Below are 42,663 nucleotides of genomic sequence, written 5' to 3' on the forward strand. Positions count from 1 at the left end.
AGCATCGAAGGGACGAATCCTCAGGAGATTACGGAATGGGTCAATGCGGTAGCGGATGAATATGTGAAGAGGAACGTGGATAAAGCGGTGGAAGGGATTCAGAGGATTGTCGAGGAGATGCTCAAGAGCATCAATCCTTTGAAGGAGCAGCTCTCCGAGGCGCAGAAAGACCGCTTCAACATCGCGGAACAGGAGAGAATCCTGGTCCCCGAGAAACAGAGGGATATCATCAACAACAAGCTGACATCCTACAACGAGGAGCTCTCCAAGACGCAGATCAAGCTCGGAAAATTGAAAGGGACCATGAACAGCATCTCCGAATTGGAGAAGAGCGGAGGCGATTTCATGACACTGCCGGAGATCGCCGACGATAAGACCGTTCAGGACCTGAACAAGACGCGGATCGCGCTCGAGCAGGAGATCGAGAAATTGAAGATCTCCTTGAAGCCGGGGCATCCCACGCTCCGGCAGAAGGTGAGCGAGCTAGAAAACATCAAGACGAAGATCTCCAATCAGATCGGCACCCTTATCGCCAAGATCAAGACGGAATATGAACAGGAGCTTGGCAACGATCGCTATCTGAGAGAGCAGATCGGAATGACCGAAGAAGAGGCCTTCGAGATAGGAAAAGCCACGACCAGGTACGATGTCGCCAAGACGGATGCCGACACTAAGAAGAAGATCTATGATGCCATCATGGAGAGGATGAACCAGATCAGCCTGAGCGCCCAGCTTCTTCCCAACAACGTCAACATTCTGGACCGGGCTATGGTACCACAGAATCCGGTGAAGCCGAGAAAACTCATCAATCTGGTAGCGGGGATACTTCTCGGTCTCATGCTCGGTATCGGGACGGTCTTCTTCCTCGATTATCTCGACAATACCATCAAATCTACGGAAGACATCGAACAGTATCTGAAGCTGAATCTTCTTTCCATAGTACCGAAATACAGGGATACCGCAAGCCATGCGGTAAAAGAGTCTTTCCAGACCCTGAAGACGAGCATCATCTTTTCCAGCAACCAGCGCCAGAAGAAGGTTCTTCTCATCACGAGCGCTGGTCCCAGAGAAGGGAAGAGCTCCACTATCTTGAACCTCGCGAAGACGATGGCGAGCGGCGGCGATCGGGTGGCCGTCATCGATTGCGATCTGCGAAGACCGACGATGCACAATTTCTTTGGTGTGAGCAGGGAAAACGGCCTCACTAATTATCTGGCTACGTCTGAAACCGATGACTACCGCCTTTACATGAAGAATTCAGAGACGCCGAATCTGAGCATCATGACATGCGGTCCCATCCCCCCCAACCCTCCGGAGCTCTTCGGTCAGGAGAGATTCCGGAACCTCCTGAAGGAATTGCGCAGGGATTTCGACTGGGTCCTTCTCGATTCGCCCCCCGTCGTTTCACTGACAGATTCGATCATCCTTTCCTCTGTGGCGGACATGGTTGCTCTTGTCATCAAGCACAATGAGAACGATAAGGAGTTGATAAGAAGAAGCCTCCACCAGATCCGGCAGATCCATGGGAATGTAGTCGGTGCCATCCTGAACAGCGTAGATATCGAGAGAGCTTACTATAAAGACTACTACTACGCCGGGTACTACTATTACAGCGAGGGGGGCGAGAAGAAGAAAAGGATAAAGAAGGTCTTCAAGGACAAAGAAGAGACGAAGATCCCCGTTGCTAAAAGCTGATCATCCCTTCCGATTGAAAAAAATATCAATCTTCTTGAGGATTGAAATTTGAGATGGGAGAATATTTTATTCCCTACGGCAGAGTGCTGATTGCGGTCTTCCTTGCTATGATTTTCCATCTGGCGTGCGAAAAAGCCGATCCTGTTTTAAAGGTCCTTCAGGAGAGAAGACAATATGAAGTTAAAGTCCTCTCATGGGCAGTCATGGAAGGGAAGACCATCGCGGCGACGATCAATATCACGGGTCCCATGAGAAGTTCCCTGAAGTATATAAGCATAAAGTTCGAACAGTACGATGAGGATAGGAACATCATCAAGAGCGAATGGATCCCCTTTGAGCTTTTGGAATTGAAAGGGATCGGTTCAAAGGATTTCATGCTGACGATGGAGTGCGGAAGCCCTGCCGTAACCCTCCTCACGGCAAAGGTCGAATACGATCCATCCCCCGAAGACAGGAAGCATCTCAGAGAACTTCAGGAACTATTCTCCCGCTGATAAATGCAATATTTCTAATTGTTGAAGCGTAAGGATTCGAATATTGTTTTGCCTTTGTGAAGTGTCTCTTCGTATTCGCTCTCGGGATCAGAATCGAAGACAATACCGCCGCCGAGGTTGAAGAAGAGGCATCCATTTTTGACCGTGATGGTCCTTATAGCTATGTTCAGATCGAAGTTTCCATCAAAGTCTATGTAGCCCATGCTTCCGCAGTAGAATCCCCGCCTGTCCCTCTCCAGCTCCTCGATGATCTTCATCGCCTGCAGCTTGGGACATCCCGTAACCGAACCTCCAGGAAAGCAGGATCTGATCAGTTCCAGAGAGGGCAATTCGCTCGAAACATCTGCGTTGATGATGGAGAGCATCTGAAAGACGTTGCTGTACTCTTCTATAACCTTATGTTGCGCCACCTTCACGCTTCCAGATCGGGCAAGCTTGCCGATGTCGTTTCTCATTAGATCGACGATCATGGATAGTTCCGCCTCTTCCTTTGCGCTTGAAAGAAGCATCTCTCTGAAGTTTCGGTCTTCCCCAGCCGTTCTTCCTCGCAACATCGTCCCCTTGATAGGACGGGATTCCACGAGGTTCCCCTGCCGCATGAGGAACCTTTCGGGAGAAGAGGAGATCAGCTTGATCCCGCCGAAGTCCATGTAGGCGCTCATCGGAGCGGGGTTTAGAAGATTCAAGCGTTCAAAGATCCGGAAAGCATCTCCAGTGAAAGGTGCCTTGAACTGCTGAGAGATGTTGACCTGGTAGATATCTCCCTCGCCGATATATTCTTTCACTCTTTTAACAGCCTGGATGTAATCGTTTCTATTGAAATTGGACTCCCAGGCAGTTAGTGTGCCACTTTTGTTTGAGTCTGATAAATCACTTTCATAAGATGGCACTTCCAGCAGTGTCCCGGAGTCAACTCCCAGTAGATCAACGTCGAGTTCGACCTTAAGACACTCACCGCTATTCTCGTTGAGGATCATGAACTGAGAAAAGAGAGTAAAGATGATATCCGGAAGATGATGAAGGTCCGGCAGCCTCTCCGGTATCGACTCGATGAGCCTGTTCAGGTCATAGGAAAACGCTCCGATCCCGCCGCCGCGGATAAGTATCCTCTTCGAGAATGCTCCAATCGGTCCTTCTTCTGATTTGTCCGGAAATCTATTAATCAGGCACCGGTAGTGGTCAAGAATTGCCTGGAGAGCGTGGAAAGGGTCCGCGTCCTGCTCAAGGACTCTATTGCCAGCAAGGACCCGAAGCCGGCGCCCTTTCGATTGAAAGATCAAGAATGGATTGCAGCCAAGAATTGAGATTTCGTGCCCATTTCGCGGTACGCCGGTTTTCAGCAAGGCGCTCCACCGTTTAAAGTCCATCCGCTCTAATGATTTATCGAGACGAGAGCAATGCAGGCTTATCTTTTTGATTTCGGGCAATGTTTCAATCATTGATGCTTTTCACCGGACATGATCGAGAATGGAATTTTACTCGGCTCCCGCATTCATAAAATTTGCAAGGAGGATTTCTCCATGCTCAGTCATAAAAGATTCAGGGTGGAACTGAACGCCGAAAATGGGATAAATCCGGTGCTGAAAAGCCATCGGCTTTCCATCATCGGTTATGGCCGTTACTTTTAGAGGATCGGGTATCATGTCGAGGAGTAGCGAGTGGTACCGTGCCGCCTGAAATGGGTTCTTGATCCCATGGAATAGTCCTCGTCCTGAATGGATGATCATGGATACCTTTCCGTGCAGGGGGACATCATCCTTCTTGATGCTCCCCCCGAAAAACTTATTGATGGCCTGCATGCCGAGGCAGATCCCAAGGATTCTTGCAGAGCCGTGGAACCTTTCCAGAACTTCGAACAGGAAGGGATGGTCTTCTGGCCTCATTGGTCCAGGGGAAAGGATGATCCTCATCTCAGAATCGTGTGCATGGAGAGCGAGATGATCGCTTGAATAAAAGAATGATTCCATTTCCTGCAAGGATGTCTCGTGAGGTCTTCTCACCAGGAAATTGCATCCTATCTTTCCCAGCAACTGAGCCACGTTATAAGTGAAGGAATCATAGTTGTCGAGAAGGAATACTTTCTTCATAATTTGCTAAAACTCGGTCAAATTATACCAGATCAGGTAACGCTCCAGTTTGCGTGCTGTAGAAATCTAAAACTGAGACTATGTCAGATTGAGAGCGATTGGCATTGACTGAATACAGGATGATGAGTTATAAAGGGCACTCGTAATAACGGGAGGAAGAAGATGGAGAAAACCGTTATGATTACGGGCGGAGCCGGGTTCATCGGATCGCATCTGTGCGACCGCTTTCTCGAGAGGGATTTCCATGTTATCTGCATGGATAATCTCTCGACGGGCAGCATAGAGAACATATCGCACATCCGCAACGAAAAATTCCAGTTCATCAAGCAGGATGTTACCGAATATATCTACATCGCCCAGCAGGTTGATTACATCCTCCACTTCGCCTCTCCGGCCAGTCCAAAGGACTACGCGGAACTCCCCATTCAGACCCTCAAGGTGGGCTCTCTCGGGACGCACAAGACGCTCGGACTGGCGAAGGCCAAGAATTCAGTCTTCCTGCTTGCTTCCACTTCGGAGGTCTATGGAGATCCGCTGGTTCATCCACAGCCTGAATCATACTGGGGAAACGTCAATCCCGTGGGACCGAGAGGGGTTTACGATGAAGCCAAGAGATTTGCTGAGGCGATGACGATGGCCTATTTCAGGTACCATGGCGTCAACACGAAGATAGCAAGGATCTTCAACACGTTCGGCCCGAGGATGCGACTCGATGACGGCAGAGCAATACCTACCTTCCTCTGCCAGGCCCTTAACAACGAAGACATAACCGTGTACGGGGACGGGATGCAGACCAGGTCATTCTGCTACATCGACGACATGGTGGAAGGTTTATACAGGCTACTTCTCCTCGATTACCATGAGCCTCTAAACATTGGAAACCCAGGCGAGATGACGGTAAAGGAGATGGCCGAAAAGATAATCAGGATAACCGGCAGCAAGAGCCGGATTGTCTTTAAGCCTCTCCCCATCGATGACCCGAAGGTCAGGCAGCCGGATATCTCCTTGGCAAGAAAGGTGATGAACTGGGAACCGAAAGTCAGCATCGAGGCGGGTTTGCGACGAACCATCGATGATTTTAAGAAGAGGCTTGCTCTCTGACATGGGAAGGATTCTGGAATCTCTAAAATTCTCGATCATTGCCCTCGTCGCGAACCTATTGATCCGGATCAGCCGGTACACAATGCGGATCACCTACATTAATGATGAGGTGATCAGGTTGCTCAGCAGGGAAGGGAAAAACTATATCATGGCTTTCTGGCATGGGCGACTATTCATGATGCCTTACAGCTATCCCGGGAAGAGGATAACGATTCTGATCAGCAGACACCGGGATGGAGAGTACATAGCAAGGACGATGAGGCTGTTCGGTTTCGACTCCACGAGAGGGTCGACTACGGAAGGAGGTCCGCAGGCCCTCAAGGAGGTCCTGAGAAGGGGAAAGCAGGGTTACGATATAGCCTTCACTCCGGATGGTCCGAGAGGTCCTGGACAGAAGGCTCAGCCTGGAGTGATACAGGCGGCAAAGCTTTCGGGCTTTCCCATCATCCCCGTTTCCTTTTCAGCTTCGAGAAAGAAAGTCTTCCAGACATGGGATAAATTCCTTCTACCCCTTCCCTTCTCGAAAGGGGTATTCCTGTATGGTGATCCTATCCATGTAAGCAGAGATGCCGATGACAGGATGATGGAAGAAAAGAGAATCGAGCTTGAGACATCGCTCAAGAGGATCACCGAAGAGGTGGATGGTTATTTCAAATCTGTAAAATGAAGTCATATTTTTAAGCTCGGATTCCAGCAGGACGAATGATGGCAAAGAAAATCACGATTGTTTCAGGTGAGGAATCGGGCGAAAAATACGGAGCAATGCTGGTCAGGGCTTTAAAGGAGAGCCTGCCCGATGCGCAATTCCATGGCATGGGGGGCGAGCAGATGCGCGTGGAGGGTGTACATATTATCAACGACATCGAGAAGCTCAGCGTAGTGGGATTTTTCGAGGTCCTTTCCAGCTTCCGCATCATATGGAAGGTGTTCAGAAAACTGAAGAACCATTTCGTTCAGAATAAACCGGACCTGCTCATCCTGATCGATTTCCCGGACTTCAACATCAGGCTTGCGAAATACGCTCACAGGCTGGGGATCAAGATAGTGTACTTCATCAGTCCGCAGATCTGGGCCTGGCGCAAAGGACGGGTGAGGAGCATGTCACGACTCGTCGACCGGATGATCGTGATCTTCCCATTCGAGGTGCCTGTCTATGAAAAAGCCGGGGTGCGTGCAAACTTTGTGGGGCACCCCCTCATCGATATCGCGCAGGCGACGGTTGAAAGGGAAGAGATGAGGAAGAGAATCGGGGTTTCTGAAGACAGCATTCTTGTGGGTCTTCTTCCCGGGAGCAGGAATGGTGAGGTGAAGAGGATCCTTCCTCCCATGCTGGGCGCCGCAAGGCTTCTGCATCGAAGTTATGAGAAACTGTGTTTTATGATCCCCGTGGCGAAGAATGTGGATCGGAAGATGCTTGGAGAACTGGTCGCACCCTACAATGAATTGCCTCTTACGATCACACATGAGCATTATTATGATTTTTTAAATGTGCTCGATCTCGCCGTTGTTGCTTCAGGAACTGCGACGGTCGAGCTGGCGCTTATGAAGAAGCCTATGATTGTAATCTACAGGTTAAACCCCGTGAGCTATCTACTGGCAAGGCTCTTCGTGAAGATAGAAAATTTCGCCATGGCAAACCTTATTGCCGGAAAGATGATAGTTCCAGAACTTCTTCAGGGCAGATGCAAGGCGGATGAAATCTATAAAGAGGTAAAACTCTATCTGGATGACGTGAAAAAAACTCAACATGTAAAGGAAGAACTTGAAAATATCAGAGGGAAACTTGGCGAGAAGGGAGTGTTCAAGAGGGCAGCCAGGGTTGTTCTGGATCTCCTTGAACAATGATGAAGACTCTAAACCAGCAACCATGACTTGTCATGTAACTAACTGATATGAAATAAGTTAATTGACTTTTTTACCGGAATTGCTATAATAAATCACACAATTCGACCGCAGTCATAGAGCCTCACTTATAAGGGGAAACGATGATCAGAAGCATGACAGGTTACGGAATCGGCACAGTGGAAACTGAAAAGTTCAAAGTGTCCATTGAGATCCGTAGCGTCAATCACCGCTTCTTCGACTTAAGAGTCAAATTGCCCCAGCAGTTGACCCCGCTGGAGCCGCAAATCAAGAAGACGGTTCAGTCGAAAGTTTCAAGAGGGAAGATAGATGTTTCCATAACCATCAACGGCATTAACGAGATGGAGTACGAGATAAAGATGAACCGTCCGTTCATCGCAGGATACATTGAAGCCTTCCATCAGATCAAGAACGAGTTCGGCCTTCAAGGGGATCTGACGGCTCAGGGTCTTCTCCAGCTCCCGGGAGCGATGGATTTTAAGGTGAAAGAAAAAATCTATCAGAACGAAGAGATAGATGCGATTACGGAGGCTCTCCAGAAGGCCCTTGCATCTCTCGAAGAGATGAGAATTAAGGAAGGAGCCCTCATCGGTGAAGACATCCTGTCACGGCTAGGAACGATGGAAGAGAAGAGAAAAGGGATAGCGCAGATCTGCGGATCCCTTCCGGATGTTCATAAGAAGAACCTCATGGCGCGGATAAGGGAACTGGAACCGGATATCAAACTCGATCCATCGAGGCTTGAACAGGAAGTTGCCTTCATGGTTGATAAATGCGACATCAGCGAGGAGGTTTCCCGACTGAAGGGTCACTTCGAACATCTGGAGACTCTCCTTCAGAATGTGGACGAGGTAGGGAAGAAGCTTGACTTTCTCATGCAGGAGATCAACAGGGAAGCAAATACCATCAACTCCAAGGTGGGCAACCTCGATATCAACAGAGCCGTAATCGACATCAAGCTGGAAGCAGAGAAGATCAGGGAACAGGCTCAGAACATTGAGTGATTCTTGATGAGGAAAGGGATACTCTTCGTCATCACGGCGCCGTCTGGAGCTGGAAAAACTACCATCATCAGGAAAGTCATGAAGTCCATCGATTCCCTTGGCTTCTCCGTGTCTTACACGACGCGGGAGAAGAGAAGAGGGGAGGTCGGGGGAAAGGATTACAGATTCGTGAATCTGAAAACGTTCCGCAGGGTGCGAGATGCGGGGGGATTTCTTGAATGGGCAACTATCTTTGGCGACTATTACGGGACTCCCGTCAGAGAGGTTTCAGATGCGCTGAAAAAAGGAATGGATATCATCCTCGACATAGATGTCCAGGGTGCAGCCCAGGTCAGGAGGAAGAGGAAGAATGCAGTCTTCGTCTTCATCATGCCTCCCGATTATAAGACGCTGAAGTCGAGGCTGGAAAAGAGAAAGAGTGAATCAAGGGAGAAGATCAAAACGCGAATGGAAGCAGCCAGGAAAGACGTGAAGGAGTTCAGTAAGTTCGACTATATCATCGTCAACGATGATCTCAAAGATGCAGTACGCACCCTGAAGGGGATCATCCTTGCGGAAAGAGCCAGGATGAAGATGTGCCGCCAGGCAGCCCGGAAGATTGCTGCCACTTTTCCATAGCCGATCCTGTTCGAAATTTTTTTAATTCAGTGCTATTCTGTCAGGCAATGAATGGAGGTTTATAAATGCCCAGAACTTACGATAATGTGGACAGCAAATATAGATTCATCGTGCTTGCCGCCCAGAGATGCAGGCAGTTGATTGAGGGCGCAAAACCGAAGATAAATAACCCGTCGAAAAAGCCAACGATCATCGCACAGGAGGAAGTCCTCTCCGGTCTTATCGATTACTATTACGAGGACGAGAAAAAAGAAGACTTCCACGGTGAAGATGATGGACGGGAGTGATGCCTTATGAGAATTGCGCTGGGAGTGACTGGGTGCATCGCCTCCTATAAGGCCGCGGAGATAGTCAGAGCCCTCGTCAGAAGGAACGTGGAGGTCGACGTCATCATGACGCAGCATGCCACGTCCTTCATCTCCCCCCTGACGTTCCAGACTCTCTCCCGCAAGAGAGTCATCGTGGAGCAGTATGAACTCCATTCCGATGCTTCGGTAGAACACATTGCCCTTGCGAGACTTGTAGACCTTTTTCTTGTGGCTCCTGCATCTGCCGATGTGATCAACAAGTTCGCCTCTGGGATCGCAGATGATTTTCTGACGACCTTTTTCCTCTCATGCACCGCGCCGGTTATGATCGCACCTTCCATGAATGCGAGCATGTATCTCAATCCCGTCGTTCAGGAGAGCGTGGAGAAATTGAAGAGAGGTGGTGTTCACATCATAGCCCCTGAAAAAGGTGATCTGGCCTGTGGAGAGGAGGGGGTTGGAAGGCTTCCAGACATAGAGAAGATAGTTGAAGAGGCGATGAGGGCGGCGGTAAAATCAAATTCGCTGAAAGGGAAGAATGTGCTGGTCACGGCGGGGGGGACAAGGGAGCCAATAGATGGCGTCCGGTACATCTCGAACCGTTCATCCGGGAAGATGGGTTATGCCGTTGCCGAGGCTGCCAGGAAGAGAGGAGCAGACGTGACTCTCGTCAGTGGGCCCACGGACCTCACCGTTCCCTGGGGAATAAACCTCATTGAGGTGGAGACTTCTGATGAGATGGCGGATACCGTCCTGAAAGAGGCAACCAGGGCAGATTACATCTTCATGGCGGCGGCAGTCTCGGACTTCAAGCCTGAAAAGGTCCATAAAGGAAAGATTAAGAAAAGCGAAGGGGACCTGACACTCAAACTGAACAGGACGAGGGATATCCTTCTTGAGCTTGGAAAGAAGAAGGAGGGCAGGAGAGAGGCAAGCGAAGGAAAAGAAAGAGGTGAAAGAGGAGAGATCAGGAAGAGCGTGGGTATCCTCGTGGGGTTTGCCGCTGAGACGGAGAATCTTCTGAGGAATGCGAAATCGAAGTTGAGAGAGAAGAATCTCGATTTCATCGTGGCAAACGACGTAAGAAAAAAGGGGACGGGTTTCGGCTCCGATCGGAATGCTGCCATCCTTGTCGATAGAAAGGGGAAAAGAAAAGTCTTCTCCAGGATGTACAAGCGCGAACTCGCCGAGCGCCTCCTCGACGCGATCTGTAAGCCACACTAAGAATGCCAATGGAGGGCAAACTTAATCGATGAGGGAGAAGAAACAGATCCGGGAGCAACTGGAAGAAAGGTTGAAATACTTGCAGGAGATGGGTATCGACCATCTCGGAGTCCGCACACTTGGTATCTCCGGAATCGAGATCGGCGATGATATCTTGATCGGGGAAAGGCAGGCAAGGGAGAGCCATGTATTGCAGGTTTCAATTCGGCCTGCTGCCGAAAGTCATGAAAAGATGTCAGCGGCTGATGATGGTGCTTCCAGGGGAAAAGAGAATTCCCTTCTTCTATCAGAGCTTCGGATGAATATCGGGGATTGCACGAGGTGTCGCCTTTCTGCAGGAAGAAAGCACATCGTTTTCGGTTCCGGCTCGCCGCAGGCGGAGCTCTTATTTATTGGGGAGGCTCCCGGAGTCGATGAAGACATTCAGGGTCTTCCCTTTGTGGGGAGAGCCGGGCACCTCCTGACCAAGATTATCAATGCAATAGAAATGGACCGGGAGCAGGTCTACATCGCCAACATCATCAAATGCCGCCCTCCTGGAAATCGAAATCCATTGCCGGATGAGATCGAAACCTGCGTTCCGTTTCTCATCAGACAGATTGAGATCATAAAGCCGAGGATCATAGTGGCGCTCGGAACGGTTGCGGCTCAGATCCTCCTCAAGACGACACTTCCCATCACCTCTCTGAGAGGGAGATTCATGAAGTACTGCGATGTACCGGTCATGCCAACCTTTCATCCCGCCTTCCTTCTGAGGAATCCGAACAGGAAAAAGGAGGTCTGGGAAGACATGAAAATCGTGCGCGATGCCCTGAAGAGGTGACCGGATCAGGCAGGAGCTAATCAGGCTTCTCATAGCATGAATAGATGAAAAGATATTTCCAGATCGCCCTCCCGCTTCCCATCCGTCAGACATTTACCTATTCTCTCCAGGAATCCATTAGCGCTGATATCAGGCCTGGTACGAGGGTCATCGTCCCCTTCGGGAGAAGAGAGATGGTCGGCTTCATCACGGAGGAGATCGAGGAAGAAAAAGTCGGCCTTGATAAGAGAAAAGTCAAAGAGATTATCCGCATCCTGGATGAAAGACCTCTGATGAGTGAAGATATTCTAACTCTTTCCAGATGGGCTGCTGACTACTATATCTGCGGCCTCGGAGAGATGTTGAAAGCAGCCATTCCCGGGATCAGCAGGAGCTCGAAGACGAAGGTGGAAAGATGTGCAGAGATCGTGAAGAAGGAGGGATGGAGTCTTGAGGACTACCGACGATCATGCGGGAGAGCTATCAGGCAGCTTGCCGTTCTCGAACTGCTGCTTGAAGAGGGAAAGGCAGTACCATTCAGCGAGATCAAGGAAAAGAGCGGGGCATCATCCTCCACCGTCCTGGCTCTGAGTAAGAAGGGTCTCTTAAGTATCGGTATGATGGATGTGAGAAGGAAGCCCTTTTCTCTTTCCGCGGCCGAGAGGAAAGAAATAGTGCTTAATGACGAACAGGAACGTGCCGTCCGGGAGCTTTATGGAGCCCTTGAAATGAACCAGTTCAAGGTCTTCCTGCTGAAGGGTGTCACCGGGAGCGGAAAGACGGAGGTCTATCTGAAAGCGATGGAGAAAGCCATTTCAATGGAGAGGAATGCCCTCTACCTTGTTCCCGAGATCTCCCTTACCCCGATGCTCGCCAGGGAGATCACAGGAAGGTTTGGTAAGAGCGTCTCCATCCTTCACAGCGCTCTAACTCCGGGTGAACGGTATGACGAATGGATGAGAGTGAAGAACGGTAAAGCAAAGATCGTTCTTGGGGCCAGGTCGGCAATTTTTGCCCCCCTGAGCAATCTCGGAATCATCGTCATTGACGAGGAACAGGACCATTCCTATAAACAGGAGGAGTCGCCGAGGTACAATGCACGTGATCTTGCCATCGTCAGGGCGAAGAACGGGAATATCCCCGTCGTCATGGGTAGTGCGACCCCTTCTCTGGAGTCCTATTTCCATGCGATTGAGGGGAAATACCGGCTTCTTGAATTGAGGTCTCGCGTGGAGAAGAGAGCTCTACCGGAAGTGGTTGTAGTCGACATGAAGGAAGAGTACAGGAAGAAGGGAGAAACCGTTCCCGTATCGGATGCGCTGTTTGAAAAGATCACGCAGAAAGTCCAGGCCGGGGAGCAGGCGCTTGTCCTTCTCAACAGAAGGGGCTTTTCTTCTTTCGTCCAGTGTCGGGAATGCGGGACGGCCATTGTCTGCCCGAGGTGCAATATCTCCCTGACCTATCATAAGGCAGATGAGAGACTGCTCTGCCATTATTGCGGATACTGGAAGAAAGAACCTGACAAATGTCCCTCCTGCAAATCGAATGCGCTTTTCTATGGCGGCGAGGGGACGGAAAAGGTTGAAGAGGCGATACAGGAAACGCTAAAGAGCTTCAGGGTTGCGAGAATGGACAGGGACACGGTCAAGGGAAGAGGGGGACATGCCCGCATCCTTGGCGCCTTCGAGAAGAAGGAAATCGACCTTCTCGTCGGGACTCAGATGATAGCGAAAGGGCACGATTTCCCTTCTGTCACTCTGGTCGGAGTCATATCCGCAGACCGCGTTCTCACGCTGCCGGATTTCAGGGCCTCCGAGAGGACATTCCAGCTACTGACGCAGGTTGCAGGCAGAGCGGGGCGTGGCGAGATTCCCGGGCTCGTCCTCATCCAGGCGTTTCAATCTGGTCATTATGCCATCCAGGCCGCAATACATCAGGATTTTGAAGGATTTTACGAGAAGGAGATAAGATTCAGGAAAGTCATGCAGTATCCTCCCTTCACGGTCATGGCTAATGTAATCGTTCAGGATAAGAATCTTTCAAGAGGCGCAAGCATCGCAAAAAAAGCTGGAAGGATAATCAAGAACGTATCTGATGGAAAGGTAATCGTTCTCGGCCCTGCGGTTGCTCCGCTTTCCAAAATCAAGAAACGATACAGATTCCAGATCATTCTGAAAGCGAAGTCAAGAAGAGAAATTGGTAATACCCTCAACAGGTTCCTTGAAGCGGGAAAAGATCTTCCATTGAGAAACATCATCATCGACGTAGACCCCATATCATTGATGTAACAAGATTATTTTTTAGGGGATTATTCGGATGGAGGTATCCGCCTTGCCGGTGACTATGCCGATGATTGAGGCTGTAAAGATTCCTGCTCTGTTTAATTCGGACATGGCTCCTTCAGCTTGGTCTTCCCTGATGAATATCAAAAGGCCACCAGACGTCTGGGGATCGTAGAGGACAGCTTCTTCATTTTCGGCTAACCCGGCATCGATGATCAGCCGTCTGGATTGTGTCTCCTTATTATTCTTTGTCAATCTTGTGCTGAACCCTTCCCTTGCAAGGTCGTTCGACATTTCAAAGAGCGGGAGGGATGAAAAGCTCACCTCGACCCCCACATGGCTGGCATCCACCACATCCAGAAGATGTCCTGCTAGAGCAAAGCCTGTGACGTCAGTACAAGCGCTGACATCATAGCCGAGCATGATCTCGCTTGCCGTCTTGTTCAAAAAGATCATCGACTCGACGGCTTCGGAGAACTGGCTTTCCGTTATCCTCCCGGCTCTGAAGGCGGAGATGTAGAGCGCCGTCCCGAGGGGTTTTGTCAGAATGATGCGGTCTCCGGGTCTTGCATTCATGTTGCTGATCACCCGGGAAGGATCGATCACTCCGGTGACGGAGAGACCGTACTTGAGGTCCTGGTCCTCGATTGTGTGCCCCCCAACGAGAGATGCCCCTGCCTCTTTGATCTTCTTATGGCCACCTTCCAGTATCCTTGCAAGAGCCTCTTTTGCTATTCCTCTGGGTGGAAAGCAGCAGATGTTCATGGCGGTGAGCGGTTTTCCACCCATGGCATAGACATCACTCAGCGAATTAGAAGCGGCGATCTGCCCGAAGATGTAAGGGTCGTCGACCACCGGAGTTATGAAATCGAGCGTCTGGACGATGGCGAGGTCGTCCTTGATCTTGTAGACGGCTGCATCGTCGGCCGTTGCAAATCCCACGATGAGGTTGGGATCGGCCTCCTCCTTGATCCTCGACATGATTAATCTCAGGTCATCCTGACCCAGCTTGGCTGCTCAACCTCCGGCTTTGGAATGACAGGTCAGTCTCTCTCTCTCTTCCATTTCAAACCATCCTTATTCTAAAATAGGCATTCCCTTTTTCATGGCTAAAATATAATATAGAGGACTATCTGATTAGTCAATGAAGATTTGAGGATCATGAAAGGCTTGATGATAGCTTCCATTCTTCCACGAAGAAGAGAAGATCTGAAAAAGGCCGTGAGATCAGGGGAGCTTCCTGAGTATCTCGAGATCAGACTGGATCTGCTCGGTGTAGATGAGATCCTGGACCTGGTAAAGGGAATTCCCTCCAGAAAAATAGCTGCCTGCCGCGCGAGAAGAGATGGTGGGATGTTTGACGGGAGAGAGGAAGAAAGAACCGCCATTCTTGAGGAAGCGCTTATATCGGGCCTGTTCGCTTATATAGACGTTGAGATGGAGAGCGAAGCCGTTGGACTAATTGCCAGACATGATAGGCAGAAATTCATAGTTTCCTACCATGATTTAAGCGGGACTCCTGACGACCTGCCTGATATTTACAGGAGGCTTAGCTCCATCGAAGGGGCTTCTTTTTACAAGCTTGTCCCCTTTGCAAGATCCCTTCGTGACAATCTTCGTGTGAAGGGTATTCTTACCAGGGCAAATTCTGAGAATGTTCCGCTCATCTCTTTTTGCATGGGGATGCACGGAACTCTTTCGAGAGTCCTTTCTATCGCATGGGGCTCGAGAGGGGTCTATGCGTCGCTTTTCAGGGAAGAGGAAACGGCACCTGGGCAGTTGGGATACGATGATCTCTTGAATGTCCTGGATATCGGCAGGATCAATGCGAAGACCAGAATCTTCGCAGTGCTCGGATATCCGCTGAGGCATTCAATGTCACCTGCCATCCATAACGCCCTATACAGAGATCAGAATCTAGATTTTGTCTGCATCCCGCTTGAGCTCCCCTCGATCGATGAGGTTTTTGAATGTGTAGATGAATTCAATATGGCCGGCTTTGCGGTCACCTCGCCTTTCAAGAGGAGTATATTGAAATTCGCTGACCATCAGGATGAAGCTGTCAAAGCGATAGGAGCAGCAAACACCGTCATTTTAAAAGGTTCAAGCGTTCATGCCTACAACACGGATACCGAAGCGTTTTCAAGCGAATTGAAGAGACTCGTCAACCCTGGATTGGAAAGATTCGCCGTTCTGGGAGATGGTGGAGCAGCTTCCGCCGTAGCCTATATCCTCAGAAGGGAAAACGCGGCCGATTTTCGCATCTTCAGCAGGAATGAAGATCGGGGCAGGGAGGTTTCAAGGAGGTTCGGATGCATCTGGCAGGACATCGGTGCCCTGAAGGAGTATGACTACTCGGTCCTCGTGAATTGCACGACTGTAGGAATGTATCCCGATATGGAATCCTCTCCAATAGCAGAGGATTCGTTGAAAGGAAAACTCGTCTATGACCTGATCTACAACCCGGAGCAAACTAAACTGATGAGAATGGCAGCTCCAAAAGGAATTGCCACGGTAAATGGCGCCTCGATGCTCCTCAAGCAAGCGGCTCTTCAATTCGAATTGCTGACCGGAAGGAAGCCTTCCGAACATCTTATGGCACAAACATTTAGGGATAAAATGCTCTTTCTTGACAAAGAAAAGTTAGAATAATAATATTAAGCGCTAAACGCCCCTCGAGAAAGCGAGCAACAGTATGAATCTCCAAAAGGTGTACAAGAAGATAGACGAAAAATTCGATGAGCATCTGGAGCAGATTGCGGAATATGTCAGGGTTGATAACAGAATCACGAACATAGAGAACGTCTTTGCTCTCACGAGGATGCTCAAGAAGGAGATAGAAGAAATGGGCGGCAGAGCCTCCATTATGGATTATGGAGAGCTTCCCATCATCTTTGGCGAGATCAATTTTGGAGCTGACAGCTCATTGCTTATCTACAAGAATTACGACATCATCCCTCCTTTAAGCCCGAGGTGGAAGGTACATCCCTTTTCCGCGCAGATCATTACGGCTGAAGGGGGAGAGAAAGTCATCATGAGCCGCGGGATCAGCGAACCCAAGGGTCCGCTCATCGCAACACTCAACGTTCTCAGAACCGTTATCGAAGAAGGGAAGAAACTTCCCGTCAACATCAAGTTCATCTCGGATGGTGACAGGCAGCTTGGAAGCCCGAGCCTTACCAAATTAATCAGCGACAGGAAGAAGGACTTCCTGGACATCAAAACTGTCTTTGTGCCGAAATTCTCCCAGAGCGAGAGTGGCAATCCGATCCTTCTCCTCGGCGTAAAGGGATTGATCCTGATCGAAATGATCTGCTCAGGCGGCGCATGGGGAGGACCTATCGGGGAATCGTTGCACAGCAGCAACGCGTCCTGGATAAAATCACCCGTCTGGAGACTCATCAAGGCTCTCTCGACGATGGTGGATGAGAACGAGAAGGTTCTCATCAAAGGCTTTTATGATGAAGTAGTCGATGTGATAGATCTCGAGGAGAGAGGGATCAAATCGGGCAAGCTCGAGATCATCGATTTCATGCGGAAGCAGCACGCGGTCAGATTCAAGTGGAACCTTCCTGATGAAGACCTCTTCCGGAAGCATATCCTCACGCCGACATTCAATATCTCCAATATCCTCGTCCGTCCCCCTGCCTACTGGAGTAAACTGATCCTTCCCTCAGAGGCGAGGGCGAGCATCGACATCCGGCTTGTCCCTGACATGGAACCATCTCGTATAATCGAGGCGGTAAGAGACCACCTCCGCGAGCACGGGTACGATGACATAGAGGTAGTCACGCACATTCAATACCCTGCATGGTCGACCGATAGCGATGATCCTGCCGTCAGGATCATCAAGGATGTATACAAGGATTTTGGCTTCGATGTGGAGATCCACTATTCATCCACTTGGTCCTTCCCCTTCTATGCGTTCCAGAAAGAGCTGGGTGCGTCGCTTGTAGTCGGGGGACTGGGAAGGGGAGGAAAGGCCTTTTCCTTTAATGAGTATGCCACGCTGGACGGGATAAAACTCTTTGAAAAATCCGTTGCCTGCTTCCTTGATAGATTCTGCAAAACCGCGCTGCGAGACTGAGATCCTTTTCGCCTTCATCTATACTGACACGAGAGTGAAGGAGGAAAAATGAGAAAAACGATATATCTACTTCTGATCATGGCATGTATGGTGCTCTTCCTTCAGGGATGCATCACTTCGAGACATACCGAACGGGATATCAAGGGGCTGGACAGGACACTGGATATGTTCACCTACATCGAGGAGGGAAACCTCATCGCGTTGGTGGCAAGCACGTATGCGACGAGATTGCGAGAGGCGGAAGCATACATCCCGCTGGAAGTATCCATCGCGAACAAGGGACTGGCGAATCTGACAATCACAAGGGAGAGTTTCATGCTTGTCGACGAGGAGGGGAACAACTATCCTTTAGTTCCGACGAAAGAACTCCTCGATAATTATGAAAAGCAGGATTTCGACAGAAGCTTCGCGCACATCCACAAAGTCGTCTATTCAATATTTGACGCATACACTCAGGTGGAGAGCAACTTCGAGCCCGACAGGTTTGGCAGGAGAAGAATAGTGATCGACAAGGTCGAGCTTCCGAAATTTTCCTACCTGATCGATATGCTCTATTTCAGGAAGCCGAAGGCAGGTCTCAAGGGGAAGAAGTTCGAGCTTTTCCTCACTGCCCAGGAGCTTGAAGAACCGGTCTTCGTCAAATTCATGGTGGAATAACCCCTCCTAGAAGAGGTCGGAGAGTTCGTCATTGTATTCTGGGAGGCGGTTGTGTTTCTGAAGGAATTGCTGGAGGAGCTCACTTTCCCTCTTTGTATACATCGGATCTTCCTCATAGATAAAGAAACGGGCCCTGTCGCTGGAAGCAAGCCTTTCCATTAGAGCCTTCTTCATGTTAGAGCTCCCGGAGATGAGAAGGATGTTCTTTCCTTCGTCGAGGAGCTGGATGACGCCATCTGTTTCAGGAACGTCAGCGACATTTTCTTCTGTGAAGAAAATCCATTTTTCTGGAGGTAGCGGGACTCCTGACATTCTGAGCCTCAGATCGCAGCGCAGGCATCGGGATGCCTCTCTAAGAGCCTCTTCTTCGCTGTAACCAGTTTCGATGACACCGGATGCAACATCGAGCCTTTGTTTTGGAGAAAGACATTGCATCTCAACCCTTTCCATGGCTGCAAAGTCTTCATCCCTTCCGAGCAGATCAGATGGCTTCTCTATCTTGAGAAACCTCTCATCGATGTTTCCGTCTCCGCCGAGATACTTATCGATGGAAGACGCAGCCCTCTTTCCCTGGGCGATCGCTTCCACGACCGATGATGGACCTGTGACGATCTCTCCGCCTGCAAAGAGCTTATCCATAGTTGTCTGGAGAGTTTCACTGTTCACATTCAAGAAGCCTTGCTCGTTGAAGATCTCTTTTGAAAGGGAACCGGCAAATCCCACATCGGGGTTCTGTCCGATTGCAAAGATGATGGTATCCGCCTCGATGCTCCTTCTCACATTTCCGTCGAACATCGGGCTGAAGTTCTTATTCTCATCAAACACGGAGGTGCATTTGATTAACTCGATCCCTTTCACGCGGCCATTCTGAGCAATGATTCTTTCCGGACCCCATGATGCGTTGATCTTGACCCCTTCTTCCTCCGCGAAGGCGATCTCCCACTCATAGGATGGCATCTCATCCCGCTTCTCGAGGCAGTAAAGCCGAACGTCTTTAGCCCCGCAGCGAAGGGATGCCATCGCCACATCGATTGCCACGTTTCCACCTCCGATGACAACGACTCTTTCCCCAAGCTTGACTTCCTTTCCCGAATTGAACTCTTGCAAGAAATCGACGCCCCAGAAAACTTCATCGAGGTCGATTCCCTCCATTTCCAGTTTCTTGCTCAACGATGCTCCGGTTGAGAGGAAGACGACATCGAATCCATTCTTTAACAAGTCGTCCACTGTTGTATCTGCACCGATGCGGATACCGGTTCTGATCTCTACTCCTGCCCTTTCTATTTCCTCGATCTCTGCATCGAGGATATCCTTCGGGAATCGGAAGGAAGGGATTCCATAGCGGAGCATTCCGCCCGGCTTTTCGTTCTGCTCGAAGACCTGGACGGAGTGCCCCTTGATGTTGAGATAGTAAGCGGCGGTAAGGCCGGCTGGTCCGGACCCGATAATGGCGACTCTCCTGCCGGTGGGAGCAAGCTTCCTGATGGACTCTTCTGCTCTGAAATCCCCATGCTCCATCGCAAATCTTTTCAGTGAACAGATGGATACCGGTGCATTTAATTCTTTTCTCTTGCAGACATCCTCGCACGGGTGGAAACAGATGTAGCCGAGTGCAAAGGGGAAAGGAACCTTCTCCCGGACCACAGATGCGGCCTCCCGGAATCTCTTCTTCGCGATCAGGTTCAGGTAAAGCGGGACATTTATGTCAACAGGACACCTGGATCTGCAGGGGACGATCTCCTCGCTTTGCGGCTTTCCCTTGATTCCTCTGTCGAGGAGTGCTCCCGTCGGGCAGACCTCGATACAGGCAAGGCAGAATCTACAGCCCGAATCTACCAGAGTTGCGGAAATAGAACCGACCACAGCCCTGCCATCCTTGATTGTAAATCCGAGGGCTCCGACTCCTCTCAGGTCGTTACAGGCTCTGACACATCTCAGACAATTGATGCAGAGATTGTAATCTCTTCGGACGAGAGGTTCGTCCTCGATCGGATGTAGTCCTGTATGGATGTACCTGGGTGTATCCTCCCTTATACCGATGAAGCGAGAAACTTTCTGAACCTCGCAGTTCCCGAATTTATCGCAGCATCGCTCCAGAAGGGGGACGTTGGTAGAACAGGGCTCCCTGGAACACCCTTCAGCTTGCGAGCAGGTGAGACAGGCATGCGGATGATGTGCAAGAATGGGAACCAGATTCTCTCTTCTCTTTTCCTGGACCATCCTCGTCGCCGTGAGAATCGACATCCCATCCTTAGCAATCGTGGAGCAGGAGAGCAGGAGCTCGCGGCTCTTCTCTTCCTCAACTATGCATAGTCTGCACCCTTCGTAATGCCTTCCCTCCGGCCCCTGAAATCTTCTTGCGCCTCTGTATATGCTTGACGATGATGATGAAACAGTGAAGGGGAAAAGATCAGGATGATGGCAGAGGGCAGGGATGTAGATTTCTGCTCTTCTGGCCGCCTCGAGGATGGTCGTTTCTTTCTCTAATTCGAGTTCTTTTCCATCTATCTTGATTTTGATTCTGGAATTCATGGATTATTACCAGGAATGAGTGATGGCTCCAGGAGCACAGGCTCCGAGGCAGGGAAGCTCTCTCTTGCCGCTGACAGGCTTGCAGGGAGCGCAGGAGTATTTGATCTTCTTCCTGTGTTCCTCTGTGACTGCGGCTACCCGGTCGTCATAGTCGTCAGTGATGATCTCAAGGACTCCGAAGGGACATGCGGCAGCGCAACCCTTCTCATCGCATTCAACGCACTTGTCCGTATCTATGCTTATGAAGAACTCGCCCGACCCATTCTTGTATCCATAATTTGCGATCATGATATCCTTCTCCTTTATTGCTTTATTCCCTTTGATTTCTCATAGAGGGCTTTGGCAAATAGGGCGGCTCCCAGGGCACCAGCGATCTGGCTATCATATTTCGATTTCACGGCTGTGATGTTGAGCTCTTTCTCCAGTCTGGCGACGACGCCGACATTCTTGGCGATCCCCCCGGTTATCGCAAAATCCTTCTCGATGCCGAGCCTCTCGAGGAGCGTGTAGACGCGGTGTGCCATGGCTGAACAGTATGCGGCCAGGACTTTGTTCTTGGGCCAACCCTGGCGAAGGAGTCCCGTGGCTTCCGATTTGGCGAAGACCACGCAGGTGCTGCTCACGGGAGGGGGTTCTTCCGGAACGTCGAGCGACATAGGCCCCACCTCTTCGATAGGAATCTGAAGAAGATCGGCAAAGACCTCCATCCCTCTTCCTGTTCCCGCAGCACACTTGTCGTTCATCAAGAAGGCGGTCACTTTTCCCTTCTCATCACAGCGTATCGCCTTGCAATCCTGTCCGCCCATGTCGAGGATGGTCTTTATGGTTGGACCGTACATGAAGTTTCCGCCTCTGGCATGGCAGGCGATCTCTGTGATTGCTTTGTGGGCGAAGGGGACATTGACCCTGCCATAGCCGGTTCCGACCACATAGTGGATGTTTTCAAGGGTCATTCCCGTTCCTTCGATCGCCCACGAGAGAGCCTTTTCGGAACTTTTCGGGCTATCGGAACCGGTTCTAAGGTTGCTGTAGGCATACAGTTCCCCATCCGCCATGATGACGGCCTGAGAACTTACCGAACCAACGTCGATGCCGCACGATATGATGCCGGCCTTCCTCCATTCTTTCGATTCATCTTTCCAGGCATACTCTTTCCATCTCCAGTATTCTTGCTGAGCCATCTGCTCCTCCTGTAGTTAAATATTTTCGCCTGCACTGAGGGCGGCGCCGAGTGCGGCGGCATACTCTGGGTCTTCGGGGATGAGAAGGTCAACTTCCAGATCGCTCCTGAGGGAATGGACAAAACCGATGTTTCTTGCCACTCCTCCCACAAGGGCGACGTCCTTTTCGATCCCGATTCGCCTGACCATGGAGGATATCCTGCTCGCGATGGCATCGTGGACCGCCCGGGCGATGTCTTCCTTCGGCGTTTTTGCATGGATAAGCGATACGACTTCGGATTCCGCGAAAACGGCGCACTGAGCATTCATTGGAACGGCTTTTTGCGATTTCAAAGAAAGCTCTCCGATTTCTTCGAGCTTGACCTCGAGAGCCCTTGCCATCGCTTCAGTGAAGGCTCCTGCGCCAGCCGCGCACTTCTCGTTAACGGCAAAGTCGATGACCTTTCCCTTCTCGTTACACCGGATCCCGCGTCCTTCTTCGGCGCCGACATCGATCACCGTCTTTGCAGTCGGAAAGTAGAAGAGGGCTCCTTTTGCTGCGGCGCCCACATCGGTGATATCCCCATTGCCAAAGTCAACCCCCTTTCTTCCTGTCCCGGTTAATACGATCTTAACGATTGCGGAGCGCTCCAACTTAGCTGCTCCGATAGCGTCATTGAATGCTTTCTCGGCAGCCTCCTTCTGGTTGAATCCGGTCAAGATCATCCCTTTGCCAATGATCCTACCATCTTTCAGAATGACTACCTTGGTATTCTTGGCACCGCAATCAACTCCCGCTGTTATCATAAGAATCCTCCTGTGAGTTTATAGAAAGCACTGAATAACTTATCCTGTTCTCTTGATGCCGAGGGTCTCCATGAAGGTGTCGATCCTGGTCATCGTCCTTGCCTCGTCGAACTCTCTCTCGTCTCCCATATTCCCTTCGAATATCATGACCGGAAACCCGGCCTTCTGGATGGCAATCCTGTTCTCCGCTATTCCCAGACTCAGGCCCTCGCATCCCCTGTTGTAATGAAGCATGACACCGTCCAGCTTCCACTCCCGAGCTATCCTTATCATCATGTCGCTCTTGTATCCGGGATGGTAGAAGTGCTGCCATTCGGGCTTGCTCAGATTCCAGTCGGCAAGGGTTCGAAGCGCTTCATTACGGCTCTTGATGCTGATCCCCTTCTGCTGTGGAGTAGTCCTCGGTCCCCATGTTCCATCCTCTTTGACCTCCCACATCCCGATGAGTCCGAAGGTGTACAGAGAACCAACCGATACGCAGCCATAAGTCTCCAGATACCGGAAGACTTTCAGGAATCCCCACGGTGGCTGTGTATCGCTCATTACGCGGCATCTTTCATTGGCAACGGCAGCGATCCCTCGCGCCACCCTATCTTTAACTTCGTCGCGAAGTTCTTCATAGAAATCGGCAACCTCTCTGGCATGCTTCTTCAATGTTCCGAGAACGTATAGAGAGTACATAGTCTTCTCGTCGAGCGGTGCCGGAACGTTCTTGTTCAGGACGCATATCTCGGCCCATGTTGAAGTGGAGCGGCATTCGTCATTTACCGCCTCGATGAGGAGCTCATCGTTGTACTTCCTTCCGGTGACTTTCTCGAGCCATTCGATCCCGTCGTGCATCTGACCGACGATGTAGCTGAGCCTGTTCTCGTTGACTTCATGGTATGGGCCGACGGAAACATCTATGCAGTAATGTGGGATTCCCCCTTCAAGCTCGCTGACGACCTGGTACCATTTGGCATGGCTGCAACAGATGTGGTCCTGCCAGAGGAAATCAGGCTTCGGAAACGGTCCTCCCCAGAGGTACTGGTCCAGGATAATAGAACCCCAGTAGTTCCTCATGTAAGAGCAGAGATCTCTTGAATAACCGGCTTTCTCAGCCGCTTCGAGGCATTTCAGGGAAAACTCCTTATTGAAGGCTATGCTTGCTCCATAAGGCTCGCTCGTCAACGAATAGACGTCACGTCCCAGCCCGGCAGGGATGGCATCGAAAGACCAGGCACCGCCAGCCCACCTGATCCCACCCTTCTCCTTGGCTGTCGTATAATCCTTGTAGTAACTCTCCCTGATCTCCTTTGCCTTGTTCCAGCATTTCAGGGGCTCTGTAGGATAAAGTTTGTCTGCCATTATTCTTCTCCTCTCTTATTTAGCGTCCCTTGGAATTCACATCTCGGTCAGCGATTCTAATCATTCCGCTTATCAAAAGAGATCCTCCTGCCTGAGCATCTCAAGGAATGCTTCCACTCTCACCTTGAACTGGCCTACGGGCACCGTGACGTCGAACTCAAGGAAGAGCGTGGGGATCCCAACTTTCTTGAACTCCTTCTCGATTGCCGGGATGTCCAGTTCGTGAGGGTCGCAGAACTTCTGCTGGATGATGATTGCTCCCTTGACTCTATATTCTTTTGCGAGATTGATGATGTGGGGGATTCTGGTTCGCACCTCCCAGTCCTTTGATGGGCAGGGTGGTCTTTCGATGTATCTCTTAGCGATAGCTTCAAGCCTGTTGTTACCAGGCATTACCTCGTTCCAGAAGTACCTTGTCCCCGTGCAGTGGTCGTCAACGACGAATATGGCGCCGAGTGATTCGACCATCTTCAGGAACTCTGTGTCGTCATCTTCGCTTCCCACAATGATCAGTCTCTCGCCACCGCCATTTCTCTTCCTTCCCTTCAGTTCCTTTAGCGTCTCCTGCAGGATCATGTTGTGCTCCTCCTTGTCAACCATCTGGGAAGAGACGACCATGTACATCGCCTCGACTCCGGAGAGAGGCGGGTTATCGTCCTTTCTGAGATCGTAGACTTCTTTCATCAGCCTTCTGTTTGTGTTATAGATGTCTATGGCCCGGTCGAGGTCGGCGTCGGAGATCTTCTTGCCGATCCAGCCTTCGACAGATTTCTTGAAGGCCTCGAGTTCTCCGGTGAGGTAGGGGAGTGCCCTCTGGCTCTGAACCCTGTTAGGCATGGGAAGATAGTACGAGTACTCCACCGGGATGTGGAGATCCCAGCTCGTGAAGGTCTGGCGGATATGGAGGCAGGATTGGGCGATTGTGATGCCATCCAGGTAATCGAATCTTCCCTTGAGCCCCTGAGCAAGGCAATCGCGGCAGAAGGGGCAGAACATACCGAAGATGTGCGGTTCCGTCATGTCCTGAGGTTCATGGCTGCCGAGAATCCTGACGGGAAGGATTCCAGCGGCGTGGAGGATCTCTTCCGGGACATAGGTGCAGAAGTAGCCGATCACCTTTCTACCGTTCTTTCTCTTCCATTCTTTTGCGTACTGGTGGCGATTCTCATACCATTCCTGAAACATCTCTATCATCTCTTATCCTCCAGAAAAATTGTTATCGCTTTCCTGCATCGTGAACATTGTCCTCCGAGGTTTCGCCGACAGTCCTCTGACGAAATATTCGGCAAAGGCATCTCCGACCTCGCCGGCACTGTATCCTCGGCCGGAGTGAAACCATTTCGTGATCCAGTTGATGGCTCCCATGATGGCAAACGTGATCAGTTTGGAATCGCATTCGATGAAGAACCCTTTCTTGATCCCCTCCTCGATGACGTTCCTGAAACCCTTCTCATACTGGTCCCGCTTTTCGATTACCTTATTCAGAAGGGGAGGGGAAAGGGCGTCGAACTCCAGGGCCATGGCCGATGCCTGGAGCTCATCAATCATGACGGTGATGTGAGTGGCGATGAGATCCCTCAGTTTCTCGGGCGGAGGGGTTCTGCTCTCTTCTATGCTCTTGAGGTTCTCCAGAACCTTATTGAGGGAGAAGTCATGGCACGCGAAAAGTATCTGCTCCTTGTTCTTGAAGTAGTAATAAAGGCTCCCCTTGGTCATGAGAAGGGCATCGCTTATATCGCCCATGGATGTCCCGTGGTATCCCTTCCGTTTGAAGGCAGAGGCGGCGCTGCGGAGGATCTCTTCACGTTTTCTGCTGATCTTCTTCTGCTGACGGTTCTCCACGTCATTGACCTCCAATTCAATTTTTAAACAATTGTTCAAAAACTGAATAATAGTTTAGTATTAGGGGAGACCACTGTCAACATCAAAATTAAGAAGTTAGTTGCTGAGTTACTGTGTTTTCCTCGATGAGAAACCTTCTCTGATCGAATCCCCCAGGAGATTGAAGGATACGACAGTCAGTAGAATGGCGATGCCGGGAAAGGTGGAGATCCACCAGGCATCAAGAAGGGCATCGCGTCCATCGCTGATTATGCTTCCCCAGGAAGGGGTAGGAGGAGGGACACCGAGGCCGAGAAAGCTGAGCGATGCTTCGACGAGAATGGTGTTTCCAATTCGAAGCGTGGAATCCACGATGATCACCGCAGATGCGTTGGGGATTAGATGCCTCAGGATGATCCTGCCGCTCCTCTGACCCATCGCTTGGGCCGCTTTGACAAAATCGGTTTCTCTCAGGAAGAGGGTCTGGCCGCGGACCAGGCGCGAGACTCCCATCCATCCTGTTGCAGCAAGGACTGCGATCGTGAGAACAAGGGAAGGCTTGAAGAGAGCGACTACCATGAGGATCAGAAATATCCTGGGAAAGGCCAGCATTATATCTACGGTGCGCATAAGGATGCTGTCAACAGCGGATCCGAAGAAACCGGATAGCGATCCGATGAGAGAGCCGAATGTGGCAGCAATGATGACGGCAAGCAGACCTACGGCGAGTGAAATCCTGGATCCATAGATGATCCGGCTCAGGATGTCCCGGCCGAATTTATCAGTTCCCAGAAAGAAATACCTCTCCCGAGCCCAGCGCTCCTTGTGGCAGGCGATGTCTCTCTTCAAAATGGTCTCCCACCTATCACCGCGCCGGAATTCTATTTTATCTTCCCTTTCCCTGATCTCATTCGAATAGATCTCGGTATTTCCAGTCGTGGATATGATCCAAACATGCGATAGTGGAGGGAGATAGCGGAGTGTAAGGGTGTCTGGCTGGGCATTGGGGTCATGGGGCGAAAGGATAGGAGCCAGAATGGCAGTCGAGAAAACAACGAATAGGAATATGAGAGACAGCGTCGAGAGTCTGTTTCCCTTGATCGCCTGGAGAATCTTTGCGGTTTTTTCCTGTCCGATTCTCCCTGCTCCCGGGATATTTGCCCGACCCAGCAAGAGGAGCATTAAATAGAAGAGGAGAAGCGTGAGGTAGAAAGAGGCCGCGAATTGATCGAGGGATCCAAACTTCCATCCGGAGAGGAAGCTCTTCCACCGCATGAGAATAAGAACCAGGCAGGCGATCAGAAGAGGGAATCCGGTCGATAGCCTGGTCTTGCTTGCGGATATCAATTTTAATTTATTCCCTTCCTCACTAACTTTTGGCTCTACGTTATTCATTCAGCTCTTTTCTCGCCCGAGGCGTATCCTCGGATCGACAATGGCATATAGAAAATCTGCAAAGATGTTGCCGAGGATCACCATGATGGAAGCTACGAGTGTTGATCCTATGACCACCGGATAATCCCTGGCGAGTATCGCGTTGTACGTAACACGTCCCATTCCAGGCCACGAGAAGATAACCTCCACGATGAGAGACCCACCTATCAGAAAGGGGAAATAGAGACCGAAAAGTGTGATGACCGGAAGGAGGGCGTTTTTGAAGGAGTGCTTCATGACGATGGTCCGCTCGCTTGCCCCCTTGGCTCGCGCCGTTCTTATGAAATCTTCACCCATGATTTCGATGAGCCCTGCCCTCGTGAAGCGCGCCGTAGTTGCGCCAGAGGTTATCCCGAGACATAGAGAGGGAAGGGCAAGGTGCTTTAGTAGATCTAGAAACCTTCCGAATCTTCCCATCGATTCGGCATAAACGGAGTGCATGTGGGAAGGGGGAAAGATCGGAATGAGAAAGGAGAAAAGGAGAAGGAACATGAGGGAGACCCAGAATACAGGCAGCGAGTACAAGGCAAGTCCAGAGAGAGACAGGAAGTGGTCGAACTTCGAATTTTGCTTTGATGCCGAGAGGATTCCGGAAAGAATTCCGAGCATAAAGTTCAGCAGAAGCGCGGCTCCCATAAGGATGACGGTATTCGGAATGGCGTTTCTCAGGATCTCTGAGACAGTCATGTTCTGGGCAAGGGAGTATCCCAGATCTCCCTTTATAAGAAGTGTATGAAGCCACTTCAGATACTGGACCAGAATCGCTTGATCGAGGCCATAAGCATGGCAGACAAGCTCCCTCGTTGCCTGGTCCATGGAAGGATTTTCGTAGAGTGAGATGGCATCTCCCGGCACCAGATGGATGATGAAGAACGTAACGGTCAGTATTCCCAGAATGATAATGATTGAAGAGACGATCCTTTTGATAAGATAGAAAAGCATCTCACTCTTTTCTTTTAGGTTCCGCTATCCACCATTCATGGAGGTTCAGATAGGTATCGTTGATCCCCATGTTAACCCCCTGGATCCTCCTGTTAAATCCGTTGACCCTTTTCGATTCGAAGAGGAATGTGTATGGCTGGTCTTCATGGATGATCTCCTGGATTCTATCCCAGAGCGGTTTCTGTTCCATAATATCTTCCATTGTGCGTGTCCGATCAATGAGATCATCAACCTCAGAATTCGAGTACGAGACAACGTTGTAGCCCCTTTTGGGAATGGCGGATGAATGAAATATCTGTTTCAGGTCTACTTTCGTTCCTACCCGCCAGTTACCGATGTATGCGTCAAACTGATGATTCAGATTCCTATCAATGAAGACAGGCATTTCAAGAAGGCGTGGATTAATCTTGATCCCAATCCGCTGCAGGTAGTACTGGACTTTGACCAGGACGTCCTCCCTTAACTTGTTTCCCGCATTAGTAGTGAGCTCAAATTCGAATCTTGTCCCGTTCCTGTCAATCCAGCCGTCTCCATCAGAATCTTTCCATCCCTCTTCTTCAAGAATCCGCTTAGCGGCGGCGGGATCGAAGGGCCAGGGTTCGATGTTTTTATTGTGCGCCCAGAATGTCGAGATAATTGGACTCTTCGAGACTTCTCCGAAGCCGTACAGGAAGCTGTCAACGATCTCTTGCCGGTCGATCGCCATCGTGAGGGCTCTCCGAACACGGGGATTCTTGAAGAGGGGATTTTCGGCATTCCAGCCTATGTAGGTGTAGTTAGGCATCGACTTTACGTCGAGGACAAGATCGCTCTTCTCTTCCACCTTTTTGGCATCCTTGGGCGGAATAGCCTCCATGACATCTATGTTTTCTGACAGGAACTGCATGAGAAGAGCCGCCTGGTCTGGGACGATGCGAAACACGATGCGATCAAGGTAAGGCTTCCCCCTGTCGAAGTAATCTTCGTTCCTTTCCAGCTCGACTGATTGCTGGGGTTCATATCTTTTTATCTTGAACGGGCCATTTGTGACATGCTCCTTTAAAAAATTATGCTTTCTCCATTCCGAGAACGGGACCTTCTCAAAGGCATGTTTTGGAAGGATCACCCCTTCATTTATGTCAATAAGCTGATATGCATAAGCTCTGGAAAATTTAAAGCGCACGGTGTGATTGCCCACAGCCTGAACATCGGTGATGAACTCCTTGGAGCTTCTCGCAGACCATGCCACTTCCGGGCTCGTCTGAGCCTGCCATGTGAAGCGGACATCATGCGCCGTCACTGGAATTCCATCGCTCCAGAGGACATCCTTCCTCAGATGGAACGTAACCTCCTTCCTGTCGTCTGAAAATTCCCAGGATTGGGCAAGCAGTGGATGGAATGTAGGCGGCTGCTTCTCAAAATCAGGACCCTCTTCCATCAATCTCAGGTAGAGCCTCCGAAGAACCTGGACGGTGAAGATTCCATTAGCCGTGCAATCGTTGAATGAATCCATATCAGAGATGGTGCCGCAGACGATAGTTCCGCCCCGTTGTGAAGCCATCGGGGTCTTGCTTTTCTTCCCGCTCTCATCATTTTTCCGGCAGGATGGAAGGGAGAGCAATGTAATTATAAGAAGGATTGCAATAGATAAGTAATGAGATCTTTTCATTGCTGTACCTGCATTCCATGTAATGTCCCGCTAAATATAAATGAAAAGGAAAGCAAGGTCAATTCGTTTCAAGCTATCTTAGCATTAGGCAATGGGAGCATTATGGCCATCTTTGTCCCCCTGTGGAGCTCGCTCTCGACCTGGATCTTTCCTCCATGTTCCTCAACGACCTTTTTGGCAATGGCCAGGCCAATCCCGGTTCCATGCTCTTTTGTCGAGAAGTAAGGGTCGAAGAGCCTGTCTAAATTTTCCTTCGGAATTCCTTCTCCGGTGTCCTCGACGACTATAAGGATGGAACTGTAATCAGAGGATCGACTTACAGAAACAAGGATTTCACCCTTGCCGGGGATTGCCTGGATAGAATTCTCGATTATGTTCGTGAGCGCTCCTTTCATGACTCTTCTATCCATGCTGATGGACGGCACATCTTCATAATGCTCCCCGAGAACGATCCTCTCGGGAAGGGAAGACCTATAAGGAGCCAGGACCTCTTTAAGGAGCGTGACCGCATCCGTCATCTCTTTCTTCAGCTCCGGTAATTTGGCGTAAGAGGAGAAGTCTTCGGAGATTCTGCGGAGCTCCCGGACCTGCTTTATGATTGTCTTTATGCACTCTTCGAAGACCTGCTCCATTCCGCTGTTCTTATCCTTGTATATCCTGTTGAGATGCTCGGCGGTAAGCTGTATCGGTGTCAAAGGGTTCTTTATCTCATGAGCGATATTCTTGGCCATCTCAGCCCAGGCGGAGAGTCGATTCGACTTGATCACTTCGGTGATGTCTTCGAGAAGAAGGATCTTTCCTGCCTCTGCTGATCCTTCTCCGAGGAATGGAAGTATGATGACCCGGAACTGTGTCGGCTTGCTTGAAGGAGAGAGTTCCACTTCCGATTCGACTCTATCCACGCTCGAGTAGAGAGCCTGTTCCATAAGGTCCTTCAACCCCTTGAAGCTTTTTGCGCTCGAGAAGACATCCAGCAGGCTGTCCCCTTCCTGAAGGGGTCTTTCCTGAGTGAGAAGGGATGAGGCGGCCGGGTTGACCGTAACGATATTCCCCTTATCGTCCGTGGAGATGACACCGGCCGTTATATTGTTGAGAATCTTTTCGATATAGTTCTTCCGCTTCTTGAGATCCTCTCTCTGGTTCCTCAGGGATTCTGCCATCTCGTTGAAGGATTTGACTAGAAGCCCGGTTTCATCGGAAGTCGTCGGTTTCATCCTGATCTCATAGTCACCCGAGGCCAGGCGTGTCGTTGCTCTGACGAGTCCCACGATGGGGCGGGAGATAGAGGAAGCCAGAAAATAACCGATTCCTGAAAGGAGGAGAAGAATGAAAGCCGTGATGATAAGGATGGCATCTTCAACATTCTTGGCTTCCTTCAGAATGGCGCTCTGACTGATGTTCAGAGGAATGGAGATGACTCCCTCCTTGAAGCCCGAGATGTCCAGCGCCGAGTAAAGTGTATAAAAGGCGCCTGAGCCTGTGGATTCCTTCTTTACGTAGAATGGCTCCTCTTCCAGGATGATGCTCCGGTAAGCTTCGCTGCCCAGACGCCGGGGCAGCAAACCAGAAAGAAAAAGATCTCTCCTGTTGGTGGCGATCAGAGTTCCTTCAGAGTAAAGATTGATGTCCTGATGAACGATCTTGCTGAGCCAGAGCAGGACTTCATCGCTGATGGCAGCAGGCTCGGTCAGTCCCGCCTCATCGAGCTCCATGGAGAGATAATCCTGGACGACGCGCCTGGATGCTGCCAGTGCATTGAGTCCGGTATCGATGATATCTTCCTGTGCTTTTGTCTGGATGTATCCTCTGATGATGAAAGCGAGCAACAGAAGTGGAAGGAGGGAAGCGATGATGATAGCGGCCAGGAGTTTCCTGTAATAACTCTGTCTGATCGCGTTTACGGAATCCTTGAGCAGCAGAAGGGAAAATGCTGCTGGATTTATAATGAGCTTTCCTGAGATAAGGATCAAACACCCGATGACCAGCGACAGGAGAAAGGATTTCACTATCAGCCCGAGCGTGTTGAAGAACGTCTTTGTCGGATAGCCTGTGACAAAGAATTTATCGCCATAATTCAGGATAAAAAACTGATAGGGGAACCCTTCTGTTTTGAAGGCGGCCCATTCCCATGGGACTTTCTTAGAACCAATCTTGATCTCCGCTGGAAGGGGCGGGGGAGAAGTCACGCTTGAAAAAAGAACCCTTCCATCCCGATTGTAAACGATGAAAGGAGGTTCCGTCCCCAGGAGTTCGGCATAGAGTAGAGCCGGTTCCCTGCTTCCGTAAAACTCGGAGAAGGATTTGCCAAATGAGAGGAAGGGGATGTTCTCTGGCTGGTTAAGGATGTGCATGACGGCAACACCGGCGATCATGCCTCCGGCTGCAATGGCCCTCTCTCCATGCAGGACCTTTCCCCGGGCGCTTCCTATGGAGAATTCTTCTCCGAAGATATCGACTTCCAGGGGGTCTTTCTCGTCGCGCGAGATCTTTTCATTGAATCCGGGTAAGTCCTTTGTAAACCGGGAGATCAATTGTGAGTCCCTGTTATAGATCTCGAGAGAAGAGCTTGTTCCAAGGGTGGAGAGTTCCGTATCGCTCCAGAGGCGATAGGCGATGGTATCATCCCGCTCCTTTGTAACAAAGAGATCTGGCAAGATGGAACTCGAAGAGTTGATCTTCTTCAGAGATTCAGTAAGGAGCTCGTGATTTTTTGTCTCCTGCTGGACGATCTCAAAACGGAATTCTTTCAGGATAGTATCGTCCTTCAACCGGGAATAATTCCTGTCCAGAGCAAAGAAGAAGATGAGTGAAAGCAAAAATGTAACAAGAACAAAGTACCTGAAATATATGATTCTTGAAAGAAAGATCATGCCAGGTTTAAAGAGAGATGCGAGAGTCCTTAATGTCTCCAGAGTAGTTAGAGCAGTCGCATACAGGAAAAGGAAGATAGATGCCTGGAGGATGAAACGGATGGAGCCGTGGTTCTTGTATTCGAAAAGCAGGATGTTGATCCGCGAGTTCCTGACGACGAGGCCGGGCAGGGAAAAGCAGAAGGAGATAAGAACCGACGCTAAGAAGATTGCCATGATAGACATAATGAAGAAAGAGGTGTGTCGGACAGGAATAACTCTCGATGTCCTGCAAAAGAGAAGCAGAAGCGAAACCTGGATGAGAATGACCAAGGATGTCATCAGAAGATCGAGAGGGGATTGGAATAGGCCGAGAAATTGAGAGGCTCCGAAGTAGATAGGTCCTGAATGGATATCGGTGAAGAAGTTCCTTAGAAGTTCGCCCTTCAGGAGTATGAAACGGAAGGACCAGATGGACAGAGAAGAGAGAAAGAAGAAGAGCCATAGACTCCGGAGGCTGCCGAAGTCTCTTTCTTCCCGCGAGATGCGTCTGATGGTCGCAAGGTAAACGGCAAGAAAAACAAAAAACAAACAGAAAACAAAGTAGGAAAGAAGAGCAGTGATCTCGACCGGACTCAACTTTCCGAGAAGATGTGAAATGGTCACTCTTGAGATCTTCGCTACTCCAAGTATATCCCCATCTCCATGTCTGAGGGCGAGGTATACGACCCCCTTTTCCTCTCTACTCAGGAATTTCTTCCCCAGTCTTGCAAAAAGATGAGTGATCTCTTCTGCTTCGTACTTCCTCTCCTGCAGTTCGATATGAACGTTTGCTCTGGTCGTTAATCTGGCGGGGAGAAGATCGGAAACAGTGTAGCTGTGGAACTTTGATGAAACGGGAAATTCTGAGATGATTGTGAAGGAAGGGTTCTCGATTTTCCTGGCGACGCACAGGAGAGTCTCATCGCCAATTTTCCTGACAGAAAAGAGAAATTTCCGACCTTTCGGGGTTTCGGCTGTGATCAGACTGCTGTCGCTACTCCAAGCAATGGCTTTGCCAGTCTCGTCAAAAAGGCTTAGCGAACCGCGTCGATCGCGATACTTAAAGTTCCTCGATACCTCTTCAAGGAGCTCGAAGAGTTGCTCTTTCTCCCATGAGACTCCTGAAGCGGAGAGCTTGGCTTCAACCTGGCGGACAGGGCTCATGAGAAAAGCCATGATATCCTGGAACCACTCATCTATGGCGTCCGCTATGGAGTTCAACGATGCGAGAGTCTCTTCATCCATAGCGATCTGTTGTGGAGAAGGGATGTTCTTGCTCTGCCAGAAACAGAGATGGATGAAAAGGGGAATGATCAGAAATGCGATGATGAGGCTGATGAGAAGGTAGCGATGGGAATGGCTCATTATCCTGCTTCCTTGGCCTCTTTAAGCTTCCAGAAGCCGTTTTCTCTCATGAAGGTGAAATGAAGATTGATGGTGCCAATCTTTGAGTTCCTGTCCTTGAAAGTGAGCAAAACCTGAATGAAGAAAAGGGAAGAAGGATCATCGTCGGCACGTGATTCCAGTTTCAGGTTCAGAGGCTCGTTAGCGGCAAAGAATTCTCTGAAGATCAGAAGCGTCTGACCGGGGCTGAAGAATCCCTTGACGCTCTTCACGCTTTCCAGGGAAAGAAAGATCCTGGACTCTTCCGTGAGAAGACCCTGGAGCTTATCGGTATCTTCGTTCATGAAAAACTGCCTGATCCTCTCCTCGACCTCTGAAGTTTCCTTGATTCCCTGTGCCTTCAGGCTGCTATAAGAGCAGACTAAAAGGGCGAAGGAGCCAAGAAGAATAAAAATCAGCCTTACGAAGGACATCTCCTTTTTATTTTTCAGATTGCTGAGGGTCATTGCGGCACGCACCATGAATGCTTCGTTCAGATATTAATATAGTAGATATCAGGTGTCAACAAAGGGCTAAAAAGGAGCAAAGCCCGGTGGGTGCCGGGCTTTTCTGGGGGGGCTGGTAGTAATAAGAAGCCAAAAGTTTTTTCGCTTTCGAGCTCTCGGTTTGGGGTTCCGAGGTCCATCCCTGTTGGGAGGGGGGTCACGCTTTTTGGAAGGTTTCCAAAGGCCTTAGCCCTCAGAACCCCTCATCGAGATACCTTTTGCCTTCGGATAAAAAAAGAGCAATTGTAATGCCATGTTTTTAGATAGTTCTAAGTGACAGAAAATAAAGAAATTATATTAAATGAGATGCAAAATGCGGCTTTTTCGCCTGAATAATATTGTTGCAGAATACCCCAGAGCGATGAAAAAAATGTAATAAGTGCTTGATTTTCAATGTGTTATTTGCCTTTGTTGCAACTTGCAATCTTTCATTGGTTGATGCCGTACTTCTTTAGCTTTCTAAACAAAGTGGCACGGTCTATTCCAAGAATCTCTGCAGTCTTTGACTTATTGTTCTCTGTTGCATCAAGGACTTCCAGAATATGCTTCTTCTCCATATCTTCGAGAGTATCCATGTCTGCGATCTTTTTTGATCTTTCGATCCGTGCCACCATTTCTTCTTCTTTGTAGAAAGTGCTGTACTTTCTGACATCCTTTTCCGTTATGACTTCGCCCTTGCAGAACGTCGCAATCTTTGTTATCTCGTGTTCCAGCTCTCTGATATTCCCTGGCCAGTCATAAGCTGCGAGGAGTTTTATGGCCGCTCCATCTATGGATTTCCTGGGCTTCTTTTCCTCTTCAGAGAACTTGCTCAGGAAGTGCTCGATGAGAAGAGAGATATCCTCCTTCCGCTCTCGAAGGGGTGGGAGCTGAATGTTAGCGACGTTAAGCCTGAAGTAAAGGTCCTCCCTGAAAGCCCCTCTCTCGATTAGCCCCTTGAGGTTCTTGTTAGTGGCTGAAATTATCCTTACATCCACTTTGATGATATCTTTCCCTCCAACTGGAAGAATCTCTCCATCCTGCAGAACGCGCAGGAGCTTGCTCTGCATAGATAGACTCATATCTCCGACTTCATCGAGGAGAATAGTTCCTCCACTTGCAATCTCGAAAAACCCCTTTTTGTCTTTATCGGCGCCAGTGAAGGCTCCTTTCCTGTAGCCGAAGAGCTCACTTTCGAGCAATGTTTCGGTAAGAGCGGCGCAGTTGACGGTGAAAAACCGGTTCTTCTTCCTGATGCTGTTGTAATGGATGGCGCGAGCAATCAGCTCTTTTCCCGTCCCGCTCTCTCCGTAGATGAGAACAGGAATCTTGCTATCCGCAACCCTGTCTATGATCTCATAGATCGCCTTCATCTTTGGGCTCATCCCCACGATATTTCCATACCGGTACCTGATCTCAAGAGTTGATTGCTTCTCCTGAAGCTCCACCTTGATATCCTCGATCTCGGATCTCTGCGCGTGGACTGTTTTCTCCAGTTCTCTGTTGAGGACTTCGATATCTTTCTTCTTCAGTTCCAGCTCGTCGTAAAGCCTGGCATTCTCCAGGGCAATCCCGGCTTGATCTGAGAATAGTGAGAGCAGTTCCAGATGATCATGCGTGAAGACTCCTTTTCCCAGACGGCTGTCAAGATAGATGGAACCGATGATCTTCCCCTTCGATCTCAGGGGCATGGCAATGACGGATCGGAGCTTCAGGGCATGCACCGAGACGTACTGAATGAAGCGGTCGTCTTCCTGGGCGTCTATGGATATCAGAGGAGTTCCCTCCTCCATGACCTTTTCTGCAATCGATTTGCTTATGTCGTACTCCGGTTTTTTGAGGGTGGTGCCATCGACCGATCTCGCCACTTCGAATTTCATTTTCCCATCCTCGACCAGAATAAGAAATCCACGCTCGGCTGCGGTCAGATCAATGGCGGTCTGAATGATGGTTTCCAGGAGCTCGTTCAGGTCAAGCGTGGAGTTAATTTTTTTGTTGATTTCCATCAACCGGCTCAAGTTGTCGGCTTTTCTTTTGATGATGGAGAACTCGGCGGCATGGCCGATCCCTTCCCTCTCGAGCTTGACGGCAGCCTCCTCCTTTTCTTTTCCCTTTAACTTTTCCCATTCGTAATAGAACTCGCGCCTCCTGGGATCGTTGAGGAATGTCCTTCTCCATTTATCGGGAAGCATGCTCCTGATTCCCTCAAGGAAGCGGTGCGTTCTTCTGAATAGCTCAATCGCTTCGGCATGACGCCCACGCCTCATGAAGATCCTCCCCAGGATGTAGTTTGCCTGCCACAATCGCTCCGTTTCCTTCAGCTCCCGATATGCTTCTAGAGCGCTGGATGCAAGGTTCTCCGCCTTGAGGATATCGCCGCCTGGTTTCTCGATCTCGACCCTTGCCATCAGAAGCTGCGCATCTGAAAGTTCCTTCTTTAGCATCGATTCCTCTGCCAGCTCGAAGGCCTTGTTGACGGCCTTGATGCTCTTGCCGAAATCTTTTTCCCCGAGGCAAGCCTCTGCCAGTCTCAAAAACCCGGTCGATTCGATCATTTTGTTGCCAATTTTTCTTGCTATGAAGCAAGCTTCCTGGAGGTTTCTCTTCGCTCGTTCAAAATCCTCCCGGAAAAGATTAAGTTCTCCCAGATCGATGAGGAACGAGGATAGCCACTTGATGCTCTTTATGTTTCTCATGATGTTCTTTGCTTCCTCGAGATTGACTCGGGCATTTTCGATATCACCGAGCTTCAGGTGGATTCCGCCTATCAGGTTGTAGCTTATTGCAATCAAATCCTTCTTCCCGACCTTGAGCGCTATCTTGAGCGATTCGGATGCGCTGTCGAGGGCCTTCTGGTATTGTCCCTGGTGGAGGTAAAGAGTGGAAAGGTTATGAAGATTGGAGATGATCCCTTCCATCGCCCGGAGTCTGCTGTATACTCTTATGGCATCTTCGAAGAGGGGAAAGCTCTTCTCATTGTTCCCAATTCTGGAATACAACGAACCCAGGTTTGTCTTGATGTTGGCCTCAGCGAGGATATTTCCAGAGCGTGAGGCGATATCGAGAGCTTCATGGTACTTCTGAATTGCTGCTTCGATCTTCCCCTGAATTTCCAGGCTCATGGCGATCCCCTCGACTGGAGCCACAGCGTTTTTCTCATCTCCGCTCTCTCTGGCGATCCGCTCCGCCTCTTCAAAGTAGCGGATTGAATCCCTGTACTCTCCGGTCTCCCGCGAGAGATGAGCGAGACCACTCAAGTTCTGGATCTCGAGTCCAGGATTTTTAAGCTTTCGGGCCATTGCCAGCGAGCGCTCGAAGTCTTTATGGCTCTCCTGGAAATTCCCAAGCTTCATCTGGACCATGCCGATTCTGTTCAAGGAAAAGGCAAGGTCATCTTGAAGGGCAATTCCCTCCAGAATCTCGGAAGCTTTCCGGTAATTTTCTAAAGCTTCGGTGAAACGGGATTGATTGAAAGAGATACCTCCAATGTTTACATATGCCTTTCCTGTCTGCTTCTTGTTTTTGTCACTTTCCGCCCTGGCCATCATCCAGCGGTAGTCTTCTTCGGCCTTCTGGAGATCTCCGGTAAGTTCGCGGACTTTCCCTCGCTTTTCGAATAGCTGGCAGAGAAGCTGGCCGGCATTGGAGAATCCCGTGCTCAACATAATATCTATGGCTGATGAATAGAAGGAGATTGCATCCATGTTAGCTGCAACTTCCGCAGCATGGTCCCCTGCCTTTGAGTAGCAATCGGCAGCCTTTCCGAGGAGTCCTCCATTCTTGAAGTGGTGGGCAAGCTCTCCAAAGAGGAACGACCTGTTGTGATATCTCCTGTCGAGATAAGTGGCGTAGTCATGGTGAAATCGGACTCGCGCATCCTTATCGATCTCCCGGTAGATGATCCTCCTCAGGCTCATGTTCTTGAAACGGAATATCTCCTCAGAACCGTCCACCTTTATCTTTTCGAGGATTCCGACTCCGGAGAGACGATTAAGATGTTCGATGACATAATCCCATTTCTTTCCGGTAATGGAAGTCAAAGTCTCTGGATCGATGGCCTTGCCTCCTGTTATGGAAGCAGCCCGGAGCAGCATGAGATCGCTTTCGTCGATCCGGGAGATTTTCCTTTGGAGAAGGTCGAAGATCTTATCCGGTATTGCAAGTGTTTTGATCTCCTCTTCAGAAGGGAAAATCTTTTCGCCTGGCATGATCATCCCGCGGTCAACGAGGAGGGACATGAACTCCTCGATGAAGAGTGGATTTCCTTTCGTCTCATCCATCACCTTTTTTAAAAATTTTTCAGGGATCTCGATGTTTCCTGTCATCGAGACGAGGAGTTCCTTGACTTCTGAGATGTCGAGCTCCTTTAGCAGTATTCTCGATATGATCTTCAACTCTTCGACCCGTTTCAGGAGCCTTGAAGCTGAGCTGTTCTCTCTCAGCTCGTCGGTCCTGCTTGTTGACAGGATGAGAAGATTGGCTTTTTCACCTTCTATCTCTGACAGGAGATGGAGAAGGAAAGATGCGCTTGCCTCATCGATCCAGTTGATATTCTCGAAGATGATGACATAGGGAGCCATCATGGATGTTTCGATGAAGAATTTCGACAAGGATGAAACGAGCCGGGAGGATTCCTCCATCGCAGCGGGCCGCATGACCACTTTTTCGTCCTTGAGATATTCCTTCTCGGAGAGGGAAGGAATGATCCTGACCAGCTCGGGGCAGGATTCCTTGATGAGCTCTTTCAGTTGTTCTTCTCTGACTCTGATGATCCCCTCAACGACATCGATAATGGGGCCATAGGGTATCAGGAGGTTTTCATAACATTCCGAGGCGTAGAAGGGGATTCCGCTGATCTGAGCATGGATCCTGAATTCCTTTAAGAGCCTTGTCTTTCCTGTGCCGGCTTCACCGTCGATGAGAATGAAGCCGCTCTTTCCCTCTCTGGCATGCTCGAAGGCCGTCTTCAGCTTTTCAAGTTCATGGCTTCTCCCAACAAGACCGCCCGAGAGGATGTATCCTTTGCCGATCTCTTCTCTGGATGTTTTTATCCTGAATCCGCTTATCCTGTGAAGAGCCAGAGTGAGAGCTTCTGAGCTCTGAAATCTTCTGGCGGGGTCCTTTTCCAGACATTTAAGAATCATTTCTTCTAAAGCGGAGGGGATCTCTCTATTGAATGTTGATGGCGGCAGGGGTTTCTCTCTAAGGTGAGCCTCGGTGATCAAGGCAGGACTTTCTCCTGCGAAGGGAAGCCTTCCTGCTGCCACTTCGTAAAGAACGACGCCGAGAGAATAGATATCGGAACGTTCGTCAGCCTTGCCGGCCTTCAATTTTTCAGGAGCCACGTAAGAGACAGTTCCTGCGACTTCCTCTCTCTTCACGTCAACCGTCCTCTCGATGAGGCCGAAATCCATGATCTTCACGAGCGGGAGTGGCCCTGTTCCCCTTGTGATCATGATGTTTGACGACTTGATATCGTTATGGAGTAAGCCCTTTCTATGGATGTAGGAAATCCCTTCTGCTGCCTGGGCGATGCAATTGTAAAAAATGTCAAAATTGATATCTCTCTTGAAAAATCTGTCGATGGTTTCACCATCGACGAGTTCCATTGTGAAAAAGGGAAGAGCAGTGCCATCTTCGGACAGGTCCCGGCTGACACCGAAATCGAATACCTTTATCAAATTAGGATGTACGAGCTGGCTCAGCGTCGTGAATTCTTTTTCAAAATGGGACAGAGCAGCTCTGGAAAAATGAATGGCGGAAAGAACCTTCAGGGCGATGATGGAATTCGTGATCTGGTCTCTCGTCTTATAGACCGTTCCCATCCCCCCTTTTCCAAGGAGTTCGATGATTTCGTATTTATTATTGATTATCTTTCCCTTCACAAACTTAATTTATAATGCAATATGTTGCATTTTGCAATACCGTGAAGGTTAAGCAGCGGTTCAGTGCGGCTCAACCTCTTTAATATCTATAAATTATAATAAAAGGCTTTTTATAAGTTCTTATATCAGATTGGTTCCTGTGATATATTAATGTTGCATAGCTAAAGAAGACGAATGGAATCGAAGAATCATTCTAAAAGCGGCAAAGTATCTTCAAGATGGTGAACAAAAAGATTGTTGAAAATGACATTCTGGATGCGTTCGGATTTTTCTGTCCGATACCTCTCATAAAAACAAAAGAGAGGATTGACAGAATGAAAGAGGGTGAAATCTTGAAAGTCATCTCCGATGATGAGGTCATACTCGAAGATATGACCAACTGGTGCAAAGCGAGTGGCAATGAATTCATCGGCTACGAGAGGCGTACCGATGGGCTTCATCTGTATGTCAGGAAAAGGGGAGTCTCGAAGTGAAAGAAAAGATAAGAGCCGTGGGGCTGATCTCCGGGGGTCTTGATAGCACACTTGCGGCAATGGTCATGAAGGATGCCGGCGTTGATGTTTACGGAGTCAATTTCTCCACTGGTTTCTGCATAGTGGATCACCGGAGGGCCGTCCGCAGAAAAAAGGACAGCGATCCCAAAAAGCTCAGGAACGAAGCTCTACGGGCGGCATCTGACGTCGAGATCCCGATCGAGATCATTGACATCTCTAAAGAGTTTCTCGAGATCGTACTCCAACCTAAACATGGATATGGGTCCAACATCAATCCCTGCATTGATTGCCGCATCTTCATGTTGAAGAAAGCGAAAGAGCATGCAGACAGGATCGGGGCAAAGTTCGTCTTCACGGGAGAGGTTCTGGGTCAGAGACCTATGTCACAGCACCGCTCAGCCTTGATGCTAATCGAAAATCAATCCGGACTTGAAGGGTACATAGTTAGACCCCTCTCGGCAAAACTGCTGGAGCCGACCGTTCCAGAAAAGGAGGGATGGGTAGAAAGAGACAAGCTTTACTCAATTAATGGGCGGTCCAGAAAAGAACAGTTCGAGCTGTGCAAAAGATTTGGCCTAGAGGATTTTCCCCAGCCGTCGGGCGGATGCTGCTACTTAACTGATCCCAACTACGCCCGAAGATTCCGGGATATGATTGCGCATCGTGAGAAGGGAAAGGTTACCTGCGATGACTTGATCCTGCTCAAGGTGGGAAGGCACTTCAGATTATCCTACAGGCTCAAAGCCATCATTGGAAGGGATGAGCAGGAGAATAGGTTTCTGGAACGGTACAGGAAAGGGAGATTGTGCTTCGAGGCTCTCAATTGTGGAAGCCCACTGACTATTGTTGAAGGAGAGGCTGATGCCGGGGAAAGAAGAGTGCTTGCCGCCCTGACGGCAAGATACAGTTCTGCGAGAGGGCAGGAAACGATTGACGTCCGGTGCATGAAAGATGGCCTGGAGGAAGTCATTACAATCACCGCCGCTGAAATAAAGGACTTTTCGGAATCAAAACTATAGGTGCTGATAGTTTGCCATGCACATGAGATGTTCTGTGGCTAAACTCCGTCATCTTCTGCAAAATAGAATCATCAGGGTCTTTGATTTGCCCTCATAATAGATTATAATTTTCGGGAAAGGTGGGCTGTTAACTCAGCGGGAGAGTACTACCTTCACACGGTAGGAGTCGCAGGTTCAAATCCTGCACAGCCCACCATCCATTATTGATCTTTATTTCAGATATTCCCGCTTCATCACGAGTGGGCGGTTAGCTCAGCTGGGAGAGCGCGGCGTTCGCAACGCCGAGGTCGTGGGTTCGATCCCCATACCGTCCACCAACTTTTCAAGAACTTACAAAATATCCATTTTTCTCATTTCAGCACCGGTGTACATACGAGTATCCAGGTTCATGTCAGAATAGGAATCAAGAACCTCAATCTTTACTGAATACCATATTCTCAGGAAAAATCCCCCTGGGAAGGCTTTTACTGATCTTCTACAGTCGCAAAAAGTAAGTTCTGTCATTTCAAATAGATACATAAAGCCAAAAAGTCCTTGGCACTACCTTTTGCTCTTTTGCATTACACCTCGCGAATCGTCGGAGGGACTGCCAC

32 protein-coding genes and 2 tRNA genes are annotated in these 42,663 nt (G+C 49.7%); 18 read left to right on the top strand and 16 right to left on the bottom strand.

Features of this window, described 5'->3' with window-relative positions:
• A partial coding sequence (locus AB1756_06760) for a polysaccharide biosynthesis tyrosine autokinase (protein MEW5807029.1) occupies positions 1 to 1,695 on the top strand: 1,695 nt, incomplete at its 5' end.
• A gap of 53 nt (positions 1,696 to 1,748) precedes the next feature.
• Complete coding sequence (locus tag AB1756_06765) at positions 1,749 to 2,189, top strand: hypothetical protein (GenBank protein ID MEW5807030.1); 441 nt, start codon at positions 1,749 to 1,751, stop codon at positions 2,187 to 2,189.
• A 14-nt stretch (positions 2,190 to 2,203) separates the two neighbouring features.
• Here AB1756_06765 and pabB read toward each other — a convergent pair whose 3' ends face one another.
• Positions 2,204 to 3,556, bottom strand: coding sequence for an aminodeoxychorismate synthase component I (gene pabB / locus AB1756_06770; protein ID MEW5807031.1), 1,353 nt, complete (start codon positions 3,554 to 3,556; stop codon positions 2,204 to 2,206).
• A 108-nt stretch (positions 3,557 to 3,664) separates the two neighbouring features.
• Positions 3,665 to 4,276 (bottom strand): aminodeoxychorismate/anthranilate synthase component II, encoded by a 612-nt coding sequence (locus AB1756_06775; protein MEW5807032.1) that lies wholly within the window; start codon positions 4,274 to 4,276, stop codon positions 3,665 to 3,667.
• Between the two features lie 162 nt (positions 4,277 to 4,438).
• Here AB1756_06775 and AB1756_06780 point away from each other — a divergent pair, with 162 nt between their 5' ends.
• The 9 genes from AB1756_06780 (at position 4,439) to priA (ending at position 13,484) form a co-directional block, all read left to right on the top strand.
• Positions 4,439 to 5,377 carry a UDP-glucuronic acid decarboxylase family protein gene (locus tag AB1756_06780; protein MEW5807033.1) on the top strand — a complete coding sequence of 313 codons (939 nt, stop codon included), beginning with the start codon at positions 4,439 to 4,441 and terminating at the stop codon, positions 5,375 to 5,377.
• A gap of 1 nt (position 5,378) precedes the next feature.
• Complete coding sequence (locus tag AB1756_06785; GenBank protein ID MEW5807034.1) at positions 5,379 to 6,044, top strand: lysophospholipid acyltransferase family protein; 666 nt, start codon at positions 5,379 to 5,381, stop codon at positions 6,042 to 6,044.
• 35 nt (positions 6,045 to 6,079) lie between these two features.
• Positions 6,080 to 7,222: a lipid-A-disaccharide synthase gene (gene lpxB, locus AB1756_06790; GenBank protein ID MEW5807035.1), complete on the top strand. Its 1,143-nt coding sequence runs from the start codon at positions 6,080 to 6,082 to the stop codon at positions 7,220 to 7,222.
• Between the two features lie 140 nt (positions 7,223 to 7,362).
• A complete protein-coding gene (locus AB1756_06795) occupies positions 7,363 to 8,244 on the top strand; it encodes a YicC/YloC family endoribonuclease (GenBank protein ID MEW5807036.1) in 882 nt (293 codons plus the stop codon).
• A gap of 6 nt (positions 8,245 to 8,250) precedes the next feature.
• Positions 8,251 to 8,862 carry a guanylate kinase gene (gene gmk, locus AB1756_06800; protein ID MEW5807037.1) on the top strand — a complete coding sequence of 204 codons (612 nt, stop codon included), beginning with the start codon at positions 8,251 to 8,253 and terminating at the stop codon, positions 8,860 to 8,862.
• A 65-nt stretch (positions 8,863 to 8,927) separates the two neighbouring features.
• Positions 8,928 to 9,149 (top strand): DNA-directed RNA polymerase subunit omega, encoded by a 222-nt coding sequence (gene rpoZ / locus AB1756_06805; protein MEW5807038.1) that lies wholly within the window; start codon positions 8,928 to 8,930, stop codon positions 9,147 to 9,149.
• A gap of 6 nt (positions 9,150 to 9,155) precedes the next feature.
• Positions 9,156 to 10,394, top strand: a complete 1,239-nt coding sequence (coaBC, locus tag AB1756_06810; GenBank protein ID MEW5807039.1) for a bifunctional phosphopantothenoylcysteine decarboxylase/phosphopantothenate--cysteine ligase CoaBC — start codon at positions 9,156 to 9,158, stop codon at positions 10,392 to 10,394.
• Positions 10,395 to 10,422: 28 nt separating this feature from the next.
• Entirely contained in the window at positions 10,423 to 11,217 is a 795-nt protein-coding gene (locus AB1756_06815; GenBank protein ID MEW5807040.1) for a uracil-DNA glycosylase, read from the top strand.
• A 44-nt stretch (positions 11,218 to 11,261) separates the two neighbouring features.
• Entirely contained in the window at positions 11,262 to 13,484 is a 2,223-nt protein-coding gene (gene priA / locus AB1756_06820) for a primosomal protein N' (protein ID MEW5807041.1), read from the top strand.
• Between the two features lie 12 nt (positions 13,485 to 13,496).
• Here the strand turns inward: priA and selD are convergent, their stop codons facing one another.
• Positions 13,497 to 14,486, bottom strand: a complete 990-nt coding sequence (gene selD / locus AB1756_06825) for a selenide, water dikinase SelD (protein ID MEW5807042.1) — start codon at positions 14,484 to 14,486, stop codon at positions 13,497 to 13,499.
• Between the two features lie 153 nt (positions 14,487 to 14,639).
• On the opposite strand from selD, the gene AB1756_06830 reads away from it, so the two are divergent.
• The 3 genes from AB1756_06830 to AB1756_06840 are packed head-to-tail and all read left to right on the top strand — an operon-like array spanning position 14,640 to position 18,222.
• The gene (locus AB1756_06830) at positions 14,640 to 16,130 is read left to right on the top strand and encodes a type I 3-dehydroquinate dehydratase (GenBank protein ID MEW5807043.1); all 1,491 of its coding nucleotides are present in this window, start codon (positions 14,640 to 14,642) and stop codon (positions 16,128 to 16,130) included.
• A 43-nt stretch (positions 16,131 to 16,173) separates the two neighbouring features.
• Positions 16,174 to 17,565 carry a M20/M25/M40 family metallo-hydrolase gene (locus tag AB1756_06835; protein MEW5807044.1) on the top strand — a complete coding sequence of 464 codons (1,392 nt, stop codon included), beginning with the start codon at positions 16,174 to 16,176 and terminating at the stop codon, positions 17,563 to 17,565.
• A 48-nt stretch (positions 17,566 to 17,613) separates the two neighbouring features.
• Positions 17,614 to 18,222, top strand: a complete 609-nt coding sequence (locus tag AB1756_06840) for a hypothetical protein (GenBank protein ID MEW5807045.1) — start codon at positions 17,614 to 17,616, stop codon at positions 18,220 to 18,222.
• Between the two features lie 6 nt (positions 18,223 to 18,228).
• Here the strand turns inward: AB1756_06840 and AB1756_06845 are convergent, their stop codons facing one another.
• The 13 genes from AB1756_06845 to AB1756_06905 all read right to left on the bottom strand — a co-directional run bounded on the left by AB1756_06845 (position 18,229) and on the right by AB1756_06905 (position 40,557).
• Positions 18,229 to 20,754, bottom strand: coding sequence for an FAD-dependent oxidoreductase (locus AB1756_06845; protein MEW5807046.1), 2,526 nt, complete (start codon positions 20,752 to 20,754; stop codon positions 18,229 to 18,231).
• A 6-nt stretch (positions 20,755 to 20,760) separates the two neighbouring features.
• Complete coding sequence (locus AB1756_06850) at positions 20,761 to 21,042, bottom strand: ferredoxin (GenBank protein ID MEW5807047.1); 282 nt, start codon at positions 21,040 to 21,042, stop codon at positions 20,761 to 20,763.
• A gap of 14 nt (positions 21,043 to 21,056) precedes the next feature.
• Positions 21,057 to 21,935, bottom strand: a complete 879-nt coding sequence (gene bzdQ, locus AB1756_06855; protein ID MEW5807048.1) for a benzoyl-CoA reductase, bzd-type, subunit Q — start codon at positions 21,933 to 21,935, stop codon at positions 21,057 to 21,059.
• A 15-nt stretch (positions 21,936 to 21,950) separates the two neighbouring features.
• On the bottom strand, positions 21,951 to 22,721 hold the full coding sequence (locus AB1756_06860; GenBank protein MEW5807049.1) for an acyl-CoA dehydratase activase: 771 nt from the start codon (positions 22,719 to 22,721) through the stop codon (positions 21,951 to 21,953).
• A gap of 39 nt (positions 22,722 to 22,760) precedes the next feature.
• On the bottom strand, positions 22,761 to 24,068 hold the full coding sequence (gene bzdO, locus AB1756_06865; protein MEW5807050.1) for a benzoyl-CoA reductase, bzd-type, subunit O: 1,308 nt from the start codon (positions 24,066 to 24,068) through the stop codon (positions 22,761 to 22,763).
• Positions 24,069 to 24,140: 72 nt separating this feature from the next.
• On the bottom strand, positions 24,141 to 25,262 hold the full coding sequence (gene bzdN / locus AB1756_06870) for a benzoyl-CoA reductase, bzd-type, subunit N (protein MEW5807051.1): 1,122 nt from the start codon (positions 25,260 to 25,262) through the stop codon (positions 24,141 to 24,143).
• Positions 25,263 to 25,265: 3 nt separating this feature from the next.
• Entirely contained in the window at positions 25,266 to 25,910 is a 645-nt protein-coding gene (locus AB1756_06875; protein ID MEW5807052.1) for a TetR/AcrR family transcriptional regulator, read from the bottom strand.
• Between the two features lie 108 nt (positions 25,911 to 26,018).
• The gene (locus AB1756_06880) at positions 26,019 to 27,284 is read right to left on the bottom strand and encodes an ABC transporter permease (protein MEW5807053.1); all 1,266 of its coding nucleotides are present in this window, start codon (positions 27,282 to 27,284) and stop codon (positions 26,019 to 26,021) included.
• Positions 27,285 to 28,265, bottom strand: coding sequence for an ABC transporter permease (locus AB1756_06885; protein ID MEW5807054.1), 981 nt, complete (start codon positions 28,263 to 28,265; stop codon positions 27,285 to 27,287).
• A 1-nt stretch (position 28,266) separates the two neighbouring features.
• Entirely contained in the window at positions 28,267 to 29,913 is a 1,647-nt protein-coding gene (locus AB1756_06890; protein ID MEW5807055.1) for a peptide-binding protein, read from the bottom strand.
• 68 nt (positions 29,914 to 29,981) lie between these two features.
• Positions 29,982 to 34,169 (bottom strand): ATP-binding protein, encoded by a 4,188-nt coding sequence (locus AB1756_06895; GenBank protein ID MEW5807056.1) that lies wholly within the window; start codon positions 34,167 to 34,169, stop codon positions 29,982 to 29,984.
• On the bottom strand, positions 34,169 to 34,621 hold the full coding sequence (locus AB1756_06900) for a hypothetical protein (protein ID MEW5807057.1): 453 nt from the start codon (positions 34,619 to 34,621) through the stop codon (positions 34,169 to 34,171). Before AB1756_06900 ends, AB1756_06895 begins: the two co-directional genes overlap by 1 nt.
• Before the next feature lie 500 nt (positions 34,622 to 35,121).
• A complete protein-coding gene (locus AB1756_06905) occupies positions 35,122 to 40,557 on the bottom strand; it encodes a sigma 54-interacting transcriptional regulator (GenBank protein MEW5807058.1) in 5,436 nt (1,811 codons plus the stop codon).
• Between the two features lie 218 nt (positions 40,558 to 40,775).
• On the opposite strand from AB1756_06905, the gene AB1756_06910 reads away from it, so the two are divergent.
• The 4 genes from AB1756_06910 to AB1756_06925 all read left to right on the top strand — a co-directional run bounded on the left by AB1756_06910 (position 40,776) and on the right by AB1756_06925 (position 42,387).
• On the top strand, positions 40,776 to 41,030 hold the full coding sequence (locus tag AB1756_06910) for a sulfurtransferase TusA family protein (GenBank protein ID MEW5807059.1): 255 nt from the start codon (positions 40,776 to 40,778) through the stop codon (positions 41,028 to 41,030).
• Complete coding sequence (locus AB1756_06915) at positions 41,027 to 42,070, top strand: hypothetical protein (protein ID MEW5807060.1); 1,044 nt, start codon at positions 41,027 to 41,029, stop codon at positions 42,068 to 42,070. The genes AB1756_06910 and AB1756_06915 overlap by 4 nt, the downstream gene beginning before the upstream one ends.
• Positions 42,071 to 42,191: 121 nt before the next feature.
• Positions 42,192 to 42,266: transfer RNA gene (locus AB1756_06920), tRNA-Val, on the top strand.
• A 45-nt stretch (positions 42,267 to 42,311) separates the two neighbouring features.
• Positions 42,312 to 42,387: transfer RNA gene (locus tag AB1756_06925), tRNA-Ala, on the top strand.
• The last annotated feature ends 276 nt before the right edge of the window (positions 42,388 to 42,663 follow it).

This window comes from Acidobacteriota bacterium, assembly GCA_040752675.1.
Lineage (GTDB): Bacteria > Acidobacteriota > Polarisedimenticolia > JBFMGF01 > JBFMGF01 > JBFMGF01.

What these genes read in the sequence shown, in the direction of transcription:
- AB1756_06765 (MEW5807030.1), top strand. Translation starts at nt 1,749, where the DNA reads ATGGGAGAATATTTTATTCCCTACGGCAGAGTGCTGATTGCGGTCTTC.
- pabB (MEW5807031.1), bottom strand. Translation starts at nt 3,556, where the DNA reads ATGGACTTTAAACGGTGGAGCGCCTTGCTGAAAACCGGCGTACCGCGA.
- AB1756_06775 (MEW5807032.1), bottom strand. Translation starts at nt 4,276, where the DNA reads ATGAAGAAAGTATTCCTTCTCGACAACTATGATTCCTTCACTTATAAC.
- AB1756_06780 (MEW5807033.1), top strand. Translation starts at nt 4,439, where the DNA reads ATGGAGAAAACCGTTATGATTACGGGCGGAGCCGGGTTCATCGGATCG.
- AB1756_06785 (MEW5807034.1), top strand. Translation starts at nt 5,379, where the DNA reads ATGGGAAGGATTCTGGAATCTCTAAAATTCTCGATCATTGCCCTCGTC.
- lpxB (MEW5807035.1), top strand. Translation starts at nt 6,080, where the DNA reads ATGATGGCAAAGAAAATCACGATTGTTTCAGGTGAGGAATCGGGCGAA.
- AB1756_06795 (MEW5807036.1), top strand. Translation starts at nt 7,363, where the DNA reads ATGATCAGAAGCATGACAGGTTACGGAATCGGCACAGTGGAAACTGAA.
- gmk (MEW5807037.1), top strand. Translation starts at nt 8,251, where the DNA reads ATGAGGAAAGGGATACTCTTCGTCATCACGGCGCCGTCTGGAGCTGGA.
- rpoZ (MEW5807038.1), top strand. Translation starts at nt 8,928, where the DNA reads ATGCCCAGAACTTACGATAATGTGGACAGCAAATATAGATTCATCGTG.
- coaBC (MEW5807039.1), top strand. Translation starts at nt 9,156, where the DNA reads ATGAGAATTGCGCTGGGAGTGACTGGGTGCATCGCCTCCTATAAGGCC.
- AB1756_06815 (MEW5807040.1), top strand. Translation starts at nt 10,423, where the DNA reads ATGAGGGAGAAGAAACAGATCCGGGAGCAACTGGAAGAAAGGTTGAAA.
- priA (MEW5807041.1), top strand. Translation starts at nt 11,262, where the DNA reads ATGAAAAGATATTTCCAGATCGCCCTCCCGCTTCCCATCCGTCAGACA.
- AB1756_06830 (MEW5807043.1), top strand. Translation starts at nt 14,640, where the DNA reads ATGAAAGGCTTGATGATAGCTTCCATTCTTCCACGAAGAAGAGAAGAT.
- AB1756_06835 (MEW5807044.1), top strand. Translation starts at nt 16,174, where the DNA reads ATGAATCTCCAAAAGGTGTACAAGAAGATAGACGAAAAATTCGATGAG.
- AB1756_06840 (MEW5807045.1), top strand. Translation starts at nt 17,614, where the DNA reads ATGAGAAAAACGATATATCTACTTCTGATCATGGCATGTATGGTGCTC.
- AB1756_06845 (MEW5807046.1), bottom strand. Translation starts at nt 20,754, where the DNA reads ATGAATTCCAGAATCAAAATCAAGATAGATGGAAAAGAACTCGAATTA.
- AB1756_06850 (MEW5807047.1), bottom strand. Translation starts at nt 21,042, where the DNA reads ATGATCGCAAATTATGGATACAAGAATGGGTCGGGCGAGTTCTTCATA.
- bzdQ (MEW5807048.1), bottom strand. Translation starts at nt 21,935, where the DNA reads ATGGCTCAGCAAGAATACTGGAGATGGAAAGAGTATGCCTGGAAAGAT.
- AB1756_06860 (MEW5807049.1), bottom strand. Translation starts at nt 22,721, where the DNA reads ATGATAACAGCGGGAGTTGATTGCGGTGCCAAGAATACCAAGGTAGTC.
- bzdO (MEW5807050.1), bottom strand. Translation starts at nt 24,068, where the DNA reads ATGGCAGACAAACTTTATCCTACAGAGCCCCTGAAATGCTGGAACAAG.
- bzdN (MEW5807051.1), bottom strand. Translation starts at nt 25,262, where the DNA reads ATGATAGAGATGTTTCAGGAATGGTATGAGAATCGCCACCAGTACGCA.
- AB1756_06880 (MEW5807053.1), bottom strand. Translation starts at nt 27,284, where the DNA reads ATGAATAACGTAGAGCCAAAAGTTAGTGAGGAAGGGAATAAATTAAAA.
- AB1756_06885 (MEW5807054.1), bottom strand. Translation starts at nt 28,265, where the DNA reads ATGCTTTTCTATCTTATCAAAAGGATCGTCTCTTCAATCATTATCATT.
- AB1756_06890 (MEW5807055.1), bottom strand. Translation starts at nt 29,913, where the DNA reads ATGAAAAGATCTCATTACTTATCTATTGCAATCCTTCTTATAATTACA.
- AB1756_06895 (MEW5807056.1), bottom strand. Translation starts at nt 34,169, where the DNA reads ATGAGCCATTCCCATCGCTACCTTCTCATCAGCCTCATCATCGCATTT.
- AB1756_06900 (MEW5807057.1), bottom strand. Translation starts at nt 34,621, where the DNA reads ATGTCCTTCGTAAGGCTGATTTTTATTCTTCTTGGCTCCTTCGCCCTT.
- AB1756_06910 (MEW5807059.1), top strand. Translation starts at nt 40,776, where the DNA reads ATGGTGAACAAAAAGATTGTTGAAAATGACATTCTGGATGCGTTCGGA.